The 56,182-nt window shown below is 65.0% G+C and carries 55 protein-coding genes (2 of these 55 running past the window's edge); 44 read left to right on the top strand and 11 right to left on the bottom strand.

Going from position 1 to position 56,182, the window contains the following annotated elements:
• Nucleotides 1–622, bottom strand: the 5' portion of a protein-coding gene (locus P1K30_RS10170) for a P1 family peptidase (RefSeq protein WP_275632613.1). Its footprint begins 368 nt before the window's first position; the window shows 622 of its 990 coding nt (coding positions 1–622); its start codon is at nucleotides 620–622; the stop codon falls past the left edge of the window.
• Nucleotides 623–692: 70 nt separating this feature from the next.
• A complete protein-coding gene (locus tag P1K30_RS10165; RefSeq protein WP_275632612.1) occupies nucleotides 693–1,433 on the bottom strand; it encodes a glucose 1-dehydrogenase in 741 nt (246 codons plus the stop codon).
• A 205-nt stretch (nucleotides 1,434–1,638) separates the two neighbouring features.
• Here P1K30_RS10165 and P1K30_RS10160 point away from each other — a divergent pair, with 205 nt between their 5' ends.
• From P1K30_RS10160 to P1K30_RS10110, 11 genes are all read left to right on the top strand, one after another.
• Nucleotides 1,639–2,850, top strand: coding sequence for an aminopeptidase P family protein (locus P1K30_RS10160; RefSeq protein WP_275632611.1), 1,212 nt, complete (start codon nucleotides 1,639–1,641; stop codon nucleotides 2,848–2,850).
• 184 nt (nucleotides 2,851–3,034) lie between these two features.
• On the top strand, nucleotides 3,035–4,111 hold the full coding sequence (locus P1K30_RS10155) for a hypothetical protein (RefSeq protein ID WP_275632610.1): 1,077 nt from the start codon (nucleotides 3,035–3,037) through the stop codon (nucleotides 4,109–4,111).
• A 7-nt stretch (nucleotides 4,112–4,118) separates the two neighbouring features.
• Nucleotides 4,119–4,355: a hypothetical protein gene (locus P1K30_RS10150; protein WP_275632609.1), complete on the top strand. Its 237-nt coding sequence runs from the start codon at nucleotides 4,119–4,121 to the stop codon at nucleotides 4,353–4,355.
• On the top strand, nucleotides 4,348–5,490 hold the full coding sequence (locus P1K30_RS10145) for a hypothetical protein (RefSeq protein ID WP_275632608.1): 1,143 nt from the start codon (nucleotides 4,348–4,350) through the stop codon (nucleotides 5,488–5,490). The genes P1K30_RS10150 and P1K30_RS10145 overlap by 8 nt, the downstream gene beginning before the upstream one ends.
• A 133-nt stretch (nucleotides 5,491–5,623) precedes the next feature.
• Complete coding sequence (locus P1K30_RS10140; protein WP_275632607.1) at nucleotides 5,624–7,558, top strand: AAA family ATPase; 1,935 nt, start codon at nucleotides 5,624–5,626, stop codon at nucleotides 7,556–7,558.
• Nucleotides 7,555–7,902 carry a hypothetical protein gene (locus P1K30_RS10135; RefSeq protein WP_275632606.1) on the top strand — a complete coding sequence of 116 codons (348 nt, stop codon included), beginning with the start codon at nucleotides 7,555–7,557 and terminating at the stop codon, nucleotides 7,900–7,902. The genes P1K30_RS10140 and P1K30_RS10135 overlap by 4 nt, the downstream gene beginning before the upstream one ends.
• A 76-nt stretch (nucleotides 7,903–7,978) precedes the next feature.
• Nucleotides 7,979–8,293: a hypothetical protein gene (locus tag P1K30_RS10130; protein ID WP_275632605.1), complete on the top strand. Its 315-nt coding sequence runs from the start codon at nucleotides 7,979–7,981 to the stop codon at nucleotides 8,291–8,293.
• A 10-nt stretch (nucleotides 8,294–8,303) separates the two neighbouring features.
• Entirely contained in the window at nucleotides 8,304–9,269 is a 966-nt protein-coding gene (locus P1K30_RS10125) for a COG3904 family protein (protein WP_275632604.1), read from the top strand.
• A gap of 2 nt (nucleotides 9,270–9,271) precedes the next feature.
• Complete coding sequence (locus P1K30_RS10120) at nucleotides 9,272–10,651, top strand: DUF6638 family protein (protein WP_275632603.1); 1,380 nt, start codon at nucleotides 9,272–9,274, stop codon at nucleotides 10,649–10,651.
• Between the two features lie 3 nt (nucleotides 10,652–10,654).
• Entirely contained in the window at nucleotides 10,655–10,930 is a 276-nt protein-coding gene (locus P1K30_RS10115) for a hypothetical protein (protein WP_275632602.1), read from the top strand.
• Between the two features lie 10 nt (nucleotides 10,931–10,940).
• Nucleotides 10,941–11,630, top strand: coding sequence for a DUF1523 family protein (locus P1K30_RS10110; RefSeq protein ID WP_275632601.1), 690 nt, complete (start codon nucleotides 10,941–10,943; stop codon nucleotides 11,628–11,630).
• Between the two features lie 15 nt (nucleotides 11,631–11,645).
• Here P1K30_RS10110 and P1K30_RS10105 read toward each other — a convergent pair whose 3' ends face one another.
• Nucleotides 11,646–11,885 carry a hypothetical protein gene (locus tag P1K30_RS10105; protein ID WP_275632806.1) on the bottom strand — a complete coding sequence of 80 codons (240 nt, stop codon included), beginning with the start codon at nucleotides 11,883–11,885 and terminating at the stop codon, nucleotides 11,646–11,648.
• Between the two features lie 162 nt (nucleotides 11,886–12,047).
• Here P1K30_RS10105 and P1K30_RS10100 point away from each other — a divergent pair, with 162 nt between their 5' ends.
• The 4 genes from P1K30_RS10100 (at nucleotide 12,048) to P1K30_RS10085 (ending at nucleotide 14,600) form a co-directional block, all read left to right on the top strand.
• Nucleotides 12,048–12,758, top strand: coding sequence for a M48 family metallopeptidase (locus P1K30_RS10100; RefSeq protein ID WP_275632600.1), 711 nt, complete (start codon nucleotides 12,048–12,050; stop codon nucleotides 12,756–12,758).
• A 93-nt stretch (nucleotides 12,759–12,851) separates the two neighbouring features.
• Entirely contained in the window at nucleotides 12,852–13,100 is a 249-nt protein-coding gene (locus P1K30_RS10095; protein ID WP_275632599.1) for a DUF6455 family protein, read from the top strand.
• Nucleotides 13,101–13,294: 194 nt separating this feature from the next.
• Nucleotides 13,295–13,729, top strand: a complete 435-nt coding sequence (gene mscL / locus P1K30_RS10090; protein WP_275632598.1) for a large conductance mechanosensitive channel protein MscL — start codon at nucleotides 13,295–13,297, stop codon at nucleotides 13,727–13,729.
• Nucleotides 13,730–13,979: 250 nt separating this feature from the next.
• Entirely contained in the window at nucleotides 13,980–14,600 is a 621-nt protein-coding gene (locus tag P1K30_RS10085) for an SH3 domain-containing protein (RefSeq protein ID WP_275632597.1), read from the top strand.
• Here the strand turns inward: P1K30_RS10085 and ald are convergent.
• Nucleotides 14,597–15,715 (bottom strand): alanine dehydrogenase, encoded by a 1,119-nt coding sequence (gene ald, locus P1K30_RS10080; RefSeq protein WP_275632596.1) that lies wholly within the window; start codon nucleotides 15,713–15,715, stop codon nucleotides 14,597–14,599. The genes P1K30_RS10085 and ald overlap by 4 nt on opposite strands.
• 130 nt (nucleotides 15,716–15,845) lie before the next feature.
• Here ald and P1K30_RS10075 point away from each other — a divergent pair, with 130 nt between their 5' ends.
• The 4 genes from P1K30_RS10075 (at nucleotide 15,846) to P1K30_RS10060 (ending at nucleotide 19,291) form a co-directional block, all read left to right on the top strand.
• On the top strand, nucleotides 15,846–16,307 hold the full coding sequence (locus tag P1K30_RS10075; RefSeq protein ID WP_275632595.1) for an Lrp/AsnC family transcriptional regulator: 462 nt from the start codon (nucleotides 15,846–15,848) through the stop codon (nucleotides 16,305–16,307).
• A 76-nt stretch (nucleotides 16,308–16,383) separates the two neighbouring features.
• A complete protein-coding gene (locus P1K30_RS10070; protein WP_275632594.1) occupies nucleotides 16,384–17,109 on the top strand; it encodes a SpoIIAA family protein in 726 nt (241 codons plus the stop codon).
• 130 nt (nucleotides 17,110–17,239) lie between these two features.
• The gene (locus tag P1K30_RS10065; RefSeq protein WP_275632593.1) at nucleotides 17,240–17,554 is read left to right on the top strand and encodes a hypothetical protein; all 315 of its coding nucleotides are present in this window, start codon (nucleotides 17,240–17,242) and stop codon (nucleotides 17,552–17,554) included.
• Nucleotides 17,555–17,557: 3 nt separating this feature from the next.
• Nucleotides 17,558–19,291, top strand: coding sequence for a methyl-accepting chemotaxis protein (locus P1K30_RS10060; protein WP_275632592.1), 1,734 nt, complete (start codon nucleotides 17,558–17,560; stop codon nucleotides 19,289–19,291).
• Nucleotides 19,292–20,022: 731 nt separating this feature from the next.
• Here the strand turns inward: P1K30_RS10060 and rpsU are convergent.
• Nucleotides 20,023–20,229, bottom strand: a complete 207-nt coding sequence (rpsU, locus tag P1K30_RS10055) for a 30S ribosomal protein S21 (RefSeq protein WP_057812606.1) — start codon at nucleotides 20,227–20,229, stop codon at nucleotides 20,023–20,025.
• A 125-nt stretch (nucleotides 20,230–20,354) separates the two neighbouring features.
• Between rpsU and P1K30_RS10050 the strand changes: the two genes are divergently transcribed.
• The 3 genes from P1K30_RS10050 (at nucleotide 20,355) to P1K30_RS10040 (ending at nucleotide 23,048) form a co-directional block, all read left to right on the top strand.
• Nucleotides 20,355–21,089, top strand: coding sequence for a COQ9 family protein (locus tag P1K30_RS10050; protein WP_275632591.1), 735 nt, complete (start codon nucleotides 20,355–20,357; stop codon nucleotides 21,087–21,089).
• A gap of 6 nt (nucleotides 21,090–21,095) precedes the next feature.
• Nucleotides 21,096–22,082 carry an NAD(P)H-quinone oxidoreductase gene (locus P1K30_RS10045; protein ID WP_275632590.1) on the top strand — a complete coding sequence of 329 codons (987 nt, stop codon included), beginning with the start codon at nucleotides 21,096–21,098 and terminating at the stop codon, nucleotides 22,080–22,082.
• Nucleotides 22,083–22,244: 162 nt separating this feature from the next.
• A complete protein-coding gene (locus P1K30_RS10040) occupies nucleotides 22,245–23,048 on the top strand; it encodes an aldo/keto reductase (protein WP_275632589.1) in 804 nt (267 codons plus the stop codon).
• 6 nt (nucleotides 23,049–23,054) lie between these two features.
• On the opposite strand, the gene P1K30_RS10035 is transcribed toward P1K30_RS10040, so the two are convergent.
• Entirely contained in the window at nucleotides 23,055–23,684 is a 630-nt protein-coding gene (locus tag P1K30_RS10035) for a ribonuclease T2 family protein (protein ID WP_275632588.1), read from the bottom strand.
• A gap of 127 nt (nucleotides 23,685–23,811) precedes the next feature.
• Between P1K30_RS10035 and P1K30_RS10030 the strand changes: the two genes are divergently transcribed.
• Both P1K30_RS10030 and hemF read left to right on the top strand, forming a co-directional pair.
• Nucleotides 23,812–24,579, top strand: coding sequence for a DUF1013 domain-containing protein (locus P1K30_RS10030; RefSeq protein WP_275632587.1), 768 nt, complete (start codon nucleotides 23,812–23,814; stop codon nucleotides 24,577–24,579).
• 161 nt (nucleotides 24,580–24,740) lie between these two features.
• Nucleotides 24,741–25,643, top strand: a complete 903-nt coding sequence (gene hemF, locus P1K30_RS10025) for an oxygen-dependent coproporphyrinogen oxidase (protein WP_275632586.1) — start codon at nucleotides 24,741–24,743, stop codon at nucleotides 25,641–25,643.
• A 7-nt stretch (nucleotides 25,644–25,650) separates the two neighbouring features.
• Here the strand turns inward: hemF and P1K30_RS10020 are convergent, their stop codons facing one another.
• Both P1K30_RS10020 and hemE read right to left on the bottom strand, forming a co-directional pair.
• On the bottom strand, nucleotides 25,651–27,339 hold the full coding sequence (locus P1K30_RS10020) for a tryptophan halogenase family protein (protein ID WP_275632585.1): 1,689 nt from the start codon (nucleotides 27,337–27,339) through the stop codon (nucleotides 25,651–25,653).
• Nucleotides 27,340–27,491: 152 nt separating this feature from the next.
• A complete protein-coding gene (gene hemE / locus P1K30_RS10015) occupies nucleotides 27,492–28,520 on the bottom strand; it encodes a uroporphyrinogen decarboxylase (protein WP_275632584.1) in 1,029 nt (342 codons plus the stop codon).
• A gap of 127 nt (nucleotides 28,521–28,647) precedes the next feature.
• On the opposite strand from hemE, the gene hemC reads away from it, so the two are divergent.
• The 4 genes from hemC to nusG all read left to right on the top strand — a co-directional run bounded on the left by hemC (nucleotide 28,648) and on the right by nusG (nucleotide 30,945).
• Nucleotides 28,648–29,598, top strand: coding sequence for a hydroxymethylbilane synthase (gene hemC, locus P1K30_RS10010; RefSeq protein WP_275632583.1), 951 nt, complete (start codon nucleotides 28,648–28,650; stop codon nucleotides 29,596–29,598).
• A gap of 69 nt (nucleotides 29,599–29,667) precedes the next feature.
• Entirely contained in the window at nucleotides 29,668–29,868 is a 201-nt protein-coding gene (gene secE, locus P1K30_RS10005; RefSeq protein WP_275632582.1) for a preprotein translocase subunit SecE, read from the top strand.
• A 114-nt stretch (nucleotides 29,869–29,982) separates the two neighbouring features.
• A complete protein-coding gene (locus P1K30_RS10000) occupies nucleotides 29,983–30,198 on the top strand; it encodes a hypervirulence associated TUDOR domain-containing protein (protein ID WP_275632581.1) in 216 nt (71 codons plus the stop codon).
• 213 nt (nucleotides 30,199–30,411) lie between these two features.
• On the top strand, nucleotides 30,412–30,945 hold the full coding sequence (gene nusG / locus P1K30_RS09995; RefSeq protein ID WP_275632580.1) for a transcription termination/antitermination protein NusG: 534 nt from the start codon (nucleotides 30,412–30,414) through the stop codon (nucleotides 30,943–30,945).
• An 82-nt stretch (nucleotides 30,946–31,027) separates the two neighbouring features.
• On the opposite strand, the gene P1K30_RS09990 is transcribed toward nusG, so the two are convergent.
• Nucleotides 31,028–31,825 carry an SDR family NAD(P)-dependent oxidoreductase gene (locus P1K30_RS09990; RefSeq protein ID WP_275632579.1) on the bottom strand — a complete coding sequence of 266 codons (798 nt, stop codon included), beginning with the start codon at nucleotides 31,823–31,825 and terminating at the stop codon, nucleotides 31,028–31,030.
• Between the two features lie 53 nt (nucleotides 31,826–31,878).
• Nucleotides 31,879–33,096, bottom strand: coding sequence for an aminotransferase-like domain-containing protein (locus P1K30_RS09985; protein WP_275632578.1), 1,218 nt, complete (start codon nucleotides 33,094–33,096; stop codon nucleotides 31,879–31,881).
• A gap of 258 nt (nucleotides 33,097–33,354) precedes the next feature.
• On the opposite strand from P1K30_RS09985, the gene rplK reads away from it, so the two are divergent.
• Nucleotides 33,355–33,780, top strand: a complete 426-nt coding sequence (gene rplK, locus P1K30_RS09980) for a 50S ribosomal protein L11 (RefSeq protein WP_275632577.1) — start codon at nucleotides 33,355–33,357, stop codon at nucleotides 33,778–33,780.
• A gap of 1 nt (nucleotide 33,781) precedes the next feature.
• Nucleotides 33,782–34,501, top strand: coding sequence for a 50S ribosomal protein L1 (gene rplA / locus P1K30_RS09975; RefSeq protein WP_275632576.1), 720 nt, complete (start codon nucleotides 33,782–33,784; stop codon nucleotides 34,499–34,501).
• Nucleotides 34,502–34,566: 65 nt separating this feature from the next.
• Here rplA and P1K30_RS09970 read toward each other — a convergent pair whose 3' ends face one another.
• Entirely contained in the window at nucleotides 34,567–35,358 is a 792-nt protein-coding gene (locus P1K30_RS09970) for a YkgJ family cysteine cluster protein (RefSeq protein WP_275632575.1), read from the bottom strand.
• Between the two features lie 525 nt (nucleotides 35,359–35,883).
• Here P1K30_RS09970 and rplJ point away from each other — a divergent pair.
• The 14 genes from rplJ to crcB all read left to right on the top strand — a co-directional run.
• Nucleotides 35,884–36,402 carry a 50S ribosomal protein L10 gene (gene rplJ, locus P1K30_RS09965; RefSeq protein WP_275632574.1) on the top strand — a complete coding sequence of 173 codons (519 nt, stop codon included), beginning with the start codon at nucleotides 35,884–35,886 and terminating at the stop codon, nucleotides 36,400–36,402.
• 73 nt (nucleotides 36,403–36,475) lie between these two features.
• Nucleotides 36,476–36,856: a 50S ribosomal protein L7/L12 gene (gene rplL, locus P1K30_RS09960; protein WP_275632573.1), complete on the top strand. Its 381-nt coding sequence runs from the start codon at nucleotides 36,476–36,478 to the stop codon at nucleotides 36,854–36,856.
• 247 nt (nucleotides 36,857–37,103) lie between these two features.
• Nucleotides 37,104–41,240, top strand: a complete 4,137-nt coding sequence (gene rpoB / locus P1K30_RS09955; protein ID WP_275632572.1) for a DNA-directed RNA polymerase subunit beta — start codon at nucleotides 37,104–37,106, stop codon at nucleotides 41,238–41,240.
• 91 nt (nucleotides 41,241–41,331) lie between these two features.
• Complete coding sequence (rpoC, locus tag P1K30_RS09950; RefSeq protein WP_275632571.1) at nucleotides 41,332–45,573, top strand: DNA-directed RNA polymerase subunit beta'; 4,242 nt, start codon at nucleotides 41,332–41,334, stop codon at nucleotides 45,571–45,573.
• Between the two features lie 240 nt (nucleotides 45,574–45,813).
• A complete protein-coding gene (locus P1K30_RS09945; RefSeq protein ID WP_275632570.1) occupies nucleotides 45,814–46,725 on the top strand; it encodes an alpha/beta hydrolase in 912 nt (303 codons plus the stop codon).
• Between the two features lie 208 nt (nucleotides 46,726–46,933).
• On the top strand, nucleotides 46,934–48,763 hold the full coding sequence (ilvD, locus tag P1K30_RS09940) for a dihydroxy-acid dehydratase (protein WP_275632569.1): 1,830 nt from the start codon (nucleotides 46,934–46,936) through the stop codon (nucleotides 48,761–48,763).
• Between the two features lie 97 nt (nucleotides 48,764–48,860).
• Nucleotides 48,861–49,838: a sugar phosphate isomerase/epimerase family protein gene (locus P1K30_RS09935; protein ID WP_275632568.1), complete on the top strand. Its 978-nt coding sequence runs from the start codon at nucleotides 48,861–48,863 to the stop codon at nucleotides 49,836–49,838.
• 3 nt (nucleotides 49,839–49,841) lie between these two features.
• Entirely contained in the window at nucleotides 49,842–50,696 is an 855-nt protein-coding gene (locus P1K30_RS09930; RefSeq protein WP_275632567.1) for a PfkB family carbohydrate kinase, read from the top strand.
• 78 nt (nucleotides 50,697–50,774) lie between these two features.
• Nucleotides 50,775–51,635 (top strand): D-amino-acid transaminase, encoded by an 861-nt coding sequence (locus P1K30_RS09925; RefSeq protein ID WP_275632566.1) that lies wholly within the window; start codon nucleotides 50,775–50,777, stop codon nucleotides 51,633–51,635.
• Nucleotides 51,636–51,867: 232 nt separating this feature from the next.
• Nucleotides 51,868–52,968 (top strand): M42 family metallopeptidase, encoded by a 1,101-nt coding sequence (locus P1K30_RS09920; protein WP_275632565.1) that lies wholly within the window; start codon nucleotides 51,868–51,870, stop codon nucleotides 52,966–52,968.
• Nucleotides 52,965–54,452 (top strand): FGGY-family carbohydrate kinase, encoded by a 1,488-nt coding sequence (locus P1K30_RS09915; protein ID WP_275632564.1) that lies wholly within the window; start codon nucleotides 52,965–52,967, stop codon nucleotides 54,450–54,452. The genes P1K30_RS09920 and P1K30_RS09915 overlap by 4 nt, the downstream gene beginning before the upstream one ends.
• The gene (locus tag P1K30_RS09910) at nucleotides 54,449–55,000 is read left to right on the top strand and encodes an SIS domain-containing protein (protein WP_275632563.1); all 552 of its coding nucleotides are present in this window, start codon (nucleotides 54,449–54,451) and stop codon (nucleotides 54,998–55,000) included. The genes P1K30_RS09915 and P1K30_RS09910 overlap by 4 nt, the downstream gene beginning before the upstream one ends.
• A 4-nt stretch (nucleotides 55,001–55,004) precedes the next feature.
• Nucleotides 55,005–55,742: a creatininase family protein gene (locus tag P1K30_RS09905; RefSeq protein ID WP_275632562.1), complete on the top strand. Its 738-nt coding sequence runs from the start codon at nucleotides 55,005–55,007 to the stop codon at nucleotides 55,740–55,742.
• Nucleotides 55,743–55,969: 227 nt separating this feature from the next.
• Nucleotides 55,970–56,182 carry the 5' portion of a fluoride efflux transporter CrcB gene (crcB, locus tag P1K30_RS09900; protein WP_275632561.1) on the top strand. Its footprint extends 165 nt past the window's final position, so 213 of the gene's 378 nt are visible here — the first part of the coding sequence; it begins with the start codon at nucleotides 55,970–55,972; its stop codon lies off the right edge, out of view.

Below are 56,182 nucleotides of genomic sequence, written 5' to 3'. Positions count from 1 at the left end.
CGCCGAATTCATCGCCCAGCTCGAACGGGGCGGCCCAGAAATGCGGGCCGTCGTCCACCGTGGCGCTGCCAAGGGCATTGACCACCACAAGCGCCCCGACCGTCACACCGGACGGCAGCACGACCGAGGCCGAGCCAAGCCCGCCCTTCAGCCCTGCCGTGGTGGCGCCGGTCCCGGCCCCCGCCGTCCCAAGGTCGAAGGTGTCAGAAGCTGCGGACAGCGCGGCCTCGCCAAGCGCGGGATAGGGGTTCACGGACCAGTCCTTGTCACCGCCGTTCACAAGATCGAACACGATGGCCGCCGGGACGATCGGCACGATTTGTCCGGCGACATCAAGCCCTTGGCCGCGCGCTCGCATCGCGTCGGCCACGCCGGACGCCGCCGACAGTCCCAGCGCGGACCCGCCCGACAGAACCAGTGCATGGACCTGCTGCACTGTTCGGTCCGGGGCCAGAAGATCCGTCTCGCGCGTGCCGGGCGCCCCGCCCATGACATGAACCGCCGCCGTGAAGGGCTGCTTGGACGTCAGAACGGTGGTTCCGGTCTTGACCGCATGATCCTCGGCGTTGCCGACCACAAGGCCCGCGACGTCGGTGATCAGGTTAAGGGGGCCGGGTTTCATGCAGCGGTCTCCGCAGCTTGTCTTGTATGGCCTATGCGCAAACCCCCAGCAGCGGGCCTTGCCGCCGGGATCAGATACAGCGTCCGCCGTCGACTTCCATCGCGACGCCGGTGACCATCGACGCCTCGTCCGAGCACAAGAAGCAGGCGGCGTTGCCCATGTCTTCCGGGGTCGAGAAGCGGCCAATCGGGATGGTCGATAGGAACTTCGCCCGCATTTCCGGGGTGTCCTGACCCATGAAGCTTTTCAGCAGCGGCGTCTCTCCGGCGACGGGGCACAGCGCGTTGACCCGCACCCCGGCGGGCGCCAGTTCCACGGCCATCGACTTGGTGGCGGTGATCATCCAGCCCTTCGACGCGTTGTACCAGCTAAGGTTCGGACGGGGCGACAGCCCGGCGGTGGAGGCAAGGTTGAGAATGGCCCCGGCGCCGCGCGATTTCATATGCGGCACCAGTTCGCGCGCGGTGAGATAGACGGATTTCGCGTTCACCGCCAACACGCGGTCGAACAGGTCTTCGGGGACGTCCTCCATCGGGGTCGGCAGGTGTGTGATGCCCGCGTTGTTGACCAGAATATCGACGTGGCCCCAGACCTGAAGCGCCACGCGCGCCATCGCGGCGACGCTTGCGCCGTCCGCCACGTCGACGGTGCAGGCAACGCCGCCGACCTCGGCCGCCATGCCCTGTGCCGCCTCGGTGTCGATGTCCGCCACCATGACCTGCGCGCCCTCGGCCTTGAACTTGCGCACGATCCCCGCGCCAAAGCCGGAACCGCCGCCGGTGACGATCGCCGTCTTGCCGTCCAGTCGCATGCCTGTTCTCCCGTTTCGCTGGCGGTCAGACTGGGGCGGGCCGCGCCTGCGCGCAAGAGGGCTTGCCCCTTGTCATGCCCGGGGGCAAGATCCGCGCATCCCGAAGATGGCGTCTTCGGCGATCTTCCACAGCAGTGTCCTGTACGCCGGGAACCCGATGATCCCCGGCTTGGCGGTCGGGGCTTGTTCAGGAGATCGAATGACAATGACCGAACGTCCGGAATTCTTCCGTTTTCACAATGGCGGCGACAAGGTTCCGCTGCCGTTTTCGTCCGACGAGTACGACGCCCGGCTGACCGGGCTGCGGGCCGCGATGGCCGAGGCCGGTGTCGAGGTTGCCGTGCTGACCTCGATGCAGAACATCGCCTATTACTCGGGCTTTCTGTATTGCAGCTTCGGCCGGCCCTACGGCCTCGTGGTGACCGCGACCGAGTCCGTGACCATCTCGGCGGGGATCGACGCGGGGCAGCCGTGGCGGCGGTGCCACGGCGACAACATCACCTACACCGACTGGGCGCGTGACAATTACTGGCGCGCGATCCGCAGCGTTGCGGGCGAAGGGCGGCGCGTCGGGATCGAAGGCGATCACATGACGCTTGCCGCGCAAACGGCGATGACCGCCTTCCTGTCGCCGTCCGAGATGGTCGACATCGCCCCGGCAACGATGCGCCAGCGGATGATGAAATCGCCCGCCGAGATCGACCTGATCCGCGCCGGGGCCGCCGTGGCGGACGTGGGCGGCTATGCTATCCGCGACGCGATCCGAGAGGGCACGCGCGAGATCGACGTGGCGATGGCGGGGCGGGACGCGATGGAACTGGAGATCGCCAGCCGCTTCCCCGACGCCGAGTATCGCGACACGTGGGTCTGGTTCCAGTCGGGGCTGAACACCGACGGCGCCCACAACCCGGTCACCGCGCGCCGGTTGCAGCGAGGCGATATCCTGTCGCTGAACGCCTTCCCGATGATCTCGGGCTATTACACAGCGCTGGAACGCACGCTGTTCGTCGGCGAACCCGACGACGCTTCGCTTGAGATGTGGAACGCCAATGTCGGGGCTCATGAACTTGGGCTGTCGCTGATCCGGCCGGGTGCCACCTGTTCGGGCATCACGGCGCAGATCAACGCGTTCTTCGCCGAGCGCGACCTGCTGCAATACAGAAGCTTCGGTTACGGCCATTCCTTCGGCATCCTGTCCCACTATTACGGGCGCGAGGCCGGGCTGGAACTGCGCGAGGACATCGACACCGTGCTTCGGCCAGGCATGGTCGTGTCGATGGAGCCGATGCTGACCATCCCCGACGGCCAGCCCGGCGCGGGCGGCTATCGCGAACACGACATCCTTGTCGTCACGGAAGACGGGGCCGAAAATATCACCGGCTACCCCTATGGTCCGGGCTTCAACTGCGTCGGCTGAGGCCTGCCGGAACCCCGTAAAACGCCGGTCAAGTGCCTGATTTCGGCCACAGCCTGCTGTCAAGGGTCGGGAAATCCCGACCCTTGTGCCCCCTTGAAACCGGGCGGAAACGGGATGACCTGATAAACAAAGCGGGGTAAACATCCCGCAGATAGAAGACTTCATTTGCGACGCGAGGACAGCGATGAGCGATTTTGACGCCCAGGTGCGCAAAAGCCAGGCCGAGGTGGCCGAGGCGCAGGCAAAGATTTCCGAACTGACCAGCCGGGTCGAGACGATGGGGGCCAAGGCCAAGTCGGGCGACGACATCTCGATCGACATCGAGAACGCGACGCTGGACGACGTGCATTCCCACACCGAGCTGATGAACGCCAACATCGCCGAGCTGATCATGGGCCTCGACGACGTGACCGCCGGGTTCAGTCAGGACTTTGACGAGATGCGCAACAAGACGGGCTGGGAAAGCTTCGTCGGCATTTTCGCCAAGGGCAAAGCGGACTCGATGCGGCAGGAACGCATCCGCACCGCCAATATCGACGACAAGCTGCAGGACCTGATCGGCAAGTCCGACACCATCGTGAAGCTGCTGGAAAACCAGCTGGACGTGCTGAACGACCACAAGGGCCGGGTGGAAACCAACCTTTCCGGCACGTTGGACGAGCGCGAGGCCGTGGTCAGCGAGCTTGAGGCGCTGCGCGTCGAGATCGCGTCGATGGATCCGAAGATCATCGAGCTTGAGAGCAAGATCAGCGTCGAACAGGACGCCGCCGCCCGCACGAAGCTGGAAGGCGAACTGGCGGCGATGAACGCCAAGTACAACGAGATGGTGCAGCAGGAGCAGGTGAAGCTGGCGAAAAGCCAGACGCTGGAACGCTACATCGAGAAGGGCAAAACCTGGGTCGACAGCCTGCAGAACCAGGCGGCGACGCAAATGGTGCTGATCAACAAGTTGCAGACTGACACGAAGCAGCGCGTTGTGCTGTACGATGCCCTGACCAAGTCGCTGAAGACCGCGCAGCAGCAGGACGTCGCGCACCGGATCAACGAGATCGGGGTCGAGACGGACAAGGAAGCGCAGGCCGCGATGGCCGCCATCGGCACCGCGACGAACCAGCGGATGGCCGACATGATGGAGGCTCACGAGGATCACATGGTCTTCGCCCGCAAGGTGCTGGAGCAAAAGGCCAAGGCGGACGAACGCTTCGCCCGCCGCTTCCAGCAGATTGTCGAGAAGCACGACAAGAACCTGTACGGGGCGTGAGCCTTTCATGACGGGGAAGAGCAAACCGCTCTGGCCGCTTGGCGTGCTTCTGGGCCTGCTTGTCGCCTATCTCGTCCTGCCGCAGATCCTGCCGGACGAGGTGCTGTTGTACGTGCTTGTCGTGCCGGTGATGCTGGGGCTGGCCTTTATCACCGCCCGGCTGACCCGGTTCCGTTACGGCGGGTTCTTGCCCGGAAGCATGAGGAACTGGTTCCTCGAACGCGAGGCGCGGCGCGATGAGTGAAGGCGTCACCGGAGCGGACCTGTCCCGCGACCATGCCGGGTTGACCGACACTTTCGCGGCACGCCGGTATTTCCAGAAGTTCGAGACGATCACCGGCCATTTGGCCCGTGTCGCAGCGGTGATGGAGCAGGAACGCGGCCTGACGAAGTACGACGTCAAGGTGCTGGGCGGCTACGTTCAGGCGCTGGCGGCGACGTTCGAGGCGCTGAGCCTGAAGTACCTGATGACCGGCCGCGACACCGGCACGTTCTTCGGTTCTATCGCCATCGACCGGACGGAAAGCGGGTTCCCGGTATTCCGCGAACTGCTGACGATGGCGAACGATGCCCAGCAGGCGTCGCGGCATCTGGCGGGCACCATGAGCACCGCGACCCTGAAGGACGAGATGATCCGGCAGATCGTGGGCGACCTGACGATCCCGACCAAGCTGCAATTCGCGATGTCGCAGCGGCTGTACTACGAGGCGCTGGAACGCGACGGGATGTTCTGGGCGCAGAACCACCCGCAAGCGCAGTGGCTGGGCGATATCGGGCCGCAGCGGCGCAGCTATCTTTTGCATTGGGCGGTCTACGACAGTCAGGTGAACCTGCCCGCGGTCTACCTGCTGGAGGTCGAGGACAGCGGCGCGCGCGGGCTGCCGGTGGACGACCGCCGCTGGCCCGAGGCGCAGGCGCACCTGATGGCGCAGTCGCTGAACGGGCTAAAGCTTCTGACCATCGCGCAGGGCTTCGACCGCGATTTCGACGATCTGCACCCCAAGCGGCTGCGACGGTTCCACATCGGCCCGATGTACTCGGCCGCCTACACGCTGCAGACCGGACCGATCCACGATGTGCTGGAAGAGGCCCGCGCGCCGGAAGGGCAGGACTGGGCGCTGGCCTGGACCGAGGAACGGCTGGAAAGCGAGCGGGTCGAACGCGAGCGGTCGGGCTGGTTCGGCACCGTGGAACGCGAGATCTTCGCGCTGGACCCCTTCGCGGGCCGGGGCGTCGACACCGGGGCGACTGCGACCGAACGGTCGATCATCATGCCTGCGCGTCCCTTTCAGGTGCTGGCCGAGAAGAACCCGCCCGGCTTTCGTGACGTGCGCAAGTTCGTGGTGTCGCGCAGCGGGCAGGTGGTGAGCTACCGATGAGCGGCGGGCGGCGATACTGCGCGCCGCCGGCGCAGGCGATTGGGCCTGTCGTTCGCGAAGAGGGGGCTTTGCCCCCGGCGCCTGCGGCGCCTCCCCCAGGATATTTGAAGACAGAAGAAGAACGGATTTCGAGATGAGCGTTTCGGGCGATCAGATGGAACTGCGCGAGGAGGAGATCCGCGCGCATTACGATGCCGCCGTGGCGATGCTGGAAGGTTTCGACCACACGCCGCGGATCGCGAAACCGGGCGAGGCGCCGCAGCCGGAGCGGTCCAGCGGGATCGGCACGCGGCGGCGGTTCCGGTCGACCACGCCGGGGCTGGTGACGCGGTCGACCGCACGGCCCGAGGGGGTGCGTCTGCTGGAGCGGATCGAAAGCTCGGACGGCGGCGATGCGCTGGTGTCGCCGGTGCAGGCGACGGTGATGCAGTCGCTGCGCCGCGCCATCGCCATCGCATTGGCCGTGGGTGACGGGTTTTCCGAGGCCACCGGCCTGACGGCGTTGAAGAAGGAAAACCTTGAGGGCCGGTTGCCGCAGGCGCGCTCTGCCGAGTTCGCCGAGCTGTTGCAGGCCGAGGCGCTTGCGGTGTTGTACACCTTCGCAAACGGCGTGGCGTTTCTTCTGGCGTCCTCGGCCTCGGAGGTCACCGTCGAGTTGGGCGGCATCGACGAGATGCTGACCGACAACGCGCAGCTTGCCCTGCACGGCGCCCTTTGGGAGCTGGATCAGGATCTGGAGCGTTTCGCGGACGGCGAGGCGAAGATCGTGGCGGTCGTGCTGGCTTTCGCCGAGACGCTGATGGAGAAAGTGGGCCTGCGGGCGCAGACCGCGCCACGGCTGGGCGCCTTCACCGGCGCCAGTTGGCGGGTCGAGGCGGACGATTTCACCATTCAAGGCTTCAGCCCGGCGCGGAAGGCGAAGGGCACAGCTCTGACCATGCAGTTCAAGAAGCCGAACGAGGTGGTGGGCAACCACATCGCCAAGTATCAGGCGATGAAGCTGGCCAAGATGCTGATGGCCTACGACTTCGAGCGCAAGCTGAACCCCTTCGCCGAGATGGGCGGGTTCATCTTCACCTTCATGGGCGACGGCAAGCCCGGCACCGGCAAGACAACCCTGATCCAGATGATGGCGGGGCTGATCAACGAGTACTGCCTGAACGCGGGCTACCCGTTCCGCTATCAGAACTTCGGCATCGACAACATCGACAGCTATCAGGGCAAGTCGGGGCAGAACGCCCGCGCCTTCATCGACAACGTGCTGGATCCGAACGTGATCGGCTTCGGCACCGTCGACGACATCGACCAGATCGCGGGCAAGCGCGGCGACCGCCAGTCCTCGGCCGGTCAGCAAGAGGTCACGGCGGTGCTGATGGAGGCCTTCGCGGGCGCCAACACCGTGGTGCGCGGCAACTGCACCTTCGGCATGTTCTCGAACTATCCCGAGAACGTGGACGATGCCCTGCGCCAGCGGGCCGGGGCGCGGTTCCTTGTGGACGGGCCGCAGACACGGGACGACTATGTCGACATCCTTGCGCTGCTGCTGGGCAAGCGGCACGACATCCCGCTGGGCGACCACGAGTTGTATGCCGCGCAGGAGATCAAGAAGGCCGTCGCTCGGTCCTTCGAACAGCATGGGCGGCCGCAGGAAGACGGGCTGATGCGCGTGTGGGACGCGACCGAGGCGAAGCTGGGCAAGCTGGACACCATCGCGAAGATCGGCACCTACCTGAAGGGCATTCAAGAGGCGGACGAACGGTTCACCGGGCGGGCGATCAAGAACATCACCGACGCGGTGAAGGTGCGGGCAATGGATTTCGAGCTGCCCGACGAATGGATGGAACAGCCGGACCTGTTCCTGTTCAAGCCTTACGACGAGAAACTGAAGATGCTGGAAGACATGCGGCAGCCGATCACCGTCGACATGGTGATCCAAGAGGTGAACCGCTACGCCGACAGCGAATTCCGCTATGCTGACAAGTCGGACGAGGTCGCGATCGAGGCGATGGTCCGCGACTTTGGCCGGCAGGAAGAAGCCCGGCGGCGCTATGCCGAGGGCAGGGAATGATCGTTCTGCTTGGACTTTTCCATGTTCTTCTGGCGCTGGTCGTCGGTGCCGGTTTTGCACGGTTCGGCCCTGCGACGGGACCGGGGCGCGGTATCTGTGCGTTTCTCGTCAGCGCGTGCGTCGTGCCGCTTGCCACTTTGATCGCGGTCGGCCTGTATTTCGTTTCGAATGGGCTGAGCCTGCGCGAGGCCGCGGATGCGGCTGCCTTCGTGTCCTTCGCAGCCGTGTTGACCGTTGTCGCATGGGGACCGGTTACCGTACTGGTCGCGGTCAAGGGCCACGCGGGGATCGCGCATCCGCAAGCCGAGGGTCCACCGGATCGAACCGTCGTGGGACAAGAGTGACAGGCCGGGGAGACCTAAGATCCACACCGAACCTATATCCTTTCTGAACACTGGCGTTCCGCTTATCCTCTTGGGCGTGCTGGCGATCATCGTGCCGATCGTCATGCTGCCGCGGGGGAGCCGTCGCCAGTGGGAGGTCGCGGTAGCGATCTGGGCGTCGGCCGGGATGGTGTTGCTGGCCGGCGCGGTGGTGTTCGCGGTGATCTATGCCATCGGCGGGGTCGCGGTCGGCGCGGCCTTCGGCGACGCGCCGTTGGCGACCGGATTGTTCTTTCTCAGGCTGTCCGGCACGGCGGCAGTGGCGTGGGTGCCGGTGCTGCTGCTGACGTGGCTGGGGCTGGCGCAGTTGGTAGAGAAGCGCAAAGGGCGCGACAAGGCGCAGCACCGATAGGTTGGCTATTATGTGGTTCTCTCGGCAATTAGTCTCTCACGTCCTTGCGATTTTCTTATCTTCGGCCTGGGGTGGTTTGTCGCTCGCAGACACGTGGGATGATGAGATTGCCGCAAGCCGCGAGAAATCTAGAATCTACTGGGACTTTGCCATTTCCCACGGAGCGTTCATATCAGCAGGTACCTTTCTCAACGAGCTAGGCATTCCAAGGCATACCTGCGAAGTAGCCGGAAGACTGCTTGGTCTTGAGCAATATACCACAAGTTTGCCATTGTTCCCCGAGCCTCAACTCCATGAAGACCTTGACGAAGATGGCTTACATGATCTGCAGGCCTACTCAATATGGCTGTCGAACTGGGCTTCTGTAGCTTCGTCTCTTCGGGAAAAATCACGCGTAGAGCTGGCACATATTTGGAACCTTGATTGCTTGGGTCAGTTCGGAATTCCGAATATTGCCTATTTATCTATCGATGAACCCGATGCGCTGTTTCGACAGAACGATGAGTACTTATCTGTAATAGGAGAGATTGAAGACGGTTTCTTTGTTCGCTTTTCAAAGTGGTTGGCGGAAAACCCCCAAACCACGACCGTCGCACTTGGTAGTGGAGGAGGGAGCGTATCCGATGCCCTACGCGCAGGGCGTTTGATTAGGAGACTCGGGTTAGATACTTCTTTAGCATCCAACTGCTATTCCGCCTGTCCGTTGATCTTTGTAGCGGGCGTCGAGCGACGCATCTGGTCGCCGTATCCAAAACTAGGATTTCATCAGGTTTCGTCGAACGGGCGCGCCGTCCCGTCGGATCATCCTGTTTACGCCCAGGTTTCGCTGTACTTATTGGATCTGGGCGTGAAGCCAAGTTTTGTGTTGAATGCTATGATGCGCGCGGCGCCATCAGATATGCATTACCCGGAACTATACGAACTTTGTATTGCTAGGGCCGCTACGTGGATCCAGCGGCGCTGTTGGAGTCAGTAGATATGAGACGCCTGATCGAAAAGGGCTTGATGTTCGGCAATCTCGTCGAGGTGTCCTCGCCCGCGCTGGTGGAACGTTATCGCCGGGCGCTGACGCATCTGACGGGCAAGACCACCGCGCTTGAGGATTTCCACGTCGACGTCTCGGGCTATTCGCCGGAGATCGGCGACGAACTTGGCGACCACCTGTACCTGAACCCGAACGGCTGCAATCGGCAGTTCATCCTGCTGACGACCGAACAGAAATCGGCGCCGTTGCTGAACCTGAAGTTCTCGTTCTCGCGCACGATCCTGAAGGATTTCATCGAGCAGAACGAGACCAAGCTGTTCGCGCTGACCACCCGCGATGCGGTGGCTGGCGAGTTGATGAACTCGGTTCTCGACCTGTCGACGCCGCAGCGGCTGTTCGACATCAGCCGCATCGTGGTCGAGGCCGATACCACGGCGGGCGACGTTCGGAACGCGCGCAAGCTTCAGGAGAAGATCGAGCATTTCCGCAACGACGACGACGCGTGGTGGGACGACGTTCTGATCGCCGAGATGATCGGGCTGGCCAAGCAGACCGGCGACGTCACACGCAACCCGGTGGATCTGACCACGTTCACGGAGGACGTGCAGGATTACTGGACGGCGCATTTTGGCGGCATCTACATCTTCCGGGGTGTCGAGCATCCGGCGGCCATCGTCACGGGCGGCGGGGCGTCGGTGGGAGACCTGCCGATCAAGTTCGTGCTTGGTCTGAACGAACCGAACCGGATCGCGAAGTTTCTCGATCTGAACGGATTGGCCGAACCGATCGTGAAGGCGCGCGGCGTGGATGCGGCGGCGATCCTGCGGCAGAAGATGGATTTCATCCTTGTGGACGTGGCATCGACCCTTGGGCACGATCTGACCGGCGCGACGCGGCGCGATCTTCGGATGCTGGCGCGGCAACTGGGCAGCGCGCTGCCCGAGGCCTATCACGGGCTGCACGCGCTTTTGCGCTGGGCCGAGGGCGGTGGCGACTGGCCCCGGATCGCCAGCGACCATCCCGCGTATTTCTACACGCTCCGCGCCACGGCCGGGCCGCAGCGGAATCTTGTGAACCAGCTTCTGGCAGAGCTGACTCCGCTGGACGTGCGGCAGCTGTTCATCTGCCACAAGGAATTGTTCTACACGCTGTACCGTGGCTGGAGCGAGATGAAGAAGGAATTCGTGGCCGAGTTTCTTGCCGCCGAGTATCAGGTCGACAAGGCTGGCGCCCGAGAGGCGCTGTTCGGTCCCGAGCCGGATATGCAGGAACCGGACACACAGCCCGAGCCCGCGCGGCGCGGCGGGCCGTGGACGCGGGGCCGGGACATCGTGGACGTCGTTGGCCCGTGGGGCGCGGTGCGGAGGAACTGAACCATGAACCTTGTGCGGCTGATCGTCTTCGGGTTCATCGGGCTTAGCATCGTTTACGGGCTGGTCTGGCTGTATTCCCGGTCCGTCCGGCGCGAGAAGCTGGAAAAGGCGTGGGACGCGGACAACCCCGAAGGTGGTGATTCCGAGGCCCGGGCGCACTATGTCGAAGAGGGGATGAAGGACTACCACGCATCGATCAGGCCGAAGCTGATCCTGCTGGTCTATATCATCCCCGCCGCGATGGTCGTCGCGGTGTTGATCCTGACGAACTGGAATTAAGGCGAGACGCATGGTCTATGTGAAATGGTTCTTCCGCATCGTGGCTTTCGTGCTGGTGTTCGGCACGCTGAGCTACGTGCTGCCGCGCCACGATGTCGCGCGCATCACAGGGACCGAGGTCATCCGGATGGATTTCTCGTCCTTCAACCGGACGTTCTATGCCCAGTCCGACAGCGGCAACGTCGAGGGTGAGACTCGCGACGTGCGTCTGATCAACACGCAGAAGCGCAAGACGTGGCTGTTCGGCTTCATCCCGCGCGACAGCTATGGCGTGATGGTCTACCGGAACGAGGACACGGGCTGGATATGGCCGCCGTATTTCAAGTTCGACAGTTCCGATCTGCAGGCCGAAGCGTCGAACCTGCAGTCGACGGCGGCGGACCCGCAGTGGGTGGTGATCACGCAATACGGCTGGCGTAACCGGTTCTTCACGATCTATCCGAACGCCATCGCGATCCGGCCGGTCGACAGCCCGGACGACAGCCCGTTCCCGTGGTTCAACGTCTTCTTCTTCGTCTTCATCGGGGTGGCGGCGTTGTTCATCCGGGCGATGTGGCGGCAGTTCCGCGAGCGGTCCGTCGACCCGGCGATGGAACGCGCGGGCGATGCATGGGATGCCGCCGACGCGCGTATCGACGAACGGCGGGGCCGCGTTCGCAAATGGCTGGACAGCTGGAAAAGCAAGAAGCGGCGTTACTAAGCGCGGGGCGCGGCGTCAGTCTTCGGTGCGCCGAAGACGGTAGACGCCTTCCGGCAGGTTCAGCGCGGCGGACAGGTCGCGCAGCTGCGCCATCGACAGGGTGATTTTCTGCAGCCTGTCGGTGTGCGGGTCCAGTTGCTCGACCGTTACGCAGTCTTCGAAGGCGTTGATGATGACGTCCTCCTGAAGGTGGACGCTGCCCTCGTCGACGAGGGTGACGACGGTCGCGTCGAAGTCGTGTTCGATGGTAAACATGCCCTGACCGTAGCCGTGCCGCCGGTCTTTGCCCAGCGGCATTACGGGGGACGCCGGGGCGACATCGCGGAAGCGGCGACGGATTGCGGGAATCGTGATCGTTGACCGCTGGCGTCTGCCTATACGGCAGTTATGCTGGGCGCTTCATCGTCAGAGGCCACCATGTTCCGTATCGTCCTTCCGTTGTTCTGCGTTTTGCTGTCCGCCTGCACCCTTTCCCCTCCGGCGGGGATCGACGGGCCTTCGGGCGGTGTGTTCGCCGACGACAAAGGGGCGCTGTCCCCTGCGGCGGGTGACGCGCAACTGGGCGCCGTTGTGGCGCGCACGCTGCCGGTGGCAGAGCAGGTCTGCCGCGCGGAACGCATCGTGCGGAACTGCGATTTTGTTGTGCTTTTGGATGCCGATCCGTCGGCGCCGCCCAACGCGTTCCAGACCGAAGGCCCGAACGGCGAGGCCGTGCTGATCGTCACCGCGGCCCTGCTGGCCGAGATGCGGAACGAGCACGAGCTTGCCTTCGTGTTGGGCCACGAAGCGGCGCATCACATCCTCGGGCATATCCCGAAGGCGCGGGAAAGCGCCGCGCGCGGTGCCGTGCTGGCCGCCGTGCTTGCGGAAATGTCCGGGCTGCAGGGCGAGGATCTTGTCGCGGTCCAGTCGATCGGTGCGGAACTGGGGGTGCGCGGCTTCGCGAAGACCTTCGAGTTGGAAGCCGACGCGCTGGGCACCGTGATCGCCGCGCGGTCGGGCTATGATCCGCTGACGGGGGTCCTGTACTTCGATCGCATCGACGACCCTGGCAACGTCTTCCTTGGCACCCATCCGCCCAACAGCGAGCGGATCGACGTCGTGCGTCGGGTCGCCGCCGGTCTCTGACACCTTGATCCTGATCAAGGCGCGGCTCTGCGTGCTCCGTTAACTTGCGTCTTGTCGGCAGGTCGCGACGCATACGCAACGGAGGTCACTGTCATGAGCAATCGGATGGAAGACGCCAACACGGCCTGTCTGATGCAGGGCATGTCGCAGGTGCTGGGAACCAGCGCCGACCAGGTCGAGGGGACACTAGGCGGCGAGCGGTTGCAGGAAATGGTCACAACGTGCCGGTCCTGCACCCGATCCGACGACTGTATCCTGTGGCTTGTCGAGAACGCGGCAGGGGCCCGGAGGGCGCCGGGCTACTGCCTGAACGGCGAGCAACTGGAGGTGCTGGCGCGCTGAAATACACGGCGAAGGGGACTCGCCTGCGCACGGCACCGAAAGGCGCCGCCCCCGTTCGGGCTGTTCGGGGGCGGCGCCTATGCGTCTGACGGGTGACAATCCCGGCAATCCTGAGGCGCTGTTAAGATAATAGTTAAGATTTCCCGGCGCTGCCGGTATCCTGTCGCTGCAACCTGCGAGCGAAGGAACGAATTATGCTCAATGAATTCAAGGCTTTCATCGCCAAGGGCAATGTCATGGACATGGCCGTTGGCATCATCATCGGTGCGGCGTTCACGGCAATCGTCACTTCGATGGTGAACGATCTGATCAACCCGATTATCGGCCTGTTCACCGGCGGGTTCGATTTCACCAACAACTTCCTGCTGCTCAGCGGCGAGGGCGACTATGCCTCGCTTGAAGCCGCGCGCGAGGCCGGGGCGGCGGTGTTCGCCTATGGCGCTTTCATCATGGCGGTCATCAACTTCCTCATCATCGCGTTCGTGGTGTTCATGCTGGTCCGCTACGTGAACCGCATTCGCGACATGGCGGTGCGCAAAGAGGATGAACCGGCCGAGGCCGCGCCCGCCGGGCCGACCGAGCTGGATGTCCTGCTGGAAATCCGCGACTCGCTGAAGAAGCCGGTCTGATGACGCCGTGACAAACGCTGAAGCGGCCCGCGACGTCTGACGGCGCGGACCGTTTCCCCGACATGGCGGCAATTTCCGCAAGCCATGCTAGACTACGTTCGCAGATTGCATTGCGACCGAATCATTAGCGGTATGGCAGCATCGGGTTCGGGCGCAGCGCGGTGGTCCGGTTTCGAACGGGCGGCTGCTAGGCTGGCACAGGTCGGCCGCCGGATTTGAAGACACGAATTGTTTGACGGAGGAGTTGATGATGATCGGAAAGGCTTTTCTTTCGCTCGCGGCCGTTTGCGCTGTCGGGCTTGCCCCGGAGGGCGCGCAGGCCGGTCAGGCGATGTTGGGGGATGCGACGGGGCTTAGGGCCGGGCCGGACATGCTGTACGGCGTGGTTGCGACGGCCCCGGCCGGGACAAGCGTCCAGACGATCGACGGCAGCGTGACGTTCGCCCGAAGCGGATCGCACATCGCGACAATCGAACATGTATCAGGCTGGACGCTGGTGCGCCTTCCGTCGGGCGCCAAGGGCTGGGTGCGCAATGCGGCACTTGCGGCACCGTCCGCCGCGCCGGTGGCGGCCATCGCTGAACCCGCCCCGATGCCGCGCCCCACGTCCGAACCGGTCGTGACCGCCGTTGCTCCGGTCGCCGCGCCGCCCGCCGCCACGTCTGACTCCGCTGCGCGCTATACCTCGGTCGTGTGGCCCGACCTTGGCAAGCTTGACCTCCATTCCGGCCCCGGCGAGGACTTCGCCGTTCTGCGCGGGATGGACCGCGGCGACTGGGTCGCGGTCATCGAAAAAAGCGGCCCGTGGGTCATGGTCGAGCACGAGTCCGGCGTGACCGGCTGGACCCTCAGCGCGGGGCTGACCCGCTAGGCCTTCAACGCCAGCGCGGGCGACAAAACGTCGATGCCAAGCGCCTTGCCAACCGGATAGCTGGTTAGCTTGCCGGCGTGGACGTTCAGCCCTTGCAGCAGGTGGGGATCGTCCTCGCAGGCTTGGCGCCAGCCTTTGTCGGCCAGCGCCAGAAGGAACGGCATCGTCGCGTTCCCCAGCGCGATGGTCGACGTCCGCGCCACGGCGCCGGGCATGTTCGCCACGCAATAGTGCATGATGCCGTCGACCTCGTAGATCGGATCCTCGTGCGTAGTGGGTTTCGATGTCTCGAAACAGCCGCCTTGGTCGATGGCGACATCGACGATCGCCGCACCGGGTTTCATCGTCGACAGCTGCGCGCGCGACACCAGCTTCGGCGCCGCCGCCCCGGGGATCAGCACCGCGCCGATGACCATGTCGGCCTGCGCCACCAGCTCTGCCGTGTTCGCGGCGGACGCCAGCCGGGTACGGAACTGGCCGCCGAACACGTCGTCCAGATAGCGCATCCGCGGCAACGAGCGGTCAAGCACGGTCACATCGGCGCCCATGCCCGCCGCGACGCGCGCCGCGTTGGTGCCGACGACACCGCCCCCGAACACAACCACCTGCGCCGGTCCCACACCGGGCACGCCGCCCAAAAGCACGCCACGACCGCCGTTGGCCTTTTGCAGCGTCCATGCGCCGACCTGCGGCGCCAGCTTTCCCGCCACCTCGGACATCGGCGCCAAAAGCGGCAGCCCGCCGTTGGCGTCGGTCACCGTTTCGTAGGCGATGCAGGTGGCGCCAGAGGCCAGCAGATCCGCCGTCTGGGCCGGGTCCGGCGCAAGGTGCAGGTAGGTGAACAGGATTTGCCCCTCGCGCAGCATCTTCCGTTCCGTCGCCTGCGGTTCTTTGACCTTCACGATCATGTCGGCCTCGGCGAAGACGTCCGCCGCGCTGCCCGCGATGGTCGCACCCGCCGCGATGTAATCCGCGTCGGTAAACCCGGACCCCATGCCCGCGCCGGTTTCGACCAGCACGGCGTGTCCGTGCGTGACCGCCTCGTGCGCGGCGCTGGGCGTGACGCCGACGCGAAATTCCTGCGGCTTGATTTCCTTCGGGCAACCGATCTTCATGGCGTTCCTCCTCGTTTCCAGTCAGCTTGTCGCGCGCGCCGCGCAATCTCATCGGAATTTTGGTGCCAGCCGTGCCGGTTTGGCGTAGATCATGCGCAAAATCGGCGGATACGCGGGAGGAATCTGCGCCATGACCGAACTTGACGATACCGATCGCCGAATCCTGAGGGCGTTGCAGAAACGCGGGCGCATCTCGAACGCCGAATTGTCAGAGGCGGTGAACCTGTCGCCCTCGGCCTGTCACCGGCGGGTGCAGCGGCTGGAGGCCGAGGGGATCATCGCCCGTTACGTGGCTCTGCTGGACCCCCGCAAGCTGAACCGGCCCACCACGGTGTTCGTCGAGATCACCCTGTCCGGGCAGGCAGAGGAAGTGCTGGACGCCTTCGAGCGAGAGGTCGCGCGCATCCCCGACCTGCTGGAATGCCACCTGATGGCGGGAACGGCAGATTATCTTCTGAAGCTGTCCGCCGAGGATACCGACGATTTCGCGCGCATCCACCGCCGGTATCTTGCACGGCTGCCCGGCGTGGCGCAGATGCATTCGTCCTTCGCGCTGCGCACGGTGTTCCAGACCACCGCCCTGCCAGTGTGACATCTTGCCGGACCGCCTGTGAGGCGGATGGCCGCGTTCCTATATGACGTAAGGGAGACTGTCGGAGGGACCCGTCATGATGGAATTGAAGGAAACGCAACGCGCTGACATGCTGCACGTCCACGTCTCGGGCAGCGTGACGGACGCAGACTATCGCGACGTTCTGATGCCCGCGATCGACGCCGCCACCGAGGGCGACGCGCGCGTGCGCCTGCTGTTGGAGATGGACTCGAACGTCAGCGATTTTACGTTGGGCGCCCTGTGGGACGATGCCCGCACGGGGCTGAAGCACTGGCGCGGGTTCGACCGGATCGCGGTGGTGACCGGGTCGAAGGGCATCGCAACAGCGATCAAGGCATTCTCGGTGATCCTGCCGTGCCCGGTGATGGTGTTCCAGCCCGGCCAAGTGGACGAGGCGAAACGCTGGCTGACGGAATCCCTTGGCGCGATCCACCAGACCGATTTGGGTGACGGGGCGCTGGAAATCCAGCTTCTGGGGAAGCTGGACAGCGCAGTCTACGACGCCGAGGTCGAGCAGTTGAACGCCTTCATCCGGGCCAACACGCGGTTCCGGCTGCTGCTGGACATCCGCGACTTCGACGGCTGGCAGGGCTTCGGCGCGCTGGGCGAGCATTTCAAGCTGGTCCGCGACCACGCGCCGATGCTGGACCGCGCCGCCATCGTCGGGGATGCCGGCTGGCAGAAGATGGCCGTGGGGCTGGGTAAGCGCCTTTTGGGCAAGGAAGCCCGGTACTTTCCGGCGGAAGATCACGCCGCGGCGCGCGACTGGCTGAAGTCCTGACGCTTTCATTGTCACAGCCACTGTCCGGCTTGGGGCGGCCTTTTCGGGCCGCCCTTTTTTGTGTGCTGCCGTTCAGACCGACTTAAGCATTCGGCGCTTATACCCCTCGCGACTTGAGAGAGGTGCCAAGGTGCGTCTGACCCTGTTCGCGTTTCCGGTTCTGGCCGTGCTGTCGGGGCCGGTGGCCGCCATCGTCGGCGGCGATCCCCGTGTCGACGGGCCGATGCTGGTGATCGTGCCGCCTTGGGCAAATGCCGGTGAGATCGTCGCGCGTGCGGGCGGACGCTTGGTCGGGCCGATCCGCGCGCCAATGGCGGTCTTCGCGGCGACGACCGACACGACCGCACCGGACGCTGCCGAAGGGTTCGCGCGCCGCGTCAGGGGCGAAGGCGCGTGGTGGGTGACTGATGGCACGGCGCTGGCAGCGATATGTGGAGTGGGTTGAGCAATGGAAAACGGCAACAGTGAACTGGAAAAAAGCCGCGACACCGCAACGCGGCGGCTGATGATGTGTGCATGGGCGGGCGTGCCGGTGGTTGCGCTGGTTGTCCTGCTGACCGGCTCGCAAAGCTGGGTGGCTGTCGGGATCTCGGCCGCCTTCGCGGGGCTGGGTCAGGTCGGAATGCGGACGGGCGGGCGGCTTGGGCGCATCGCAGTCGGGCAGGGCATGGTCGGACAGGCAATCGGCCTGACGGCGGCCTTTGCAGGCCATCCGTGGCAGCTTGACGCGCATATGTCCTTCTTCGCGGTGCTTGCGGCGATGGTCGCATTGGTCGGGGTTCGGGCGATCCTGTTCGCGGCGGGAACCATCGTGCTGCACCACGTCTCGCTTAGCATCCTGCTTCCGTCTCTGGTTTATCCGTCGTCCGACATCCTCGCGAATATCGAGCGTTCCTTGTTTCACGGCGCCATCGTTCTGGTGGAAACGGCCGCGCTGGTCATCGCAGTGCGCGTCCGCCTGAAGATGGACGCCGAAAGCCAGGCCCGGAATGCCGCGTTGGCAGAGGCGAAGCAAACAACGGACGAGGCGCTTGAAAAGGCGCGGGCCGCGCAGTCAGAGGCCGAGGCCGACAGGGTAGAAGCGGAAGCCGCCCGTTCTCGGGCAGAGGCCGCGACCGCGACCGTGCAGGCACAGCAGGCCGAGGCCGACGCCGCCCAGCAGCGGATGCGTGAGGCGGAAGAACGCGAAGCCGAGTCGCGCCGCAAGATGACAGAGCAACTGGGCGAAGTGTTGGACAAGTTGAAGATCGCCCTGCGCGGGCTGTCCAACGGCGACCTGAACACGCGCATCGGCACGGCGTTTGCCGAAGAGTACGAACCGCTGCGCGCGGATTTCAACGAGGCGCTGACCCAGCTTTCGGAAGCTTTGCGGGATGTCGCGGACTACACCGACCGCATCCGCAACGACGCGTCGCAGATCAACAGCTCGTCCGAAGAGCTTTCGATCCGGACCGAGCGGCAGGCGGCAACCCTTCAAGAAACGGCAGCGGCGCTGACGGCATTGACCGCGTCGGTCGACGAGGCTGCGTCGATGGCAGAAGATGCGTCGTCTTATGCGGGCGAGGCGCAGGACAAAGCCAGCGCGGGTGGCGAGATCGTCGAGCGGACGGTGGCGGCGATGGGCCTGATCGAATCCTCGTCGGGCAAGATTGCCCGCATCACCAATGTCATCGACGACATCGCCTTCCAGACCAACCTTCTGGCGCTGAACGCCGGGGTCGAGGCGGCGCGCGCCGGGGACGCGGGGCGGGGTTTCGCTGTCGTCGCCTCGGAAGTGCGGGCGCTCGCCCAGCGCTCGTCCGAGGCCGCGCGCGAGATCAGCCAGCTGATTTCGTCCAGTGGCGAGCAGGTGCAGGAAGGCGTGCAACTGGTCGGACGGACGGGAGAGGCGCTTGAGGGGATCGTGACCGCGGTTCGCGAAACCGCCGAGCGAATCGGCCGCATCGCGACCGAGACCCGCGCCCAGTCCGGCAGCCTGTCCGAGATCACCAGCGCCGCCAACGAACTGGACAAGGTGACCAAGCAGAACGCCGCGATGTTCGAAGAAACGACAGCGGCCGTCGGCTCGATGAACGCCGGCGCCGAAGGGCTGGCCGGCGCGGTGGCGGCGTTCCGCTTCGGCGACGACGACTCGGCAGAAGACGAGCAGCAGGCTTGGGACGCGGCGCGCAGATCTGCCTGATGCGCGAATGCCACGCGTCGGGGCAGTGAAGTCGGGTCCCGCTGCTCCGCCGAGTCCCGGATTGGGGGAGGGGGTGCCCAGGCCGGCGAATTGGCGGTCCGCGCAAAACGGTCGGGACCCACGTCGCTTCACGCCAAGGGGTCGAACCCGGAAGCCAGGCGGCGAATCCGGAAGCCGCCCCGTCTTGGGCCCGTCCCGCGCGCGCTCATGAACTGGCCGCACAACTGACCCATGCACGCACCATGCTGATGCGCATCCGCGAGCGGTCGCAATAAGTCGCAACATGTCCATGCCCGCCCGGTGACGCTTCCCGCCTTCGTCACTGCCTGTCCAACGGCGGTGTCCGCCACACGGGCACCTGCGAGTCCGCGCGAACAGTAGCAGTCGCCGCAAAGCGGTGTGCAACGCTCGCGGCTCATCACCCGGGAAGGTCGGACACATCTTTGACGTGCAACTTGTGGCCCGCGCTGCCACAGAGAGACGGCCCTTAACGGACCCACGCCTTTCGCACATTGTCATGTCGGACGGCGCAGTGCCGACCGCTACCCAAGGGATCTGGAGCGCCCGCCACGGCGTGCGTGCGGTGGGGTCGGATTTTGGCCGAGGTCATGACGAAAGGGCGGGGGCAGAACGCGGGTACGCATCCTGCCCCCGGAAATGACAAACCCCCGGGCGATGCCGCGGGGGTCGTCTGAATGGCGGGTTGCCCCACCAGCCGAGCCTTGTCGGTCTTAGAGAAGACCTTCGCGCTGGGCTTTTTTGCGTGCGAGTTTGCGGGCGCGGCGGATGGCCTCGGCCTTCTCGCGTGCGCGCTTCTCGGAGGGCTTCTCGAAATGTTGCCGAAGCTTCATCTCGCGGAAGACGCCCTCACGCTGCAGCTTCTTTTTCAGAGCCCGAAGGGCCTGATCGACATTGTTGTCGCGAACGCTGACCTGCATGTGGTTGTCACCACCTTTCTAAGTTAGGGTTGCGGAAATTGCAGGAGGTGGCCGTATAGCAAAGGCAAGCTACCTTGTCCACCTAAAGCCGGCCCGCATCCAGGCGGGCAATGACGGAGGAGCCGATGACCGATCCATCCACCGAACCGGGCCATGACACCGGGGCCAACGGGACGACCGCGCCGGACCGTGCGCGCCTGCTGGACGCGATGCTGCCGCATGTGGCCTTCGATGGCTGGTCCGACGCCAGCTTCCGCGCCGCCGCCCACGACCTTGGTATGACCGTTGTTGAGGCGCGCGCGATCGCGCCGCGCGGGGCGCTTGACCTTGCGGCGGCGTTTCACCGGCGCGGCGACGCCGCGATGCTGGCGCGGCTGGAACAGGCCGACCTTTCGACCATGAAGATCCGCGAACGCATCACCTTCGCGGTGCGCGCCCGGATCGAAGCGATCGACGACCGCGAAGCTGTGCGCCGGGGATCTGCCTTCTTCGCGCTGCCGCAGAATGCGCCCGAAGGCGCGCGCCTGATTTGGGAAACCTGCGATGCGATCTGGACCGCCCTTGGCGATCCGTCGGACGACATCAACTGGTACACCAAGCGCGCGACGCTGGCCGGGGTTTACGGGTCGACCGTGCTGTTCTGGCTGGGCGACGACAGCGAGGGGCGCGCCGACACCTGGGCCTTCCTTGATCGCCGGATCGAGGACGTGATGCGGATCGAAAAGATGAAGGCGCAGGTGCGCAAGAACCCAGTCCTGAACGGGTTGATGGCCGGGCCAAACTGGCTGATGTCGCGGGTGAAGGCGCCAAAGCACCGCGATCCGTCCGGTTTGCCCGGACACGCGCGGGGCGAGGGGTAGACACCGATGCCCGACACGATGACCGTGATCGAGATTTCCGAGCCCGGCGGCCCGGAGGTCCTGCGCCCGACCGAACGCCCGGTTCCGCAGCCGGGGCACGGTCAGATCCTGATCCGCGTGGCCTTTGCCGGCGTGAACCGCCCCGATGCGTTGCAGCGGGCGGGGAACTATGCGCCGCCCCCCGGTGCGTCCGATCTTCCCGGGCTGGAAGCCAGCGGTACGGTCGCAGCCGTCGGCCCGGGCGTGACGCAGTGGAAAGAGGGCGACGCCGTCTGCGCGCTGCTTCCGGGCGGCGGATACGCGGAATACGTCGTGACGCCTGCCGCCCACGCGCTGCCGGTGCCCAAGGTTCTGGACATGGCCGCGGCGGCCTGCCTGCCGGAAACCTACTTCACCGTCTGGACCAACGTGTTCATGCGCGGCGGGTTGGCCGCGGGCGAACGGTTTCTGGTGCACGGCGGATCGTCGGGTATCGGCACGACCGCGATCCAGCTGGGCGCGCATTTCGGCGCCCGTGTCTTCGCGACCGCCGGCAGCGCCGAGAAATGTGCGGCGTGCGAGAAGCTGGGCGCCGAACGGGCCATCAACTATCGCGACGACGATTTCGTCGAGATCCTGAAGGAAGAGGGTGGCGCGCAGCTGATCCTAGACATGGTCGGCGGCGATTATATTCCGCGCAACGTGCGTGCGCTGGCGGACGACGGGCGGCTGGTTCAGATCGCCTTCCTGTCCGGTCCGAAGGTCGAGCTGAACTTCGCCCAGATCATGGCGCGGCGGCTGACGGTCACGGGGTCGACCCTGCGCCCGCAAAGCGACGCGGCGAAGGCGAAGATCGCCGACGGCCTGCGTGCCCATGTCTGGCCGCTGCTGGAAGCGGGCCGCGTGGCGCCTGTGATGGATTCCACCTTCCCTCTGGCCGAGGCGGCGAAAGCCCATGCCCGGATGGAAAGCTCTGCCCATATCGGGAAGATCGTCCTTCAGGTTGCGGGCTGACTGGCGCAACCGCCATCAAAGTGCACGGAATTGGTGCAAGCTTAAAACTTAATTCTCCCATAAGGTGCGAAAGGCGCCTTTTCTAACGTGCAATCCCTGCAAGATTGAACTTTTTGCCGGCTTCACCGTTCTTCTTATCGTGAGGATCGGAAGGAAAAGAGATTGCTGACTGATATTCCCCAGATTGGATTTGGGACGTGGACGCAGAAAGGGGGCGAAGGCGAACAGCTGGTCGCCGCTGCCCTAGAGGCCGGTTATCGGCACCTCGACACCGCAGACGCCTATGACAACGAAACCGAAGTCGGAAACGCTGTCGCCGCAAGCGGTATCGCGCGGGACGACCTTTGGATCACGACCAAGATCCCGGTGTCCAAGTACGGCGACATCCGGAAGGCGACGGACGACAGCCTGACGCGGCTGAAGCTGGATCAAGTCGACCTGATGTACCTGCACTGGCCGTCGCAGGACATGCCGCTGAAAGACTATCTGACCCCGCTGGCGCGCGTGCAGGACGAAGGGCTTGTCCGGCACATCGGCGTGTCGAACTTCAACAAGGCGCTGATCGACGAAGCCGCGCAGATCCTTGGCGGGCCCGAGCGGATCTTCATGAACCAGATCGAGCTGTCGCCGTATCTGGCGAACACCCCGATCGTGCAGCACTGCCGCGAGCTTGGGATCGGCCTGACCGCCTATTGCCCGCTGGCGCGTGGACGCATCAAGGACGACCCGATCCTGAAGGGACTGGGCGACGAGCTTGGCGCGACCGAGGGGCAGGTGGCGCTCGCCTACCTGATGTTCAAGGGATACGTGGTGATCCCGACGTCGTCGAAGCCCGAGCGGATCGCCGAGAACTTCGCCGCGAAGGACCTTGAACTGACCGATGCCCACATCGATCAGATCGACCGGCTGGACCGGCAGGACCGCGTGGTCGATCCCGACTGGGCGCCCGAATGGGACACGTACTGAACCCGCTCAGTCGATCGGGTCCAGCAGCGCGTCGGACATCGTGCAGTCGCGCCGGACATCGGCGCCGCACTCGCGGAACTCTAGGTCGCGGGTCAGGCAGATCCGCGCCTCTTGGATGCGACCGGACCGGCAGGTGATAGTGATCCCGTCCGGCTGGAGCCCGGGGTTGTCCTTGACGAAAGCGTCCTCGATGACCGACGCGGGCAGGGTGACGGGTTCTTCCAGCCTGCGCAGCACCTCGGGGCGGGTGATGCGGTCATAGGCGACGCGGGCCAGCGCAAAATAGTCGTCCGACGTCAGGCCGGCGCAGCGGCCATGCTTCTTCCACTGGTGCCACGCGGACCCGCCGGTCCCCATGATGTCGGCCATCGCGGCGGTCTCTGACCGAGACGGGTTGCGGGTGTTGTTGCGGCAGTAGCTTGGCCAGCCGTCTTCGTACTGCGGCCACAGCCCGTGCATCACCCAGCCAAAGTCTTTCTCGTCGTCGCATTGCGCGCTGCCGGACGCTTCGCCTTCCAGCGCGCACCACGTCGGCGACCATGACAAAGACAGGACGTAATAGTCGAAATCGCCCGGTGCCTCGCCCTCTGCAAAGGCGGTGCTCGCGGTTAGGAACAAGGCTGCGATCCAGCGCATGGGGGCTTTTCCTTTGGGCAATTTGACGCTATATGGGCCGCCAACTTCCCCGAAAACGAGGATAGGGTCCAGCCGGACCAGCCGTTTTCACGGCGAAGAAGGTATTTGTCGAAGGAGACGCAGGATGATGGCGAAACCGATCATGGCGAAAGCCACCGCTGTCTGGCTGGTGGATAACACGACGCTGAGCTTCAAGCAGATCGCGGATTTCTGCGGACTGCACGAGCTGGAGGTTCAGGGCATCGCGGACGGCGACGTCGCGGCCGGCGTGAAGGGCTTCGATCCGATCGCCAACAACCAACTGACCCAAGAGGATATCGACAAGGCCGAGAAGGACGTGCTGTACAAGCTGAAGCTGAAGCACAACCCGGCCGCCGTGGGCGAGGAAAAGCGGCGCGGCCCGCGGTATACCCCGCTGTCCAAGCGTCAGGACCGTCCGAACGCGATCCTTTGGCTGGTGAAGTTCCACCCCGAGCTGACCGACGGCCAGATCTCGAAGCTGGTGGGCACCACCAAGCCGACGATCCAGTCGATCCGCGAGCGCACGCACTGGAACATCGCGAACATGCAGCCGATCGACCCCGTCGCGCTGGGCCTGTGTAAGCAGATGGAACTGGACGCGGCGGTGGCCAAGGCGGCCAAGAAGCTGGACGCGGTGATGACCGACGACGAGCGGCGCAAGCTGGTCTCGACCGAGCAGAGCCTTGAAATGGATACCGATCCGAAGATCCCGACGGCGATCTCGGGGCTTGAGACGTTCTCGCTGTCGGACGATCCGCGCGGCGATGACGACGACAAGGAAGACGATCTGCCGGACGCCGACAGCTTCTTCAACCTGCCGTCGGGCGACGATCAGCCGGATGTCGACGACGAGGACGACGAAGACAAACGCTAAGCGTCGCTGCCGAACACGGCATCGGACACGGACAGACCCCGGCCATTGCGCCGGGGTTTTTCGTTGGTGGCCACGATTGCGGCGATCCGGCCCGGGCAGGGCTGTTGACGCCGGACGCCGGGCCGCGCATCTACGCCGCAAGACGCAGAAGGAGACCCGCGATGCCCGATGACAGCGACGTGTCGTTCGACGACCGCAAGGCCCGTGCCTCGGGCTGGTTCCGCCAGCTGCGCGACAGCATCGTCGCGGCGTTCGAGGCGTTGGAGGACAGCCAGTCCACCGGCCCCTTCGCCGAACAGCCCGCCGGCCGGTTCGAGGTCACCGAGACCCGTCGCGCCGCCGAGGGCGAGGCGGATGCCGGCGGCGGCCTGATGAGCGTCATGCGGGGCGGTCGCGTGTTCGAGAAGGTCGGCGTCAACATCTCGACCGTTTACGGCACGCTGGGCGACGCGGCGCAGGTGTCGATGGCGGCGCGCGGTGTGCCGGGGATCACCGACGACCCGCGGTTCTGGGCGTCGGGCATCAGCCTTGTCGCGCATATGCAGAACCCGCACACACCCGCCGTCCACATGAACACCCGGATGTTCTGGACGCCGAACGCGTGGTGGTTCGGCGGCGGCGCGGATCTGAACCCCTGCATCGAGTATGACGAGGATACCGCCAGTTTCCACGCCGCGCTGAAAGCCGGATGCGATCCGCACGGGGCCGATCTTTACGATCGCTTCAAGGCGTGGGCGGACGAGTATTTCTATATCCCGCACCGCAAGCGCGCACGGGGCGTGGGCGGCATCTTCTACGACGACCTGAACACCGACGACTGGGAGGCGGATTTCGCCTTCACGCAGGACGTGGGCCGCGCCTTCCTGCCAGCGTTCCTGCCGGTGACAGAGCGGCGCCGCGACACCCCGTGGACAGACGCGGACAAAGACACGCAACTGGTCCATCGCGGGCTGTATGCCGAGTACAACCTTGTCTACGACCGTGGCACGAAGTTCGGACTGGCCACCGGGCACGACCCGGATGCCGTCCTGATGAGCCTGCCGCCGCTGGCGAAATGGCGGTGACGCTGCGCTAAAGCAGGCTGGCGCTTTCGTCGTCCAGCGTGTCCGGGGCGGGCGGCGCCTTCGGCAGGTGGGACAGCGGCGTGCCGGGCAGGGGGACCGTCGCCTGCGGCATCGCGAAGCCCCCCATCGCGGGCTGGCGCGCGGCGGCGCCGGGGCGGATCTCGCCCCGCATCTCGGCAAGATAGCTGCGGTGGTCGCAGGCGACCTCGACCTTCTGTTTCACCTGCGCCCGCATCTGGCCGAGGTAAGACTTCCACTGGGCCGCATCCAGCCGTGTGCCCCGCGCCAGCTTGCCCCGGCCATAGCCGGTCTCGTATACCCGTTTGCCCAGCAGCACGGCCTGATAGGTCGAGTGGTCGAACAGCACGGCCTTGGGCAGGTCCAAGGGGCCGGGCAGGGCATAGCGCCAGGTTTCCAGCAGCTCGGCCAGCCGGTCCGGCACCTCGAGCGTCTCGCGCGCGTCGATCCAGTATTGGCTGTCGGTCCGGTTCCCAAGCGCATAGTGCAGGACGATGAAGTCGCGGACTTCGTCGTACATGCGGTCTGTCAGCCGGTTGAAGTGGTCGCGCAGCGGCGGCGCGAAATCGCTGTCCGGGAAGTAGGTGGTCAGCCACCGGACGCTCATGTCGATCATGTGGATCGCGGTGGATTCCAGCGGCTCGATGAAACCCCCGGCCAGTCCCAGCGCGACACAGTTCTTCACCCACGCACGGCGGTTGCGGCCGATGCGCATGGGGATCACGCGTGGCTCTGCGTCTTTCGCATCGGGGCCGAGGTGGGCAAGGAATTCGTCGCGCGCTTCGTCGTCGGTCCGGTGCGCGCTGGAAAAGACATAGCCGGTGCCGATCCGGTTGTAGAGCGGCACGCGCCACGACCACCCGGCGCCTAGCGCGGTGGAACGTGTGACGGGCTCTAGCTTTTGCTTGTCACGGTGCGGGATCTGCACCGCCATCGCCCGGTCGTTGGCCAGATAGCGGGAATAGCTGACGAACGGTTCGTTCAGCGCCTTGTTGATGACCAGCCCGCGGAAGCCGGTGCAATCGATCACCAGCTCGACCGGATGCCGTCCCGAGCGTTCCAGTTGCAACGCGGCGACATAGCCCCGGTCGTCCAGTTCCACGTCCTGCATATTGTCACGCAGGTGCCTGACACCGGCCTCTGTGCAGGTCTTCTGCATCAGCCCGGCGAACTTCCCGGCGTCGAGGTGGTAGGCGTACCCGATCTTCAGTTTCTGGTCGAACTCCCCCGCGCCGGACATCCGTGGCGCGCGGCAGGCGCGGATGAAATCGACGGTGGGCGTATAGGTCTGGACGAAATCCAAGGGGCCGGCGCCAAGGTCGCTGTAATAGACCCCAAGTTCCTGATGCCCCAGCGCGGGCGGGCGGGCGAACGGGTTGATGTACGAGATCGGTTTGCCGGCCCGGTCCCGGTTCCAGTCGGTGAAATCGACGCCAAGTTTGAACGACGCGTTGCAGGTGCGAAAGAAGTCCCGTTCAGAGATCCCGCACTGGTGCAATGTGCGCGGCATGTTCGGGACGGTCGCCTCTCCGACGCCGACGGTGGCGATGTCGGGCGACTCGATCAGCGTGATCTTCAGCTTGCGGCCCTGTTGCAGCCCGGTCTGAAGCAACATCGCGGCCATCCAGCCCGCCGTGCCGCCGCCGACGATGGTTATTTCGCGGATCGGTTTCGCCATCTCGGTGCTCCCCCTGCGGACTGACGCAAGGGAAGCTTAAGGGGCAGGGCGGGGCAAAGTCACCCGTGCATTCGGATCGGACGCAACGGGGGTGGTCGGCGGGCCACAGCCGTGCCGGTGTCCGGCCCAACCTGACCCGCGACCGGGGCGCGTCAGCTGCGGATCGCCTCTAGCAGCACGTTCACGTTCTCGGGGTCCGCGTCGGGGGTGATGCCGTGGCCAAGGTTGAAGATGTGCGGCCCGCCAGAGAAGGCAGCCTTGATCCGCTTCGCCTCGTCGATCAGTTGCTGGCCGCCGGTGACCATCAGCTTGGGATCAAGATTGCCCTGAACACAGCCGTCCTTCTGGACGTGCGCCACGGCCCAAGCGGCGTCGACCGAGTTGTCCAGCGCCACGCAATCCGCGCCGGTCGCCTTCGCGAAGCCTTCGTAGGCCGGTCCGGCCTCGCGCGGGAACGCGATGACGGGAAGGCCGGGGTGGCGGTCTTTCAGCGCGGTGATGATGCGGCGGGCCGGGGCTATGGCATAGGTTTCGAAGGCATCCGCCGGCAGCGAACCGGCCCAGCTGTCGAACAGTTTCACCACTTCGGCCCCGGCCTCGACCTGTGCGGATAGGTATTCAATTGTGGCCTCGGTGATGCGGTCCATCAGCGCGTCGAACAGGGCCGGGTTGCCGGTGCGCAGGGCGTGCGCCGGGGCCTGATCGGGCGTGCCGCGCCCGGCGATCATATAGGTCGCGACGGTCCAAGGTGCCCCGGCGAAACCGATCAGAGTGGTGTCCGAGGGTAGTTCCCGCGACAGGATCTTCACCGTCTCGTAGACCGGCGACAGGGTGTCGTGGATCGCCCCGACCGGCTTTAGCGCGTCAAAGTCGGCCTGCCCGTCGATGGTCGACAGACGCGGGCCCTCGCCGGTCACGAACCACAAGTCGGCGCCGAGCGCTTGCGGTACCAGCAGAATGTCCGCGAACAGGATCGCCGCGTCGAAGCCGAAGCGCCGGATCGGTTGCAACGTGACCTCGGCGGCCAGATCGGGGGTGTAGCACAGAGACAGGAAATCGCCCGCCTGCGCCCGCGTCGCCTTGTACTCGGGCAGATAGCGTCCCGCCTGCCGCATCAGCCATGCCGGCGGCACCGCCTGTGTCTCGCCCGCCAGCGCGCGAAGGATCGTCTTCGAGGTCATTCAAAACTCCCGTTCGTTCCGGTGACAGGTCTAGCGCGCAGCGACCGGAGTCAAGCGGATCGAGTCCGGCGCGCCCGGATGCCGCGCCCCGTTTTCCTTTCCGCGCGGTTCGTTTATGGCGGGGTTCATGACCATGCCCACACCCAACGACCCGCTGAAGATCGGCACCCGCGGCTCGCCGCTTGCGCTGGCGCAGGCGCACGAGACCCGCGACCGGCTTGCCGCCGCTTTCGACCTGCCGGCCGAGGCGTTTTCGATCGTCGTGATCCGCACCACCGGCGACGACGCCGCGCTGATCGCGAAGGACAAGCCGCTGAAAGAGCTTGGCGGCAAGGGGCTGTTCACCAAGGAGATCGAGGAACAGCTTTTGTCGGGCGGCATCGACATCGCGGTGCATTCGATGAAGGACATGCCAGTGGACCAACCGGGCGGGCTGGTGCTGGATTGCTACCTGCCGCGCGAGGACGTGCGCGATGCGTTCATCTCTCCGACGCTGGGCGGTATCGGGGACCTGCCCGAAGGCGCCGTGGTAGGGACGTCCAGCTTGCGGCGCAAGGCGCAGCTTTTGAACCGGCGGCCCGATCTGGCCGTGGTGGAGTTCCGGGGCAACGTGCAGACCCGGCTGCGCAAGCTTGCCGACGGCGTGGCGCAGGCGACCTTCCTTGCCAAGGCGGGGCTGAACCGGATGCCCGACCTAGAGGTGCCGCACCGGCCCATCGACCCCGACGACATGCTGCCCGCCATCGCACAGGGCGCCATCGGGATCGAGCGGCGCGGCGACGACAGCCGCGTGGCGGGAATGCTGGAGGCCATCCACGACACGGAAACCGGCAAGCGGCTTGCGGCCGAGCGGGCTTTTCTTGCGGCGCTTGACGGGTCCTGTGAAACGCCGATTGCCGGGCTGGCGGAACTGGACGGCAACCGTCTGCGTTTGCGTGGTGAAATCCTGCGGACCGACGGGTCCGAAGCACTGGCCGATGACATTGTCGGGGCGGTCGAGGACGGCCCCGAGATGGGGCGCGCGATGGCTGCGGGACTGCTTGCGCAGGCGGGCGAAGGCTTCTTCGACTGGAAGTGACTCTGGTGCCGCTTGAAATGCGCGCCGAAAACCCGTATCTGCCGCCCGATCCGATCCAAAGGAATGACGATGGCCACCCGTACCAATCCGCTTCAGTTCGTCCAGCAGGTCCGCGCCGAAATCGCGAAGGTCGTCTGGCCGACCCGCCGCGAGGTGCTGCTGACCACCGTGATGGTGTTCGTGATGGCATCGCTGACGGCGGTGTTCTTCTTCCTTGTTGACTGGGTCATCCGCTCGGGCTTGCAGATCCTGCTGACCTACGTCGGCTGATACCGGCTCTCCGCCTTGGCGGAACCTGCCTGACATCACACCCGAAAGCGCCGCCCGGTCCTTGCCGTGGGGGCGCTTCTGCCTAGCTGGTCCGCCAATGAAGGAGGACCGCGCATGGCACGTTACGACGAAGGCGACAAAGTCGAGTGGGACTGGGGCAACGGCACCGGGACCGGTACCGTCCAGAAGGTTTACACCCAGAAGACGACGATCAAGGCGCAGGGGTCCGAGGTGACCCGCAATGCCGACGAAGACAATCCCGCCTACCGGATCGAGCAATCGGACGGGGACGAGGTTCTGAAATCCGAAAGCGAGTTGCGCAAGGCGTGATCCCGGTCCGCGGTTCCGTGTCAGAAGGAACGCCGCTGCGCCTTTGCGGGTCAATCGGCTTGAATTCCGTGTGATTGCGCTGTATCGGGGCCGAACTTCCCCGACATCGCGAGCATCGAATCGACAGCCTCGCCTTAGTGTGTTCGGGAACAATGGGAACAACGGCGCGGATTTCCGACGGAAATTCGGGCGTAGATCAGGACGGACGACGGTATGGCCAAGCGTTGGTATTCGGTGAGCGTGCTCTCGAACTTCGAGAAACGGGTGGCGGAACAGATCCGGCATGCCGTCGCCGACGCGGGTCTCGAGGACGAGATCGAAGAAGTGCTGGTCCCGACCGAAGAGGTCATCGAGGTCCGGCGCGGCAAGAAGGTCACGGCCGAACGCCGCTTCATGCCCGGCTACGTGCTGGTGCGGATGGAGATGACCAACGCGGGCTATCACCTGATCACCTCGATCAACCGCGTCACCGGCTTCCTTGGTCCGCAGGGCAAGCCGATGCCGATGCGCGACGCCGAGGTGAATGGCATCCTGAACCGTGTCGAGGAAGGGCAGGAGGCCCCGCGGACCCTGATCCACTTCGACGTGGGCGAGAAGGTGTCCGTCACCGACGGCCCGTTCGAGGGCTTCGACGGCATGGTCGAGGAAGTGGACGACGACAACCAGCGCCTGAAGGTGTCGGTGTCGATCTTCGGCCGCGCGACCCCGGTGGAACTGGAATACACTCAGGTGTCCAAGCAGGGCTAATCGCCCTTGCCAGCTTCCCCGCGCGGGTCACAAGACGACGAGCCCCGGCCAAGTGTCGGGGCTTTTCTTTTGCGGCGATGCCTTAGCTGCCTTCGGTGAGCGCCCGTTGGAACTGGTCGCGCATATGCGCCACGCCGGCGGTCGTCATGCCGCCGTCCGCGACAAGCTCGCTGCCGGTCATGTAGGACGACTGCGGCGAAGCGAGGAAGGCCACGATGTTGGCGATCTCTTCCGGCTGGGCCTCGCGGCCAAGCGGGATCGCGTGGCGGTTCGCCTCTAGATGACCGGCGGGCGCGGCGGCGGTCAGCGGTGTGGCGATGGTCGACGGGTGGACCGAGTTGACCCGGATGCCGTCGCCGACCAATTCCAGCGCCGTCGACTTGGTAAGTCCGCGCACGGCCCACTTGCTGGCGGTGTAGGAGGGGTCGAGATGCGCCACGACCCCCGCGGTCGACGAGATGTTCACGACCGAGGCCGCGCCAGACCGTTTCAGTAGTTCGCGGCAGGACCGGATCGCCAGAAAGGTCCCGGCGACGTTGACATCGAACGCGCGGCGCCACTGGTCCAGCGTCTGGTCCGACAGCCGCTGACGAATGATGATGGCGGCGTTGTTCACGAGGATGTCCAGCTTGCCGAAGGTGGCGTCGATGGCATCGACAAGCGCGGACCAGTCGGCCTCGGACGTCACATCGTGGTGCCGAAAGCTTACCGTCTTTCCCGCCGCGGTCAGGTCTTCGGCAAGGGCCGTGCCGTCGTCGTCCAGAACATCGGCGATGACGACGGCGGCACCATCCTCGGCAAGTCGCCGCACGATGGCCGCGCCCAGCCCGCGTGCGCCGCCGGTGACGCAAGCGGTCATTCCATCAAGATCTTGAGCCAAGGTATCCTCCCTTTTCGGCGTCTGAGCTAGGCGTCCCTCCTCGACGCCATGTGCTAGCGCCGGACGTTGCCGCTGATTTCCGGCACGCCGAATTCCGCCTGACAGATCGTCGCCAGCTTCGCCACGCCGGCGCGGATCGTTTCGATCGGCGGATTGGCGAAACAGATCCTTATCCAGCGGTCCGCGTCGCCTTCCAGCGACCAGTCCGGCCCCGGGTTCACGGCGACACCCTGTGCGCCGGCCACCGCCGCAAGGCGGGGCGTGGTGACGCCCTCGGGCAGTTTCATCCAAAGAAAGATACCGCCGGGCGGTTTGGCGAACTGCACCGTCGTGCCGAAGTGTTCGTTCACCGCGTCGATCAGCGCGTCCAGCTTGCCTTCAAGCACGGCGTTGCAGTGGCGGACGTGCGCGTCGAACCGGTCTATGCCGTATTCCGCCAGCATCATCTGTTCCAATGCGGGCGATCCGGCGTCCTTCTTCAGCGCGACAAGCCGACCAAGAACGGGCCAGTCCGCGTTGATGTAGCCCACCCGAAGCGCCGGGCCGACCGTCTTGGAAAACGTGCCGATGTGGATGACCATTCCGCTGTCGTCCAGCGCCCGCAGCGCGGGAGGGCGTTCGTTGGCCCAGACGATGTCGGAATAGCATTCGTCCTCGAAAATCGGCACGCTGTGCGCTTTCGCCAGTTCAAGCATCCGGTGGCGGCGGTCCAGCGGAAGGATGGTCCCGGTCGGATTGTGGACGGTCGCGATGGTGAAGATGTACTTCGGCCGGATGCCCTGCGCCGCAAGGTCGTTCAGCGCCGTTTCAAGCGCGTCCATCCGCATCCCGTCGGCATCAAGAGCGACGGGCACCATCTTCACGCCCATCGCGCGCAGCTTCGAGAAGGTGCCGCCATAGTTGGTTTCTTCGACGATCACGGTGTCGCCGGGTTCCAGCAAAAGCGTGTTGACCAGGTCCATCGCCTGCAGCGAGCCCGAGGTCAGCAGGATGTCGTCGCCAGTGGTCTCGATCCCCGCGTACCGGTTCAGCTTCTCGGCGACGAAGTCCCGCAAGGGGCGATAGCCCTGCGGCCCGCTGCGCAGGCTGTAGGTCGCGATGTCGGCCCCCTCGCGCGCGAGCGCCCGGTCCATCGCCGCGCGCAGGTCGTCCACCGGGACGGTGGCGTTGTCGATGTGGCCCCCGACGAAGTTGAACTCGGGGAAGCCGGACCATCGGTTGGCCGGGGCGGGCGTGCCTTCGGGCAGCAGCGCAGTGAAGTCGAAACTCATCGGTTGTCCTGTTACCTAGTGTCCGGCGACCGTAGGGTCAGCGGGTCGCTTGTGGCAAGCGTCTCGGGCACCAACGGCGACGCGCGGAAGCGGGCGGGTCAGGCTTGCCGAATCCCGTTCGGGGGTGTATGGGCCGCGTCTGTTGTCGAAAGACGGCATCCCGTGTGGGAGGCGAGGGCATCGCGATGTCCGGACCAGACCACATCAACCGAAACCCGCAGGACGCGTCGTGCGGGTGTTGAACAAAGGAATTGGCACATGGCCAAGAAAATTGCCGGCACCATGAAGCTTCAGGTGCCCGCCGGACAAGCGAACCCCTCTCCGCCGGTTGGTCCGGCGCTGGGTCAGCGCGGCATCAACATCATGGAATTCTGCAAGGCGTTCAACGCCAAGACGCAGGAAATGGAAGCCGGTGCGCCGTGCCCCACCGTGATCACCTACTACCAAGACAAGTCCTTCACGATGGACATCAAGACGCCGCCCGCGTCTTACTATCTGAAGAAGGCTGCCAAGCTGAAGTCCGCCGCCAACAACCCCGGCCGCGAGACCGTGGGTTCGGTGTCCGTCGCCCAGGTGAAAGAAATCGCCGAAGCGAAGATGAAAGATCTGAACGCGAACGACATCGACGCCGCGATGCAGATCATCCTGGGCTCCGCCCGCTCCATGGGCATCGAGGTGAAGTAAGATGGCAAAGCTCGGAAAACGCACCCGCGCTGCGCGCGAAGCCTTCGCCGGCAAGGAAAACCTGTCGGTTGAGGAAGCTGTCGAACTGGTGAAATCGAACGCCAAGTCGAAATTCGACGAGTCGGTCGAGATCGCGATGAACCTGGGCGTCGACCCGCGTCACGCCGACCAGATGGTCCGTGGCACCGTGACTCTGCCCAACGGCACCGGCAAGACCGTTCGCGTCGCCGTGTTCGCCCGTGGCGCGAAGGCTGACGAAGCCACCGCCGCTGGCGCGGACATCGTTGGCGCCGAGGACCTGATGGAAACCATTCAGGGCGGCACGATCGATTTCGACCGCTGCATCGCCACCCCGGACATGATGCCGATCGTCGGTCGTCTGGGTAAGGTGCTTGGCCCGCGGAACCTGATGCCGAACCCGAAGGTCGGCACGGTGACGATGGACGTCAAGGAAGCCGTCGAGGCTGCCAAAGGCGGTCAGGTCCAGTTCAAGGCCGAGAAAGCGGGCGTCGTGCACGCTGGCGTCGGCAAAGCCTCGTTCTCGGCCGAACAGCTGGCTGACAACGTGCGCGCCTTCGTGGACGCGGTGAACAAGGCGAAGCCGACGGGCGCCAAAGGGACCTACATGAAAAAGGTCTCGATCAGCTCGACGATGGGCCCGGGCGTGTCGATCGACGTGCTGTCGGCCACCGGCAACGCACCGGCCGAAGCCGCCGAGTAAGGCGCTTCGACATCGGAATTCGAAAGGGCGGGCCTGCGAGTCCGCCCTTTCTGTTTTGGAAAGTGTCAGCGGCCCCCTGCCTTGGCGGCGTCCCTGCAGGCGTCTTCCAGTGCGCGCGGCTTGTGGCGGGCAGCGTCGAGCGTGGTGGCGCGGTCTTCTCCGTCGATCGCGCCCTGTGCGATCCGGGCCATCGCGTAGGTGGGCACCCGCGCAAGCCCTTTCAGAAGATCCCGCGACAGCGCGTGGACCGCGAGATAGTCAAGGTGGCTGCCCAGCAGGCCTGCGCCCGTTTCGGCGCCGCCCTCGGCGTTGACGCGGCACGCCTCGGCATCGGTGGAGATGAACGAGCGGCAGATCGTCGGACGCGCCTCGTAGGCGCGGCAGGCGCGGGTTTCGGGGTCCAGGGCGGGGCAGGCGGCTGGGTGCCAGCCGCGCCCGTCGGGTTGACCGGCAAGGGGGGACAGGGCGTCGTGGAGGCGGGATGCTTCCGCCTCGGTGATGGTGCCGCCGTCGCCGCCTTGCAGGATGCAGCAGAATGCACAGCCTTCGGCACAGGCGGCTTCGGTCACGGCGCGGGGCGGATTTTGCATCAGCGCATCGCGCGACACATCGCCCAGCCGAACGGCTGCCTGACCGCGGGCCAGTTCGCCTGCCGCCTGTTGCAGGGAAAGGCCGTGTGCGACAGCCGTATCCAGATAGGCGGCCAACATGCGGCGGGCGCGCGCCTCGGCGTCCTTGCCAGCCCCGGCGGCGCGGGCGCGGTCAAGGCGGGCGCGCAGATCCGCGACGGTGGTCGGGCGGCCCTTGGCCTTCCCCTGAGACTTGCCAGCGGCGCGGCGGTCGGTGCGGGAATTCATTGTGGCTGGCGTGTCCTGTTTCGCGATGCTGCCGGTACTATACGATCCGGTCGGGCGGGCTGCCAGTTGATCGCCAGCCGCCCTTGAACCGCCCGATTTTTACGCAACCACTTGATCTGGACGGGCCGTTCCCGCACACTACCCTCCGTGATGGGCAACTTGATGCGCCTGCCGAACATCGCCTGAAACAGGCCGACCCGCGATGCAATGCGTCTGGGCGGATTTTTCTGTGGTTCGGGGCTTCACATTCCTCACGCCAGCGTCTAGACACACCGCTTGTCCGGTGCCCGAGTCTCTTGGGTGCCCGGATGATTCGTCCGAGACGGTGGGTGGCCCGAGTTCCTTCGAAGCCATAATTCCTGCCCGAGACGGGAAGAGACCAAGAATTCTTCGGATGGCCCCCGAACTTTCGCCGGGCTGTTTCGGGGCGAATTGGCTGGACCCGTAAGGACCCGACGCCGGGCAACTGCCCGGTGAACTAGGAGCCGGGGGGTCGCCAAGGCCCTCCATACTTGGAGTAAAACTGTGGATAGAGCCCAGAAAGAGAAAGTGGTCGAGGAACTCGGCCAGATCTTCGAAAGCTCTGGCGTCGTGGTGGTTGCACACTACGCGGGTCTCACGGTTGCCGAGATGCAAGACCTGCGCGCACGCATGCGTGTTGCGGGCGGGGCTGTGCGCGTTGCCAAGAACAAGCTCGCCAAGATCGCCCTGGAAGGTAAGCCGAACGCTTCGATCGCTGATTACCTGACGGGCATGACCGTAATCGCCTATTCCGAGGACCCCGTGGCAGCAGCCAAGGTGGCCGAGGACTTCGCCAAGGATAACAAAAAGTTTGAGATCCTTGGCGGTGCAATGGGCGAAGACGCTCTGGACCGTGCCGGTGTCGAGGCCGTGTCGAAAATGCCTTCGCGCGACGAGCTTATCGCTCAGATCGCAAGCATGCTCGGTGCGCCCGCTTCGAACATCGCCGGTGCTATTGGCGCACCTGCTTCGAACATCGCAAGCATCCTCTCGACTATCGAGGAAAAGGCCGAAGCGGCCTAAGGCAAACGGGATATCCCGCGTGGGGTTGTATCCTCTCGCGTTGGAACACATCTAGGAAAACGGAAACAGTACAATGGCTGATCTGAAGAAACTCGCCGAAGAGATCGTGGGCCTGACCCTGCTCGAGGCTCAGGAACTGAAAACCATCCTGAAAGACGAATACGGCATCGAGCCCGCTGCAGGCGGCGCTGTCATGATGGCCGGTCCGGCTGCCGGTGGCGACGCTGCTGCCGAAGAAGAAAAGACCGAATTCGACGTCATCCTGAAATCGGCTGGCGCTTCGAAAATCAACGTCATCAAAGAAGTCCGCGCCATCACCGGCCTGGGCCTCAAAGAAGCCAAGGAACTGGTCGAAGCCGGCGGCAAAGCCGTCAAAGAAGGCGTCGACAAGGCCGAAGCCGACGAGATCAAAGGCAAGCTGGAAGCGGCTGGCGCCGAGGTCGAAGTCAAGTGATTTCCGCCGTTCCCATGTGGAACGGATGAGAAGTTCGAACGCGGCTGGATCCGGGTGTTTTCCGGGTCCAGCCATCCGCGTCTCAGGAAGGGCTTTGCAGCCCAGAGCCCTTCCTAAGGTGCGGAAACCGATCGGGCGGCAGCCGGTGGGACGGCTGCCAGGGATAGATCGGTCCCACCTGACCCAAGGGCGCGTTGCCGAAGCCCCGACGGCGCCGCGTTTGCTATGATGAGAGGTGTATTCCCTTATGGCGTCCAGCTACCTTGGCCAGAAGCGTCTCCGTAAATACTATGGCAAAATCCGGGAAGTCCTGGAAATGCCGAACCTCATTGAGGTTCAGAAATCCAGCTATGAACTGTTCCTGAAATCCGGCGACGCGATCGAGCCCGCGCTGGACGAAGGCATCAACGGCGTGTTCCGTTCGGTCTTTCCGATCAAGGACTTCAACGAGACTGCCGTTCTCGAGTTCGTGAAGTACGAGCTTGAAAAGCCGAAATACGATGTCGACGAGTGCATGCAGCGCGACATGACCTACAGCGCGCCGCTGAAGGTCACGCTTCGCCTCATCGTGTTCGATGTCGACGAAGACACCGGCGCCAAGTCGGTCAAGGACATCAAGGAACAGGACGTCTTCATGGGCGACATGCCCCTGATGACCCCGAACGGCACCTTCATCGTGAACGGAACCGAGCGTGTCATCGTTTCCCAGATGCACCGCTCGCCGGGTGTGTTCTTCGATCACGACAAGGGCAAGACCCACGCTTCGGGCAAGCTGCTGTTCGCCTGCCGCATCATTCCCTATCGCGGCTCTTGGCTGGACTTCGAATTCGACGCCAAGGACATCGTGTTCGCGCGCATCGACCGTCGCCGCAAGCTGCCGGTGACCACCCTCCTGTACGCCCTCGGGCTGGACCAGGAGGCGATCATGGACGCCTACTACAACACGGTCACCTACGAGCTTGAGAAGAACCGCGGCTGGAAGACCAAGTTCTTCCCCGAGCGCGTCCGCGGCACTCGTCCGCCGTTCGATCTGGTCGACGCGGCCACCGGAGAGGTCTTTGCCGAAGCCGGCAAGAAGATCACTCCGCGCGCCGTCAAGAAGATCATCGACGAGGGTCAGATCACCGAACTGCTGGTTCCCTTCCAGCAGATCGTTGGCAAGTACGCCGCCAAGGACATGATCAACGAGGAAACCGGCGCGATCTATGTCGAAGCCGGCGACGAACTGACGTGGGAAACCGACAAGGAAGGTGAAGTCACCGGCGGCACGCTGAAAGAGCTGGTCGACGCGGGCATCACCGAGATTCCGGTTCTGGACATCGATAACGTCAACGTCGGTCCGTACATGCGCAACACGATGGCCCAGGACAAGAACATGGACCGCGGCACCGCGCTGATGGACATCTACCGGGTCATGCGCCCGGGCGAGCCGCCCACCGTCGATGCCGCCTCAGCCCTGTTCGACACCCTGTTCTTCGACAGCGAGCGTTACGACCTTTCGGCCGTTGGTCGCGTGAAGATGAACATGCGCCTCGCGCTTGACGCGCCGGACACCCAGCGGACCCTGCGCAAGGAAGACATCGTCGCTTGTGTGAAGGCGCTGGTCGACCTGCGTGATGGCCGTGGCGAGATCGACGACATCGACCACCTCGGCAACCGCCGGGTGCGCTCGGTCGGCGAACTGATGGAAAACCAGTACCGTGTCGGCCTTCTGCGGATGGAACGCGCGATCAAGGAGCGCATGTCGTCGGTCGAGATCGACACCGTCATGCCGCAAGACCTGATCAACGCGAAACCGGCCGCCGCCGCCGTGCGCGAGTTCTTCGGCTCGTCGCAGCTGTCGCAGTTCATGGACCAGACCAACCCGCTGTCCGAAGTGACGCACAAGCGTCGCCTGTCGGCGCTTGGCCCGGGCGGTCTGACCCGCGAACGTGCCGGCTTTGAGGTGCGCGACGTTCACCCGACCCACTATGGCCGGATGTGCCCGATTGAGACGCCGGAAGGTCCGAACATCGGTCTGATCAACTCGCTCGCCACCTTTGCCCGCGTGAACAAGTACGGTTTCATCGAAACCCCGTACCGCGTGGTGAACAACGGTCAGGTCACGGACGAAGTTCACTACATGTCCGCGACCGAGGAAATGCGTCACACCGTGGCGCAGGCCAACGCGACGCTGGACGAAACCGGCAAGTTCGTGAACGAGATGGTGAACACCCGCCAGTCGGGTGAATACACGCTTGCGCCGAACGAGGCCGTCGACCTGATCGACGTGTCGCCGAAACAGCTGGTGTCGGTCGCGGCGTCGCTTATTCCGTTCCTGGAAAACGACGACGCCAACCGCGCACTGATGGGCTCGAACATGCAGCGGCAGGCCGTGCCTCTGCTGCAGGCCGACGCTCCGTTCGTGGGCACCGGGATCGAAGGCAAGGTCGCCATCGACTCTGGCGCCGCGATTCAGGCGCGCCGCGCCGGGATCATCGACCAGGTCGACGCGCAGCGGATCGTTATCCGCGCGACCGAAGATCTGGAGCCGGGCGATCCGGGCGTCGACATCTACCGTCTGCGCAAGTTCCAGCGTTCGAACCAGAACACCTGCATCAACCAGCGCCCGCTGGTGAAGGTCGGTGACAAGGTCGGCAAGGGCGAAGTCGTGGCCGATGGTCCGTCGACCGATCTTGGCGAACTGGCTCTGGGCAAGAACGTGGTCGTCGCGTTCATGCCGTGGAACGGCTACAACTACGAGGACTCGATCCTGATCTCCGAGCGTATCGTGCGCGACGACGTCTTCACCTCGATCCACATCGAGGAATTCGAAGTCGCCGCCCGTGACACCAAGCTTGGGCCGGAAGAGATCACCCGCGACATCCCGAATGTCGGTGAAGAAGCGCTGCGCAACCTCGACGAGGCTGGCATCGTCTACATCGGCGCCGAGGTCGGGCCGGGCGACATCCTTGTCGGCAAGATCACTCCGAAGGGTGAAAGCCCGATGACGCCGGAAGAAAAGCTTCTGCGCGCCATCTTCGGTGAAAAGGCGTCGGACGTGCGCGATACCTCGCTGCGGCTTCCGCCGGGCGACTTCGGCACGATCGTGGAAGTCCGCGTGTTCAACCGTCACGGCGTGGAGAAGGACGAACGTGCCCTCCAGATCGAGCGGGAAGAGGTGGAACGCCTGTCGCGCGACCGCGACGACGAGCTGCACATCCTCGAGCGCAACATCTACGCGCGTCTGAAGGACATGATCCTTGGCAAGACCGCGGTGAAGGGTCCGAAAGGCGTCAAGCCGGGCTCGGAAATCACCGAGGATCTGCTGGAGATGCTGTCCCGTGGCCAGTGGTGGCAACTTGCACTGAGCGACGACGCCGAGGCCCAGATGGTCGAGGCGCTGAACGCCCAGTTCGAGGCCCAGAAGCGGGCGCTGGACGCGCGCTTCGAGGACAAGGTCGAGAAAGTCCGTCGTGGCGACGACCTGCCGCCGGGCGTCATGAAGATGGTCAAGGTCTTCGTCGCGGTGAAGCGCAAGCTGCAGCCGGGCGACAAGATGGCCGGCCGTCACGGCAACAAGGGCGTCATCTCGCGCGTGGTGCCGATCGAGGACATGCCGTTCCTTGGCGACGGGACCCCGGTCGACTTCGTTCTGAACCCGCTCGGCGTGCCGTCGCGGATGAACGTCGGCCAGATCCTTGAGACCCACATGGGCTGGGCCGCACGCGGTCTGGGCATCCAGATCGACGACGCGCTGCAGTCCTACAAGCGGGACGGCGACCTGACCCCGGTCAAGGAAGCGATGCGGATCGCCTATGGCGACGATGTCTACGAAGAAGGCATCGCCGAGATGGACGACCAGCAGCTTCTGGAAGCGGCGGGCAACGTGACCCGCGGCGTGCCGATCGCCACCCCGGTGTTCGACGGCGCCAAGGAAGCGGACGTCAACGACTCGCTGAAGCGGGCCGGTTTCAATGAAAGCGGCCAGTCGGATCTGTTCGACGGGCGGACGGGCGAGAAATTCGCGCGGCCGGTGACGGTGGGCATTAAGTACCTGCTGAAACTGCACCACCTTGTCGACGACAAGATCCACGCGCGGTCGACCGGCCCGTACTCGCTTGTGACCCAGCAGCCGCTGGGCGGTAAGGCGCAGTTCGGCGGTCAGCGTTTCGGGGAGATGGAGGTCTGGGCACTGGAAGCCTACGGCGCCGCCTACACCCTGCAGGAAATGCTGACGGTGAAGTCGGACGACGTGGCGGGCCGGACCAAGGTCTACGAAAGCATCGTCAAGGGCGAGGACAACTTCGAGGCGGGCGTTCCCGAGAGCTTCAACGTGCTCGTGAAGGAAGTCCGCGGCCTCGGCCTGAACATGGAACTCCTGGATGCGGAGGGGGAAGAGTAACGCTGCGCGACAAGCGCGCACCCTACCAACCGTAGGGTGCGTGTCTTCCACGCACCGTCCCCCTCCCAACGCCCCTGATTAGGAATTCGATATGAACCAGGAACTGACCACCAACCCGTTCAACCCGCTTGCGGCGCCGAAGACCTTCGACGAGATCAAGGTCTCGCTGGCGTCGCCCGAGCGGATCCTGTCTTGGTCCTATGGTGAGATCAAGAAGCCCGAGACGATCAACTACCGGACGTTCAAGCCCGAGCGTGACGGCCTGTTCTGCGCGCGCATCTTCGGTCCGATCAAGGACTACGAATGCCTGTGCGGCAAATACAAGCGGATGAAGTATCGCGGCGTCGTCTGCGAGAAATGCGGTGTGGAAGTCACGCTGCAGAAGGTTCGCCGCGAACGTATGGGCCACATCGAACTGGCCGCGCCGGTCGCGCACATCTGGTTCCTGAAGTCGCTTCCGTCCCGGATCGGCCTCATGCTGGACATGACGCTGCGCGATCTCGAGCGGATCCTGTACTTCGAGAACTACGTCGTGATCGAGCCGGGTCTGACCGACCTGTCCTACGGCCAGCTGATGTCCGAGGAAGAGTTCAACGACGCGCAGGACGCCTACGGCGGTGACGCTTTCGAAGCTGACATCGGCGCCGAGGCGATCCGCAAGATGCTGGCCAACATCGACCTCGAGTCCGAGGCCGAGCAGCTGCGCGCCGATCTGGCCGAGGCCACCGGCGAACTGAAGCCCAAGAAGATCATCAAACGCCTGAAGATCGTCGAAAGCTTCCTGGAATCCGGCAACCGCCCGGAATGGATGATCATGACGGTCATCCCGGTCATCCCGCCCGAACTGCGCCCGCTGGTTCCGCTGGACGGCGGCCGGTTCGCGACGTCGGACCTGAACGACCTGTACCGCCGGGTGATCAACCGGAACAACCGCCTGAAGCGCCTGATCGAGCTTCGCGCGCCGGACATCATCATCCGTAACGAAAAGCGGATGCTGCAGGAATCCGTCGACGCCCTGTTCGACAACGGCCGTCGCGGCCGCGTCATCACCGGCGCGAACCGTCGTCCGCTGAAGTCGCTGTCCGACATGCTGAAAGGCAAGCAGGGCCGCTTCCGCCAGAACCTTCTGGGTAAGCGCGTCGACTTCTCGGGCCGTTCGGTCATCGTGACCGGCCCCGAGCTGAAGCTGCACCAGTGCGGTCTGCCGAAAAAGATGGCGCTCGAGCTGTTCAAGCCGTTCATCTACTCGCGGCTCGAGGCGAAGGGTCTGTCTTCGACGGTCAAGCAGGCGAAGAAGCTGGTCGAGAAAGAGCGCCCGGAAGTCTGGGACATCCTCGACGAGGTGATCCGCGAGCACCCGGTTCTGCTGAACCGCGCGCCGACGCTGCACCGTCTGGGCATCCAGGCGTTCGAACCCACGCTGATCGAAGGCAAGGCGATCCAGCTGCACCCGCTCGTGTGTTCGGCGTTCAACGCCGACTTCGACGGTGACCAGATGGCCGTCCACGTTCCGCTTTCGCTGGAAGCCCAGCTGGAAGCGCGCGTGCTGATGATGTCGACGAACAACGTTCTGTCGCCCGCCAACGGCGCGCCGATCATCGTTCCGTCGCAGGACATGATCCTTGGCCTGTACTACATCACGATGCAGCGCGAAGGCATGAAGGGCGAAGGCATGGTCTTCGCGGACACCGACGAGGTTCAGCACGCGCTGGATTCCGGCGAGGTGCACCTGCACGCCAAGGTCACTGCGCGTGTGAAGCAGATCGACGAGGAAGGTCAGGAAGTCTGGCAGCGGTTCGAGACGACCCCGGGCCGCGTAAAGCTCGGCGCGCTTCTGCCGCTGAACGCCAAGGCTCCGTTCGAGCTGGTCAACCGTCTTCTGCGGAAGAAGGAAGTGCAGCAGGTCATCGACACCGTCTACCGTTATTGCGGTCAGAAAGAGTCGGTCATCTTCTGTGACCAGATCATGTCGACCGGTTTCCGCGAGGCCTTCAAGGCCGGCATCTCGTTCGGCAAGGACGACATGCTGATCCCCGACACCAAGTGGGGCATCGTGAACGGCGTGCGCGAGCAGGTCAAAGAGTTCGAACAGCAGTACATGGACGGCCTGATCACTCAGGGCGAAAAGTACAACAAGGTGGTCGATGCCTGGTCGAAGTGTTCGGACCAGGTGGCGGACGCCATGATGGGCGAAATCTCTGCCGTGCGGTACGACGATGCCGGCGCAGAGCTGGAACCGAACTCGGTCTACATGATGTCGCACTCCGGTGCGCGGGGTTCGCCGGCCCAGATGAAGCAGCTGGGCGGGATGCGCGGTCTGATGGCCAAGCCTTCGGGCGAGATCATCGAGACGCCGATCATCTCGAACTTTAAAGAAGGCCTGACCGTGCTGGAGTACTTCAACTCCACCCACGGCGCCCGTAAGGGTCTGGCCGATACCGCGCTGAAGACGGCGAACTCGGGTTACCTGACCCGTCGTCTTGTGGACGTGGCGCAGGACTGCATCGTGCGCCAGCACGACTGTGGCACCGAGAAGTCGATCACGGCCGAAGCCGCCGTGAACGACGGCGAGGTGGTGGCGTCGCTGGCAGAGCGCATCCTGGGCCGTGTCGCGGCCGAGGACGTGCTGAACCCCGGCACCGACGAGGTTCTGGTGGGCCAGGGCGAGCTGATCGACGAACGCAAGGCCGATGCGGTGGAAACCGCCGGTGTCGCTTCGATGCGTATCCGCAGCCCGCTGACCTGCGAGGCCGAGGAAGGCGTCTGCGCCATGTGCTACGGTCGCGACCTGGCACGCGGTACGATGGTGAACCAGGGCGAGGCCGTGGGCATCATCGCGGCGCAGTCCATCGGTGAACCCGGCACGCAGCTGACGATGCGGACGTTCCACATCGGCGGCATCGCGCAGGGTGGCCAGCAGTCGTTCCTCGAAGCTTCGGCTTCGGGCAAGGTCGAATTCCGCAACCCCAGCATCCTGATCAACGCCGCCGGCGAACAGATCGTTGTTGGCCGGAACATGACCCTTGCCATCATGGACGAGAACGGCACCGAACGCGCCACCCACAAGCTGGGCTACGGCACCAAGGTGTTCCCGGAAGACGGCGCAACCGTCGAACGGGGCGACAAGCTGATCGAGTGGGATCCCTATACCCTTCCGATCATCGCCGAGAAGGACGCGACCGTCCGTTTCGTCGACCTTGTCGCCGGTCTGTCGGTCCGCGAGGACACCGACGAGGCCACCGGCATGACCCAGCGGATCGTGTCCGACTGGCGGTCCGCGCCGAAGGGCAGCGACCTGAAGCCCGAGATCATTCTCGTGGACGAGGATGGCGAACCGGTCCGCAACGATGCGGGCAACCCGGTGACCTATCCGATGTCGGTGGACGCCATTCTGTCGATCGAAGACGGTGTGAAGGTTCAGGCCGGCGACGTCGTCGCGCGTATCCCGCGCGAAGGTGCCAAGACCAAGGACATCACCGGCGGTCTGCCGCGGGTGGCGGAACTCTTCGAGGCGCGTCGTCCCAAGGATCACGCGATCATCGCCGAGATCGACGGCTACGTTCGGTTCGGACGCGACTACAAGAACAAGCGTCGCATCTCGATCGAACCGTCGGACGAGTCGATGGAGCCCGTCGAGTACATGGTGCCCAAGGGCAAGCACATCCCGGTGCAGGAAGGCGACTTCGTGCAGAAGGGCGACTACATCATGGATGGCAACCCGGCGCCGCATGACATTCTTGCCGTCATGGGTGTCGAGGCTTTGGCCGACTACATGATCGACGAAGTGCAGGACGTGTACCGACTGCAGGGTGTGAAGATCAACGACAAGCACATCGAGGTGATCGTTCGCCAGATGCTGCAAAAGTGGGAGATCCTCGACTCGGGCGACACGACCCTTCTCAAGGGCGAGCACGTCGACAAGATCGAGTTCGACGAGGCCAACGAAAAGGCCGCGTCGAAGGGGGGCCGTCTGGCCCAGGGCGAGCCGATCCTTCTGGGGATCACCAAAGCCTCGCTGCAGACCCGCTCGTTCATCTCGGCGGCGTCGTTCCAGGAAACCACGCGCGTCCTCACCGAAGCCTCGGTGCAGGGCAAGCGGGACAAGCTGGTCGGCCTGAAGGAAAACGTCATCGTCGGCCGTCTGATCCCGGCCGGTACGGGTGGCGCGACCCAGCGGGTCCGTCGCGTGGCGCAAGAGCGCGACAACAAGGTGATCGAAGAGGCACGGGCCGAGGCGGAAGCAGCCGCGGCGCTGGCCGCCCCGGTCGAGGACTTCATGTCCGACGACGACTTCGACGCCGGTCTGGTGGAAACGCCGGAAAGCCGCGACTGATCGCTGACCGATCCTGAGTGAACAGAACGCCCCGCTTGGAAACGAGCGGGGCGTTTTTCTTTGGCGGTGTCCACGGGTGGGTACGTCATGGCATGTCGGGCATCACGCGGGGAAGGTCGGGTTCGGGGCTAATGTCACGCAGCCTTAGAAAGCGCCAATGTAGTTTCTGCCAAAAATCTTGAGGTGTGCGGCACGGCATGCTTAATTTTCTTTGCGGATTGATTGGGCTTGGGCTTAGATATGCATTACTCTCGGGAAGATTTTAATTTTCACTCCCTCGGTGCAACGTTGCGAGGATGGCTGTATTTGCCGGCCGGCAAACAAGACGATCTGCCGGCGGTCATCATGGCCCACGGGTTCACGGCGACGCGCACTATGACGATTGATAAGTACGCCGAGGCCTTCGCGGAAGCCGGGATTGCCGCCCTAGTCTACGACCACCGGGGCTTCGGCGCGAGCGAGGGCGAACCTCGCCGTGACGTCAACATTTTCTTTCAAGCCAAAGGCTATCGCGACGCGCTGACCGCCCTTTCCGAGCGGTCGGACATTGATGCAAATCGCATCGCCATCTGGGGTGACAGCCTATCGGGTGACGTCTCGCTTCTCGTTGCGGCGGTGGACGATCGACCTGCCGCCGTCGTTATTCAGTGCCCGGGTTTTGGCAGAGAAATTCTGCCATCCGACACCGAAGGCCGGGCCATCGCGGAGTATTCCAGAATACTGGATTCGGACGACATCCTTGGCTTGCCGCGCCAGACAAGCCTGCGGTTGCCCGTGGTCATGCCTGACCCGATGCGCCAGCCGAGCAATTTCGACGAACTGACGGCCTGGCGGTGGTTCATCGAACACGGGGCGCGGCTGAATAGCGGATGGGAAAACGATTGCCAGGTCTCTAGCATACAACTGGACACGGCCTACAACGTGTCGCACTGCGCGCCTCACGTTAAGGTGCCCACCCTTGTGATGCTGTCGTTCGAAGACGAAATACCCGCCGCCAACCCCGAGGTCGCGCGCCATGTCTACGACCTGCTCCCGGGACCCAAGCAAAAGCACGAGATTGCGGGCGGGCATTTTGGGCTGTTGTGGCATCCGTCCGAATTGTTCGACGAAGCGTCGCGTCTCCAGAAGGCATTTCTGCTAGAGCATCTTTGACGCACTCGAGATTGCGTTGGACGACTGCGTCTGGTTCATGCCGCAAACCCGACCAACCCCAGTCCGCGGACACACCATTCCTTCACCCCCCAAGCCCCAGCCCGGCACTGTCCCCCCTGCGCGCCCCGAAAGCTGATCCGTCGACTCCGCTTATGGTATTCGCCCCGATCCTGCGCTAAGACCTTCCCGCTAGCCCGGAGGATCAGCAATGCCCTATTACCGTTCCCGCACCACCACGCATGGCCGCAACATGGCCGGGGCCCGCGGCCTTTGGCGTGCGACCGGCATGAAGGATGACGACTTCGGCAAGCCGATCATTGCCATCGTGAACAGCTTCACCCAGTTCGTCCCCGGCCACGTCCACCTGAAGGACTTGGGCCAGATGGTCGCGCGCGAGGTCGAGGCCGCCGGCGGGGTCGCCAAGGAATTCAACACCATCGCCGTCGACGACGGCATCGCGATGGGCCACGACGGGATGCTGTACTCGCTTCCCTCGCGCGAGATCATCGCCGACTCGGTCGAGTACATGGTCAACGCGCACTGCGCCGACGCGATGGTCTGCATCTCGAACTGCGACAAGATCACCCCCGGCATGCTGATGGCCGCGATGCGCCTGAACATTCCCGTGGTCTTCGTGTCCGGCGGCCCGATGGAGGCCGGCAAGGTCGAGTGGGAAGGCAAGGAAAAGGCGCTGGACCTTGTCGACGCGATGGTTGCCGCCGCCGACGACAAGTACACCGACGAACAGGTCGAGGCGATCGAGCAGGCGGCGTGCCCGACCTGTGGGTCGTGCTCGGGCATGTTCACCGCGAACTCGATGAACTGCCTGACCGAGGCTTTGGGCCTGTCGCTGCCGGGCAACGGCTCGACGCTGGCGACCCACGCCGACCGCAAGCGGCTGTTCGTCGAGGCGGGCCACCTGATCGTCGATCTCGCGAAACGCTATTACGAAGGTGAAGACGCCACCGTCCTGCCGCGCAACATCGCCACGTTCGAGGCGTTCCAGAACGCGATGAGCCTTGATATCGCGATGGGCGGTTCGACCAACACCGTGCTGCACCTGCTGGCCGCCGCGCACGAGGGCGAGGTCGAATTCTCGATGGCCGACATCGACCGGCTGTCGCGCAAGGTCCCGTGCCTGTGCAAGGTCGCGCCCGCCAAGGACGACGTCCACATGGAGGACGTGCACCGCGCCGGCGGCATCATGGCGATCCTTGGCGAACTGGATCGCGCGGGCCTGCTGGACACGACGGTCAATACCGTCCACTCGGGCACGATGGCCGAGGCGCTGGAACGCTGGGACGTCAAGCAGACCAAGGCGAATTCCGTGCACGAATTCTTCTCGGCCGCGCCGGGTGGCGTGCCGACTCAGGTCGCCTTCAGCCAGGACCGTCGGTATCCGTCGGTCGACCTTGACCGCGAAGGTGGCGTGATCCGCGCGAAAGAGCATGCGTTCAGCCAAGACGGCGGGCTTGCCGTGCTGTACGGCAACCTTGCCGAGGACGGCTGCATCGTGAAGACCGCCGGTGTCGATGAATCGATCCTGAAGTTCAGCGGTCCCGCCCACATCTTCGAGTCGCAGGACGATGCCGTGTCGGGAATCCTGACCGGCAAGGTGAAGGAAGGCGAGGTCGTGCTGATCCGTTACGAAGGACCGCGCGGCGGGCCGGGGATGCAGGAAATGCTGTACCCGACCAGCTATCTGAAATCGAAAGGTCTGGGCAAAGCCTGTGCGCTGGTCACCGATGGCCGCTTCTCGGGCGGGTCCTCGGGGTTGTCGATTGGTCACGTCTCTCCCGAGGCGGCCGAGGGCGGCACCATCGGGCTGGTCGAGCAGGGCGACCTGATCGAGATCGACATCCCGAACCGGACGATCAACCTTGCCGTCGACGATGCCACGCTGGCGGCGCGCCGCGAGGCGCAGGAAGAGAAAGGCTGGCAGCCGGCCCAAAAGCGCAAGCGCAAGGTCACGACCGCGCTGAAGGCTTATGCCGCGCTGACCACCAGCGCCGCGAAGGGCGCGGTTCGGCAGATCTGACGGCCTGACGCCGATACGTCCGGGAGGACCCTGCGGGGCGGACGATGATACAGGGGGCGCCCGCTCGATCAGGGCGGGTGCCGGGGAGGAGAGACCGGTGACCAAGTTTGCGACCCGCCTGAATTCCTTTGCCGCACGGGCAGAGACGGAATGGCCTGACCTGAAGGGCAAGCCGACCGCGCTGATGTGCGCGCATCGCGCCACGAAGGTGCCGGGCCTGACCCATGTCGACCTGAACTATCCCGATCACGTCCCCGGCGCCCCCGCCGACACCGCCGCGGCGATCCGCGACTGCGGGCTAGAGGTGAACGGGCTGGCGATGCGGTACTATACCAACCCCGCCTTCAAGCTTGGCGCCTTCACGCATCCCGACCGCGCGGTGCGGCAAGAGGCCATCGACCAGACCAAGGCGGGCATTGATGCCGCGCTAGAGATGGGCGCCCCGCTGATGACGCTGTGGCTGGGGCAGGACGGCTTCGATTACAGCTTTCAGGGCGATTACGCCCGCATGTGGGAGGACGAGGTCTCTGGCATCCGCGAGGTGGCGGCCCACGCGCCCGAATGCATGATCTCGATCGAGTACAAGCCGAACGAACCACGGTCTTACGCGCTGATGCCCGATGTCGCCACGACGCTGCTGGCCATCGACGAGGTCGGCCTGCCGAACCTTGGCGTGACTTTGGACTTTGCCCACGTTCTTTACGCCGACGAGATGCCCGCCTTCGCCGCGACGCTGATCTCTCGGCGCTCCCGCCTGCTGGGGGTGCACCTAAACGATGGCTATGGCAAGCGCGACGACGGGCTGATGGTCGGGTCAGTCCATCCGCAGGCGACGCTGGAACTGCTGTGGCAGATCACGCGCGACGGGTTCGACGGTGTGATCTACTTCGACACCTTCCCCGATGCCTCGGGCATCGACCCGGTCGAGGAATGTGCCACCAACATCGAGGTCACCGAACGGCTGATCGCGATGGCAAAGCGGGTGGCGGGCGACAACGCCCTGCACGAGGCGATCGCGGCGCAGGATTCGCCGCGCAGCCAGCGCGCGGTGCAGCGGATCATGGGCGGGGAATAGGCGATGGCCGTCGCGGTGGTCGTCGGCAGCCTGCACTACGACATCTTCGTGGATGCGCCGCACCGTCCGGCCGCAGGCGAGACGGTGACCGCGCGGGCGTGGTCCCCCAAGTTCGGCGGCAAGGGCGGAAATCAGGCCGTTGCGCTGGCGGGGCAGGGCTGTGACGTCCGCATGGTCTCGGCCGTGGGGGACGATGACTTTGCGCCCTTTCTGCTGGACCGGCTGGCCGCGGGCGGCGTGTCGGCGGAAAACGTGGCGCGGGTTGCTGGCACCGGTTCGGGGATGAGCGTGGCCATCGGTGACGACGCGGGCGACTATGCCGCCGCTATCGTGTCGGGCGCGAACCTTGCCATCGCCCCGGCTGTCGTCGCGGACCCGGCCTTATGGAACGACGCGGCCTTCCTGCTGCTACAGAACGAGGTGCCCGAGGCCGTCAACCTAGCCGCTGCCACCGCGGCGCGGGCGCATGGCGCACGGGTCTGCCTGAACGCGGCGCCGATGCGCGCGATGCCGGATGCGCTGTTGGCGTTGGTGGACATTCTTGTCGTCAATCAGCCCGAGGCAGAGGCGATCTGCGGCGCGCCCGTCGGCACTTTGGAGGATGCGCTTGCCGCGGCGCGCGCGCTGACGGGGCGCGTGCCTGCCGCCGTGGTGACCGCTGGCGGGGCCGGGGTGGCGTTCGCCTCTGCCGAGGCATCCGGCGTGGTGCCGGGCGTTCCGGTGCGGGTCGTGTCGGCCCACGGCGCCGGGGACCATTTCATCGGGGCGCTGGTGGCGGCGCTGATGCGCGGCGCGCCGCTGTCCGACGCGGCGGCGACGGCGAATGCCGCAGCGGCCCGCCATGTTGCGGGCGGCTAGCAGCCACCTCGCGGTTTCCCCTTTCCCTTGCCGCTGCGGCGCGGCATGTAGGACGGGACTCAGCCAAGGAGACCGCCGATGACCCGTACCGTTTACGTCAATGGAGAGTACCTGCCCGAAACCGAGGCGAAGGTCTCTGTCTTCGACCGCGGCTTCCTGTTCGCGGACGGCGTTTACGAGGTGACAAGCGTTCTGGACGGCAAGCTGGTCGATTTCGACGGTCACGCCAAGCGGCTGGAACGCTCGCTGAACGAGCTTGAGATGAAGGCCCCGGCGACCAGCGACGAACTGCTGGAGATCCATCGCGAACTGGTCGCGAAGAACGGCATCGACGAGGGGCTTGTGTACCTTCAGATCACGCGCGGCGCGCCCGGCGACCGCGATTTCGCCTATCCCGCTGCCGACGTGCCGCCGACGCTGGTGCTGTTCACGCAGAACAAGCCCGGTCTGGCCGACAACCCGACCGCGAAGACCGGCATCAAGGTCATCTCGGTGCCGGACGTCCGCTGGGGCCGCCGCGACATCAAGACGGTACAGCTGCTGTACCCGTCTATGGGCAAGATGATGGCCAAGGCCGCCGGATGCGACGACGCGTGGATGGTCGAGGACGGCAAGGTGACCGAGGGAACCTCGAACAACGCCTATATCGTGAAGGGCAACAAGATCATCACGCGTGAACTGTCGACCGACATTCTGCACGGCATCACCCGTGCCGCCGTTCTTCAGATGGCGCGCGAAGCGCAGATGGAAGTCGAGGAACGCGCCTTCACCATCGACGAGGCGCAGTCCGCCGACGAGGCGTTCTTTACCTCGGCCTCGGCCTTCGTGATGCCGGTGGTCGAGATCGACGGCGTCCCCGTCGCGGGCGGCAAGCCCGGCCCGATCGCGGCGCGGCTGCGCGAGATCTACATCGACGAAAGCCGCAAGGTCGCGCTCTGATCCGCAGTCAGGCCGCCCGCGCCAAGCGGCGCGCGGCGGTCGCTGCCCCCTTTCCCTTCGCATGTGAACCTGAGTAGGCTGCTTCCGAAGGCGTCCGCGCCGAAGGGAGGAGCCATGTTCACGTTCACCGCCGGGACCGGCGTCGCAGTCGTGTCAGCCGCACGCACGCCCGCCGCCGTGCCCGATGCCCGTTCAGCTTGCCGACCTGCGAGGCCGCCGCATGGCGTCTGACATGTCCGCAAGGCTTCGGCGCGACCTTGAAGACCTGATGCGGATTCCCGGGCTGTCCGGGCACGAGGACCGCGTTCGTCGGGCCATCGCGGCGCGGCTGGCGGAATGCGGGATCGACAGTCGGTCCGACCGCTTGGGCAACCTGATCGCGACGTTCGACGGTGGCTTCGACGCCCCGACCGTGATGATCTTCACGCATATGGATCAACTTGGCTTCATCGTGCGCAAGGTCGAAGACGACGGCATGATCCGCGTGGAACGACTGGGTGGCGTGCCGGAACGGGCGCTTGTCTCGCAGGCGGTCCTGCTGTGCACCGATGCAGCCGACGTCCCCGGGATCATCTACAACAAGTCGCACCACGCCACCCAGCCCGACGAGAAATACTCGGTGGCCAAGGCAGCCGACCTTCGGATCGACACCGGCCACGGGTCGAAGGCGGCGGTCGAGGCGGCGGGCATTCGTATCGGAACGCCGGTCGTCTACCGCCCCGATGTCCTGCCGCTGGCTGGGAACCGCATTGCGGGCACCTCGGTCGATGATCGCGCAGGCTGTGCCGTGCTGTTGGAACTGGCCCGCGCGCTGTCGGATCGCGTGGGTGGCCCGACCGTGCATGTCGTCTTCACAACGCAAGAGGAATTCAACCTGCGCGGCGCGCAGGTGGCGGGGCAGGCGCTGAAGCCCGACATCGCTGTACAGGTCGACCTGATGCTTGCCACCGACACCCCCGAGATGGCGGACCGGGGCGAGATGGTGCTTGGCGGCGGCCCCGGCATGTCACTGTATTCCTTCCACGGGCGCGGTACGCTGAACGGCGTGATCCCGCACCCCTCGGCCGTGCGCCTGTTCGAGCAGACGGCCAGCGCCGAGGGCCTGCCGCTGCAACGTTCGGCGCAGGTCGGGGTGTTGACGGATTTGTCCTACATCCAGCTTGTCGGCGAAGGGGTTGTCGCAATCGACGTGGGTTTCCCCATGCGATACTCGCATTCCAGCCTCGAAATGTGCGATCTGTCGGACCTTGAACAGCTGACACAGCTGCTGACCGCCGCCGTCTCGCGGATCGGCCCCGACTTCCAACTGCTGCGCGACGGAGACCCCGAATGACCTGCACGCTTGGTGTCGACATCGGCACGTTCGAATCCAAGGGCGTCCTTGTCGACGCCTCGGGCGCGATCCTTGCACAGGCCACCGCGCCGCACGAGATGATCGTGCCGCGCCCCGGCTGGGCCGAGCACCGCGCCGACGAGGATTGGTGGGGCGATTTCGTCACCATCACGCGCAAGCTGCTCGACAGTTCCGGCATCGACCCCGCCGACATCGCCTGCATCGCGACCTCTGCCATCGGACCCTGCATGTTGCCGGTTGACGCCGATGGCCGTCCGCTGATGAACGGCGTGCTTTATGGCGTCGACACCCGCGCCAGCGCCGAGATCGCAGAGCTGACCGACACCATCGGAGCCGACGTGATCCTAGACCGCTGCGGCAATGCCCTGACGTCGCAGTCGGTCGGCCCCAAGATCCTGTGGCTGGCCCGCAACCGGCCAGAGCTTTTCGAGAAGACCGCGAAGGTTCTTACCTCGACCAGCTACCTGAACTTCCGGCTGACCGGCGACTATACCATCGACCGCTACACCGCCGCCGGGTTCACCCCGCTGTACGACGTGGCCACCGGCGACTGGACCGACGACCTTGGCGACATCGTTCCGCTCGATCGCCTGCCGCGCCTGCTGTGGTCCACAGAGATCGCGGGGCACGTGACCGAGGCCGCCGCCGCCGAAACCGGCCTTGCCCCCGGCACGCCGGTCACCGCCGGCACCATCGACGCCGTGGCCGAGGCGGTCAGCGTCGGCGTCCGCGCGCCCGGCGACATGATGATGATGTACGGCTCGACCGTCTTCATCATCGAGGTCACGCCGGATCGCGTCACCGACCCGCGCCTGTGGTATGCGCCGTGGCTGTTTCCGGGCACGCATGCCTCGATGGCCGGGCTCGCCACCTCGGGCACGCTGACCCACTGGTTCCGCGACCGCTTCGCCCGCGAACTGCCGCGCGACAAGGCGTTCCCGGCTCTCGCAGCCGAGGCCGCCGAAAGCCCGCCCGGGGCGAACGGGCTGCTGATGCTGCCCTACTTCTCGGGCGAACGCACGCCGATCCACGATCCGAACGCGCGCGGCACCTTCTTCGGCCTGAACCTGACCCACACCCGCGGCGACATGTACCGCGCGCTGATCGAGGGCATCGCGCACGGCACCGCGCATGTGTTCGACACCTACCGCGAGGCCGGCGCGGCGCCGAACCGGGTGCTGGCGGTCGGCGGCGGGGTGCAGAACGCCACATGGCTTCAGGCGACCTCGGACATCGGCGACGTGCCGCAGCAGGTCTGCGAGCGGACGGTCGGGGCGTCCTATGGCGACGCCTTCCTTGCCGCCTGCGCCGTCGGTCTGGCACAGCCCGGCGACATCGACGGCTGGAACCCGGTGACGCGCACGATCGCGCCGGAACAGCACGAGGTCCATGCCCGCCAACATGCACTGTTCCTGCGGCTCTACGAGCAGACGAAGGACATCGCGGCGGAGCTGGCGCAATGAAGGGCGCTTCAACCGCCCTTGCGGAACTTGGCGCCGCCCTCGACGGAATGGACCCGACGCAGGTCGACGCCGCCTGCACGCGCATCGCGGCGGCGGGCCGCATCGTCGTCTACGGTTGCGGTCGCGAAGGGCTGATGATGCGCGGTCTCGCGATGCGGCTCGCGCATCTCGGGCTGGACGCGCATGTGCAAGGAGAAATGGCGACGCCGCCAGTGGGGCCGGGCGACCTGTTCTTCGCCTCGGCAGGTCCCGGAGAGCTGTCCACCGTCACCGCGCTGATGCGTGTGGCGCAACAGGCGGGCGCGGGCGTTCTGCTGCTGACGGCGGAACCGGACACGCCCTCTGCCGCGCTGGCCGACGCGGTGCTCGCGATCCCGGCTCAGACGATGGCGCGCGACAGCGGGGCAGGGGCCAGCACGGTGCTGCCGATGGGCTCGGTCTTCGAAGGGGCGATGTTCGTCCTGTTCGAACTGATGGTGAACGACCTGCGCACGCGGCTGGGCGAAACGCCCGCGACCATGCGCGCCCGCCACACCAATCTGGAATAGGCCGATGCGCTATGAACTGATGCTGCCCCACCAGATCCGCGCGGCCATCGCAGCGCAGACGCCGGTGATCCTGCCGCTGGGCGTGCTGGAATACCACGGCGAGCACATGGCCGTCGGGATGGACACCCTCGCCGTGACCCGCATCTTCGACCGGCTGGAACAGGAAGTGGACCTTGTCCTTCTGCCGCCGTTTCCGTTCGGCGCCGCCAGCCTTGCGGTCGCGGGGCCGCAAAGCGGCACGGTGCACGTCGACGCGGACCGCTTCCAGCCGTTCGCCGAGGCGCTGTTCACCGGCCTGTTGCGCACCGGCTTTCGCAACATCCACGCGGTCGTGCATCACCAGACCGAGAATTTCGCCGCCGGGATGCCCACGGATCTCGCCTTCCGCTTCGCCGCGCGACAGGCGCTGTTCCGCTTTCTCGAGGCAGAGCGCGGCGAAGGCTGGTGGGGCGACAACGACATGGCGGACTATTACGCCCAGCACGACAACGGGACCGACCCGTTCAACTGGATCTCGGTCCACCCGTTGATGGACGCCCGGATCACCGCCAGCTACCCCTTCGATCACGCGGGCATCGGCGAAACGTCCCTGATGATGGCGCTGGCACCCGAAGCGGTCGACGCCGCCCGCTTGGACGACAACACCACATGGTACACCGAAACCGCCCGCGACGCCTCGGCCGAGCTCGGCGAAACCGGCGTTCAACTGATCCTCGACCGCTGGCGCGCCCTGCTGGCCTGACCGCGCCCCTGCTTCTTCTCTTCCGAAATACCTCGGGGGAGTCGCGGAACGCGACGGGGGCAGAGCCCCCGCCCGGTCTCGCGGCGCGCCTTCGGTGCGACGGGGGCAGAGCCCCCGCCCGGTCTCGTGGCGCACCTTCGGTGCGACGGGGGGCAGAGCCCCTTTCCGGGGCATCGGCGAACGCGTCCCGATTGACTCTTTCCCGCCGAAGCGCCAAGTCACCGCGCATGTTGAACACCCTTTCCATGGTCGCCCTTGGCGGCGCAGTCGGTGCGTCCGCCCGATACCTCACCGGCCTTGCCGCGATCCGGCTGATCGGGCCGGGCTTTCCGTGGGGCACGCTGATCGTGAACATCGCGGGCTCGTTCCTGATGGGCGTGCTGGTCGTTGCGCTCGCGGAACTCGGCGGCAACCGCTTCGCGCCGTTGCTGATGACCGGC

The organism is Psychromarinibacter halotolerans (assembly GCF_029168315.1).
Lineage (GTDB): Bacteria > Pseudomonadota > Alphaproteobacteria > Rhodobacterales > Rhodobacteraceae > Psychromarinibacter > Psychromarinibacter halotolerans.
This window is presented reverse-complemented; position numbering and strand designations above follow the sequence as displayed.

What these genes read in the sequence shown, in the direction of transcription:
- P1K30_RS10070 (WP_275632594.1), top strand. Translation starts at nt 16,384, where the DNA reads ATGATGGAATTGAAGGAAACGCAACGCGCTGACATGCTGCACGTCCAC.
- P1K30_RS10115 (WP_275632602.1), top strand. Translation starts at nt 10,655, where the DNA reads ATGAACCTTGTGCGGCTGATCGTCTTCGGGTTCATCGGGCTTAGCATC.
- nusG (WP_275632580.1), top strand. Translation starts at nt 30,412, where the DNA reads ATGGCCAAGCGTTGGTATTCGGTGAGCGTGCTCTCGAACTTCGAGAAA.
- P1K30_RS09910 (WP_275632563.1), top strand. Translation starts at nt 54,449, where the DNA reads ATGAAGGGCGCTTCAACCGCCCTTGCGGAACTTGGCGCCGCCCTCGAC.
- P1K30_RS10160 (WP_275632611.1), top strand. Translation starts at nt 1,639, where the DNA reads ATGACCGAACGTCCGGAATTCTTCCGTTTTCACAATGGCGGCGACAAG.
- P1K30_RS09985 (WP_275632578.1), bottom strand. Translation starts at nt 33,096, where the DNA reads ATGAGTTTCGACTTCACTGCGCTGCTGCCCGAAGGCACGCCCGCCCCG.
- ald (WP_275632596.1), bottom strand. Translation starts at nt 15,715, where the DNA reads ATGAAGATCGGTTGCCCGAAGGAAATCAAGCCGCAGGAATTTCGCGTC.
- P1K30_RS09945 (WP_275632570.1), top strand. Translation starts at nt 45,814, where the DNA reads ATGCATTACTCTCGGGAAGATTTTAATTTTCACTCCCTCGGTGCAACG.
- P1K30_RS09930 (WP_275632567.1), top strand. Translation starts at nt 49,842, where the DNA reads ATGGCCGTCGCGGTGGTCGTCGGCAGCCTGCACTACGACATCTTCGTG.
- P1K30_RS10145 (WP_275632608.1), top strand. Translation starts at nt 4,348, where the DNA reads ATGAGTGAAGGCGTCACCGGAGCGGACCTGTCCCGCGACCATGCCGGG.
- P1K30_RS10100 (WP_275632600.1), top strand. Translation starts at nt 12,048, where the DNA reads ATGTTCCGTATCGTCCTTCCGTTGTTCTGCGTTTTGCTGTCCGCCTGC.
- P1K30_RS10085 (WP_275632597.1), top strand. Translation starts at nt 13,980, where the DNA reads ATGATCGGAAAGGCTTTTCTTTCGCTCGCGGCCGTTTGCGCTGTCGGG.
- P1K30_RS10105 (WP_275632806.1), bottom strand. Translation starts at nt 11,885, where the DNA reads ATGTTTACCATCGAACACGACTTCGACGCGACCGTCGTCACCCTCGTC.
- P1K30_RS09905 (WP_275632562.1), top strand. Translation starts at nt 55,005, where the DNA reads ATGCGCTATGAACTGATGCTGCCCCACCAGATCCGCGCGGCCATCGCA.
- P1K30_RS10045 (WP_275632590.1), top strand. Translation starts at nt 21,096, where the DNA reads ATGCCCGACACGATGACCGTGATCGAGATTTCCGAGCCCGGCGGCCCG.
- rplA (WP_275632576.1), top strand. Translation starts at nt 33,782, where the DNA reads ATGGCAAAGCTCGGAAAACGCACCCGCGCTGCGCGCGAAGCCTTCGCC.
- P1K30_RS09920 (WP_275632565.1), top strand. Translation starts at nt 51,868, where the DNA reads ATGTCCGCAAGGCTTCGGCGCGACCTTGAAGACCTGATGCGGATTCCC.
- P1K30_RS10150 (WP_275632609.1), top strand. Translation starts at nt 4,119, where the DNA reads ATGACGGGGAAGAGCAAACCGCTCTGGCCGCTTGGCGTGCTTCTGGGC.
- hemE (WP_275632584.1), bottom strand. Translation starts at nt 28,520, where the DNA reads ATGACCTCGAAGACGATCCTTCGCGCGCTGGCGGGCGAGACACAGGCG.
- P1K30_RS10165 (WP_275632612.1), bottom strand. Translation starts at nt 1,433, where the DNA reads ATGCGACTGGACGGCAAGACGGCGATCGTCACCGGCGGCGGTTCCGGC.
- P1K30_RS10155 (WP_275632610.1), top strand. Translation starts at nt 3,035, where the DNA reads ATGAGCGATTTTGACGCCCAGGTGCGCAAAAGCCAGGCCGAGGTGGCC.
- P1K30_RS10140 (WP_275632607.1), top strand. Translation starts at nt 5,624, where the DNA reads ATGAGCGTTTCGGGCGATCAGATGGAACTGCGCGAGGAGGAGATCCGC.
- hemF (WP_275632586.1), top strand. Translation starts at nt 24,741, where the DNA reads ATGCCCGATGACAGCGACGTGTCGTTCGACGACCGCAAGGCCCGTGCC.
- P1K30_RS09970 (WP_275632575.1), bottom strand. Translation starts at nt 35,358, where the DNA reads ATGAATTCCCGCACCGACCGCCGCGCCGCTGGCAAGTCTCAGGGGAAG.
- P1K30_RS10095 (WP_275632599.1), top strand. Translation starts at nt 12,852, where the DNA reads ATGAGCAATCGGATGGAAGACGCCAACACGGCCTGTCTGATGCAGGGC.
- rpsU (WP_057812606.1), bottom strand. Translation starts at nt 20,229, where the DNA reads ATGCAGGTCAGCGTTCGCGACAACAATGTCGATCAGGCCCTTCGGGCT.
- P1K30_RS10000 (WP_275632581.1), top strand. Translation starts at nt 29,983, where the DNA reads ATGGCACGTTACGACGAAGGCGACAAAGTCGAGTGGGACTGGGGCAAC.
- P1K30_RS09925 (WP_275632566.1), top strand. Translation starts at nt 50,775, where the DNA reads ATGACCCGTACCGTTTACGTCAATGGAGAGTACCTGCCCGAAACCGAG.
- rplK (WP_275632577.1), top strand. Translation starts at nt 33,355, where the DNA reads ATGGCCAAGAAAATTGCCGGCACCATGAAGCTTCAGGTGCCCGCCGGA.
- rpoC (WP_275632571.1), top strand. Translation starts at nt 41,332, where the DNA reads ATGAACCAGGAACTGACCACCAACCCGTTCAACCCGCTTGCGGCGCCG.
- P1K30_RS10035 (WP_275632588.1), bottom strand. Translation starts at nt 23,684, where the DNA reads ATGCGCTGGATCGCAGCCTTGTTCCTAACCGCGAGCACCGCCTTTGCA.
- mscL (WP_275632598.1), top strand. Translation starts at nt 13,295, where the DNA reads ATGCTCAATGAATTCAAGGCTTTCATCGCCAAGGGCAATGTCATGGAC.
- P1K30_RS10075 (WP_275632595.1), top strand. Translation starts at nt 15,846, where the DNA reads ATGACCGAACTTGACGATACCGATCGCCGAATCCTGAGGGCGTTGCAG.
- P1K30_RS10110 (WP_275632601.1), top strand. Translation starts at nt 10,941, where the DNA reads ATGGTCTATGTGAAATGGTTCTTCCGCATCGTGGCTTTCGTGCTGGTG.
- P1K30_RS10120 (WP_275632603.1), top strand. Translation starts at nt 9,272, where the DNA reads ATGAGACGCCTGATCGAAAAGGGCTTGATGTTCGGCAATCTCGTCGAG.
- P1K30_RS10020 (WP_275632585.1), bottom strand. Translation starts at nt 27,339, where the DNA reads ATGGCGAAACCGATCCGCGAAATAACCATCGTCGGCGGCGGCACGGCG.
- hemC (WP_275632583.1), top strand. Translation starts at nt 28,648, where the DNA reads ATGACCATGCCCACACCCAACGACCCGCTGAAGATCGGCACCCGCGGC.
- secE (WP_275632582.1), top strand. Translation starts at nt 29,668, where the DNA reads ATGGCCACCCGTACCAATCCGCTTCAGTTCGTCCAGCAGGTCCGCGCC.
- P1K30_RS10030 (WP_275632587.1), top strand. Translation starts at nt 23,812, where the DNA reads ATGGCGAAACCGATCATGGCGAAAGCCACCGCTGTCTGGCTGGTGGAT.
- P1K30_RS10060 (WP_275632592.1), top strand. Translation starts at nt 17,558, where the DNA reads ATGGAAAACGGCAACAGTGAACTGGAAAAAAGCCGCGACACCGCAACG.
- ilvD (WP_275632569.1), top strand. Translation starts at nt 46,934, where the DNA reads ATGCCCTATTACCGTTCCCGCACCACCACGCATGGCCGCAACATGGCC.
- rplL (WP_275632573.1), top strand. Translation starts at nt 36,476, where the DNA reads ATGGCTGATCTGAAGAAACTCGCCGAAGAGATCGTGGGCCTGACCCTG.
- P1K30_RS10050 (WP_275632591.1), top strand. Translation starts at nt 20,355, where the DNA reads ATGACCGATCCATCCACCGAACCGGGCCATGACACCGGGGCCAACGGG.
- P1K30_RS10125 (WP_275632604.1), top strand. Translation starts at nt 8,304, where the DNA reads ATGTGGTTCTCTCGGCAATTAGTCTCTCACGTCCTTGCGATTTTCTTA.
- P1K30_RS10135 (WP_275632606.1), top strand. Translation starts at nt 7,555, where the DNA reads ATGATCGTTCTGCTTGGACTTTTCCATGTTCTTCTGGCGCTGGTCGTC.
- rpoB (WP_275632572.1), top strand. Translation starts at nt 37,104, where the DNA reads ATGGCGTCCAGCTACCTTGGCCAGAAGCGTCTCCGTAAATACTATGGC.
- P1K30_RS09915 (WP_275632564.1), top strand. Translation starts at nt 52,965, where the DNA reads ATGACCTGCACGCTTGGTGTCGACATCGGCACGTTCGAATCCAAGGGC.